Genomic DNA, 57,671 nt, shown 5'->3' with positions numbered 1-57,671 from the left:
AAATCGTCATAATCAATGCCAATCTTTTTTACCACATCCACAATGGGCTGTAATTCAACACTCTGAGCAATTTCGATATCTGTTTTCATTAAGGAACTCCTCTAATTTGATAAAACTATTATAACAAATATGATACAAAACTGCACATTTAAACTCCAATAGCAACATAATGTTCGGTAATTACTTTAAATATTTTTGCATGATACATCTTTTCTAGTAAAAAATAAGTTTGGCTAAATTGAGTATTAAGTTAATTTTATTTTACTAAATTCATTTTTTCTTGTAGAATAAGGCTATGAACATATTGATTACTTCTGGCGGAACTAGTGAAAAAATCGACCAAGTTCGCTCTATCACCAATCATTCGACAGGTCAACTTGGAAAAATGATAGCTGAGCATTGTTTGGCAAGTGGTGCCTATGTGACACTGCTAACCACGGCGAAAGCTGTTAAACCTGCACCGCATGACAACCTAACGATTAAGATGATCGAAGATACGGAGCAGCTCCTGATAGCTATGGAAGAGCTGGTACCAGCTCATGATGTGCTCATTCATTCAATGGCTGTTTCCGACTATAAACCAGTGTATATGGTAGGATTTGAGGAGGTTCTTGCCAGTTCAGATTTAACAGAATTTCTGGAAAAAAGTAATTCTGAAAGTAAAATTTCGTCTGCTGATGACTATCAGGTACTTTTCCTCAAGAAAAATCCTAAAATCATCGGCAAGGTCAAGGAATGGAATCCCAATATTCGATTGATTGGCTTTAAGCTCTTAGTTGGCGTTTCTAAAGAAGAGCTACTGGCTACTGCTAGAGCAAGCCTAACAAAAAATCAAGCAGAACTAATTGTAGCCAATGATTTAACGGAGATTTCAAGCGGACAACACCACGCCTACCTCCTTAGTGCAAATACTATCACTGAAGCTTTCTCAAAGGAAGAAATTGCTGAACAGTTGTTAAGGCATATCCAGAAAGGAGACCATTTATGACCCATATCACTCTTGCTGTCACAGGTAGTATTTCAGCCTATAAGGCAGCAGATATTACGAGTCAGCTGGGTAAGCTAGGCTATGGTGTATCTGTTCTCATGACGGAAGCTGCCAGTCACTTCATCACCCCGCTGACCCTACAGGTTCTATCAAAAAATCCTGTCGCCCTTGATCTTATGGACGAGCCGAGGCCAGACAAAGTCAATCATATTGAAATCGGCAAAGAAACGAATCTTTTTTTAGTCGCTCCTGCCACAGCCAATACTATCGCTAAACTGGCTAACGGTCTGGCAGACAATATGGTAACCGCTACAGCCCTTGCCCTTCCATCTCATGTCAAAAAAGTCATTGCGCCAGCCATGAATACCAAGATGTATGAAAATCCACTAACTCAGCACAATTTGGAAAGATTAAAAGAATTTGACTGGGAGATTATTGAACCACGTGAAGCCATTCTAGCTTGCGGAGACCATGGAGCTGGCGCTCTAGCTGATGTCAATATTATTATAGAAAAAGTAAAGGAAATTATAAATGAGAAAACAATCTAGTATCGCGCAAATTGCTATCTTTTTTGCTATTATGTTGGTGCTCCATCTGCTGAGCTCTGTTATTTTCAACCTACTACCGGTTCCGATTAAACCGACCATTATTCATATTCCAGTCATTATCGCTAGTATTATCTACGGACCGCGAATTGGAGCTGTTCTTGGAGCTCTGATGGGGGTAATCAGTGTGGTGACCAACACCGTTGTCCTACTGCCAACTAGCTACCTCTTCAGTCCTTTTGTAGAAAACGGTAGTATCAATTCATTGATGATCGCTATGGTTCCACGTATTCTAATCGGAATCACTCCGTATTTTGTCTACAAATGGATGAAAAACAAGCCAGGTTTAGTTTTAGCTGGTGCCGTGGGCTCAATGACTAACACCATCTTCGTTCTCGGAGGAATTTTCATTCTATTTTCATCTGTTTACAATGGAGATATCAAAGCCATGCTTGCATTGATTTTTTCAGCTAATGCAATCTCAGAAATGATTATTTCTGCTATCCTTACAGTTGCAATCGTTCCAGCACTTGAAAAACTTAAAAAATAATCACCTAGCGTGATTATTTTTTTGATCCAAGCATGTTCATTTTTTCAAAGTATTTCACTATTTTTTAGGTCGGTACTTTCAAAAAATATGAAAATATGTTACAATGAAAGCGATTGAACAAACAAGGAAATCTTGTGCCCTTTCTTAAAAACACACAGTGATTTTCTATCTTAAATATAAAGGAGACTCTACCTATGACCTATCAAGATAACTTCCAAAAATGGCTTGATTTTGCTGAACTTCCTGATTATCTTCGGAAAGATTTAGAAGGTATGGACGAAAAAACTAAGGAAGATGCCTTTTATACAAACCTTGAATTCGGTACTGCTGGTATGCGTGGTTTAATTGGCGCTGGTACCAACCGTATTAATATTTATGTTGTCCGTCAGGCAACGGAAGGTTTGGCTCGTTTGATTGAAGAAAAAGGTGATGAGTTCAAAAAACGCGGTGTTGCGATTGCTTACGACTCTCGTCATTTCTCACCAGAATTCGCTTTTGAATCTGCTGCTGTTTTAGCTAAGCACGGTATCAAGTCTTATGTCTTTGAAAGCCTGCGCCCAACTCCAGAACTTTCATTTGCAGTGCGCCATCTAGGAACTTTCGCTGGTATCATGATTACAGCCAGCCACAACCCTGCTCCATTTAACGGCTACAAGGTATATGGTGAAGACGGCGGACAAATGCCTCCGCATGATGCCGATGCATTGACAGACTACATCCGTGCGATTGAAAATCCTTTTGCTATCGAGGTTGCTGATGTGGAAGCTGAAAAAGCTTCTGGCTTGATTGAAGTGATTGGCGATGCTGTTGATGCTGAATACCTCAAGGAAGTTAAAGATGTCAATATCAACCAAAAATTAATTGATGAATACGGCAAGGACATGAAGATTGTCTATACTCCGTTGCACGGTACTGGTGAAATGCTGGCTCGTCGCGCTTTGGCACAAGCTGGATTTGACTCTGTGCAAGTCGTTGAAGCTCAGGCTGTAGCTGATCCAGACTTCTCTACTGTTAAGTCTCCAAACCCTGAAAGCCAAGCAGCCTTTGCCTTAGCTGAGGAATTGGGTCGCAAGGTTGGTGCAGATGTCTTGGTTGCAACTGACCCAGACGCTGACCGTGTTGGTGTGGAAGTTCTGCAAAAAGATGGTAGCTACCTCAACCTTTCAGGTAACCAAATCGGTGCTATCATGGCTAAATACATTTTGGAAGCTCATAAGAGTGCTGGAACTCTGCCAGCTAACGCAGCTCTCTGCAAGTCTATCGTTTCTACTGACCTAGTGACTAAGATTGCTGAAAGTTACGGCGCAACCATGTTCAATGTCTTGACTGGTTTCAAATTTATCGCTGAGAAGATCCAAGAATTCGAAGAAAAACACAACCACACCTACATGATGGGATTTGAAGAAAGTTTCGGTTACTTGATCAAACCATTCGTACGTGATAAAGACGCTATCCAAGCTGTTTTGGTCGTGGCTGAGCTTGCTGCCTACTACCGTTCACGTGGCTTAACTCTGGCTGATGGTATTGAAGAAATCTACAAAGAGTATGGTTACTTTGCTGAAAAGACGATCTCTGTCACTCTGTCTGGTGTTGATGGAGCCGAGCAAATCAAGGCTATCATGGCTAAATTCCGTGACAATGGTCCGAAAGAATGGAACCAAACAGCTATTACTGTCGTAGAAGACTTTAAGGCTCAAACTGCTACTGCTGCAGATGGTACTGTTACAAACTTGACAACTCCTCCAAGCGATGTGCTGAAATACACCTTGGCTGACGGTTCATGGATCGCTGTTCGTCCTTCTGGTACTGAACCAAAAATCAAGTTCTACATTGCTGTTGTCGGCGATAGCAATGAGGATTCTCAAGCAAAAATTGCTGCTATTGAAGCAGAAATTAACGCCTTTATCAAATAAAATAATCTTATTAACCAGAGAATAAAGTTCAGATCCTCTGGTTTCTCGTTTCCAAATCATGCATTTTTCTACTTTTTATGGCATACTAGTTTTATCAAAAGAAATGAGGATTATTTATGGAACAATTTGCTCAAAATATTAAATACCTAGAAGTCACAACTGTTGACCGAGCTCGTCAAGCGATTGCTGACAAAGAGACAGCAACTTTCTTCGTTGGTCGCAAAACTTGCCCTTACTGCCGTAAATTTGCTGGAACATTGGCTGGTGTTGTGGCTGAAACTAAAGCCCACATCTACTTCATTAACAGCGAAGAAGCCAGCGAATTAGAGAAACTGCAAGCCTTCCGCTCTGAATACAGCATTCCGACGGTTCCTAGTTTCGTTCATGTTCAAGACGGCCAAGTATCTGTTCGTTGTGATTCTTCTATGACTGCAGATGAAATTAAAGCTTTTGCTGGGATTTAAGTACAAGTCTCCATCTAAAGGGTAGTTTATTTGTCTCTCGCCTACAGAGTGAGAAGAACTATAAGTTATTTTAAAAACAAAAAAGACAAACTATATTGTTTGTCTTTTATTTTTCTTTCAAAGTATATATCGGAAAGCCGTGTTCTACTATTTTATCATCTAGTTTAAAATAATTTTTAAACCAATATTTATATTTTTTAAATAAAGCTTCAATAGAGATATACAGGATGATTATTAAAAAAATAAATAGAAAAGCGTGCCAATCTTGAAATTTCGATGAACTCTCAATGAACATAGCCCAGTATACACATGAGAAGAGCATAAGAACTCCTAAAATTAAATTCACATATAAGATATAGCTTACAAAGAAGAGAAATTGATGTTTCTTTGATCTTTTACTGTAATAGACTTTATAGTTTTCGGTATGTCTTTCGAAGACAGGCAAGTGAAAGGAATAACGTCCGCTCCCGAACTCAACTAACTCAGGTAAGGCATGATAGCCACACCAATGGAAGCATTTATAGATGAACTCGCGAGTCAAAAAATAGATATTTAATCCTATAAAAATTGGAATAATGACGAAGTCAGGTTTCACCGTTGGAGAAAATACCCACTGAAAATAAAGAAGGCAATGTAAGAAATTCAAAACGCCTAATATAAAATAAATGACACCAGCAAGTTTGCTACGACGTCCAATAAAAGTTTTATCTGGAGGACTAGAGGTAGGGGACATATTTTAGTGATTTCCTATTCTTCGTAATTTAATCGAGTACAACAGACTATTAACTTTTAGTTTCCATCTTTTACGTTCCTAAAAGCCTCCCACATCTTCTGCTGAGGTTTAGCAAAGGGGTACTTCTCAAATTCTTCTGGATCAAGCCACAAGACCTCTCCCTCAGCTTCGTGCTGGCTATCTTTGACTCGACCATAAACCAGCTGGATATGCCACTTGCGATGGCTGAAGACATGTTGCACCTTTGGAAAGGACTGCTGCTGCCAATTGACAATTAAATCATAATCCTGCTCAAAGCTTTCTTGAGGAGACAGATCCATACTGGGCTGATTTTCAGCCACCTCAAAGAGAGACATCTGATTATCTGATTGAAATTCCTCGACTTCAATCAAGGGAAAATGCCAAAAACCTGATAACAGGCCAGCAGCCTCATTCTTTTCAAGCAAGAATTGTCCCTGCTCATTTTCGATAATCAAGCCTTGAAGATAGACTGGAACTGGCTTCTTTTTAGGCGCTTTAATAGGATATTTATCCATAGTTCCATGTAAATAGGCTGCACTGAATTCCTTTACAGGACTGTCTTCTGGATGAGGATTAACAGGAGCTTCAATATCCGACCCCAGATCCATCAGCGCTTGATTAAAATCTCCAGGTCTATCTGGATCAATCAGAATCTCCATCATGGCCTGAAAGACCTTACGATTGCTGGGTTGGCCAATATCTAAATCAACTTCAAACAAGCGACTCAGCACCCGCATGACATTGCCATCCACCGCAGGCTCAGGAAGCCCAAAGGCAATACTAGCAATGGCACCTGCCGTATAAGGACCAATCCCTTTGAGGCTAGCAATTTCTTCATAGCTACCAGGAAATTTTCCAGCGAAATTTGCCATTATCTGCTGGGCTGCTTTTTGCATATTTCGCACCCGCGAATAATAGCCCAACCCTTCCCAAGCTTTGAGCAATCTCTCCTCTGGCGCTCGCGCTAAGTCGGCCACAGTTGGAAACCAGTCAAGAAAACGCTCATAGTAAGGAATTACCGTATCCACACGTGTTTGCTGCAACATAATCTCAGAAACCCAGATATGATAAGGATTATTGGACCTACGCCAAGGCAAATCACGTTTATGTTCATCATACCAAGTCAATAATTTCTTGCGAAAAGAGGCAATTTTCTCCTCTTCCCACATTTCAATTCCAAATTTTTTAAAATCTACCATTTCTCTCATACTTAAACAGACTAAAAAAGATGAATTACTCATCTTTTTTAGTTATTTTATTGGTCAACACTTTGTGCAGCTGTAATCAGTGTTAAGTTATAAACGTCATCTGAATTACATCCGCGTGAAAGGTCATTTACTGGCTTGTTCAAGCCTTGAAGAACTGGACCGACTGCTGAGAATCCACCTAAACGCTCTGCCATTTTATAACCGATATTTCCTGCTTCAATGCTTGGAAAGACAAAGACAGTCGCTTTACCTGCAACCTTGCTTCCTGGAGCTTTCAAGGCTGCTGTGCTTGGTACAAAGGCAGCGTCAAATTGCAATTCCCCGTCAACCTCTAGGTCTGGGCGCAAATCATGAACCAATTTAGTCGCATGAACCACTTTATCAACGCTTTCTCCGAAGCCAGAACCCTTAGTTGAATAGCTAAGCATAGCAATCTTAGGATCAATGCCAAACATTTTAGCTGTCACGGCTGAGTTAATCGCAATTTCTGCCAAGGCTTCTGAGTCAGGATTGATATTAATGGCACAGTCGCTGAAAAGATAACGTTCTGAACCACGCACCATGAGGAAGGCACCTGAAGTTCTTGTTACATTTGGACGTGTTTTAATGATTTGCAATGCTGGACGCACTGTAGCAGCTGTAGAGTGGATAGAGCCAGAAACCATACCATCTACGATACCGAGGTAGACCAGCATAACTCCAAAATAGTTAACGTCTGTTTTTAAAAGCTCAAGAGCTTCTTCTTCACTGACTTTGCCCTTACGACGCTCTACAAGAGCCGCCACCATCTCTTCCAATCTGTCATAATTTTTAGGATCTATGACTTCATAGCCTTCCGTAATATTTTCGATCTCCAAGTAAATACGGATTTTATCTGGATCTCCCAAAAGAACCGGTGTAACTTCTGATTCTTTGACTATGCGTTTAACTGCTTGAAGGATACGCGGTTCTTGCCCTTCCGGCAATACAATACGAACATTTTTACCAACAACTGAGTCTCTTAGACTTTCAAAAACTTCCATGAGTTTCTCCTTTAAAATTTTAAGTATTTTTTGTTAACGATGTAATGGTATTTTGGAAATCAATCGGCAACTGGGATTCCAATTGGAGCTGCTTTTCCAAAAATGGATTATAAAAAGATAAAGAGTGACAATGCAAGGCCTGACGTGTAATTCCCGCTTCCAAAGTCCCTCCATAGAGATCATCTCCAAGGAGAGGAAATCCAAGATGGGCGAAGTGCACACGAATCTGATGAGTCCTCCCCGTATGCAGACGAATGTCTACCAGATAAATATCGCCAAACTGCCCCACAACCTTGTAGCTGGTATGAGCATACTTGCCATCCTTTGTCACACATCTAGTAATAATGCTGTCAGGATCGCGCCCGATTGGCGCAATTATATCTCCTTCCAGTTTAAGCTCACCGCTCCCCTGAACAAGCGCGTAATAGCGCTTTTCAATCATTTTTTTCTGCAGTTGCTTATCCAGTCTTGCATGAGCATAGCCATGTTTTGCAAAGAGCATGAGTCCACTGGTATCGCGATCTAATCTCGTTACAATGTGAACCTGCTGATTTTCATAATCTTGCCGAATATAGTAAGCCTTGACAAAGTTCGCCATCGTATTAGAATGGTTGACACTAGGGATACTGGCCACCCCAGCAGGCTTATCTAAAACCAGAAAATGCTCATCTTCATATACGATTGACAAATCACGATCCACAGCTTCTAGACTTTCAAATCCCTTCTCAGAAGGGATATCTACTGTCACCTTATCTCCAATATCCAGCAAATAAATGGCATTTTGAGATTGGCCATTGACAAGAATATTTCCACCTGCAAACTTCACTTTGGCCAAAAGGGCTTTTGAAATTTCATGCTTTTTCAAAAATGTCTTGACTTTGACATGCTCATCAGCAATAAATTCAAATCTCATTCTTGGCACTCCTCGATAAAGGAGTCTCTCACGCGATTCCAAAAGCTGGTATGGCTAGGCGAAGCTACAAAGTTAATCTTATGATTATCGATTTGGTACTCAATACGGACAATATTTTTATAAGAAAACGTTTGATTATCGACCGCTATGGTATAGTAATCATTACGAGTCGGTAGGAGCTCAATTTTATCCTTTTTAGGAACGATAACTGAGGAACCCAAAGTACGATACACACGATTATTCAGACTAGCAATTTCTGTTACTTGCAAGGCTTCAATCGTTGGGTGTAGAACAGCTCCTCCCAATGATTTATTGTAGGCTGTGCTTCCAGTAGGCGTTGAGACAGAAATCCCGTCGCCTCTAAAACGCTCAAAATGAACATTATTGATGACCACATCAACAACCATGGTTCTGTCGGAGCGTTTAATCGTTGCTTCGTTGAGCGCGCGAATCGTCCGAGTTTCCCCATTTTCAAAGGTCAGCTTGACATTTAAAATCGGATAAGAGACCTTGGCACCTGTGTCTAATTTCAGATTTTCCACTAATTTATCAATTTCAAAGTCTCGGTAATCTGTATAAAAACCCAAATGTCCGGTATGGACACCGACAAAGCGCACCTTATCCAGCTGCTCTTCATACTTGTGAAAGGCTGATAGCAGCATCCCATCACCACCGACAGAAATCACGATATCTGGATTTTTGGGTGTCAGGATAAAGCCTGCTTTCCGCAATTTTTGCATCAGAGTTTGAAAAACTTCCTCACTCTGCCTTTTGCGATTGCGGATAATCGCTATTTTTTTACCTGTATTCTTCATCTGTATCGTCACTATTTCCAACACCGTCATTTAGCTTGCGGTGCAGAGGATCAAAGAGTGCTTGTGCTTCTTGGATGGCATCACGAATGGCTCCCATCTCTTCATCTAGCTGATAGGCGAGATTAGCTGTTGTCTCCAAGCGACGTTTGATTTCCTCTGGAAATTCTCCTTTATACTTGTAGTTTAAAGAGTGCTCAATCGTTGCCCAAAAGTTCATGGACAAGGTACGAATCTGAATTTCTGCCAAGATAACTTTATTTCCATTAATCGTATCTACTGGATATTCAACAATGGCATGGTAGCTACGGTAACCACTATCTTTTTTGTTTTTGATGTAATCACGCTCCTGAACGATACGCATATCTGTCCGATTTCGCAAAACTTCTAAAACTTCATCCACATCGTCTACAAATTGAACCATAACACGCAAACCAGCAATATCCTGCATCTCTTGGGCTAAGTTTTCCTCAGTTATCCCGCGAAGTTCCATTTTTTCCTTGATGCTTTCAATATGTTTTACGCGACCGGTTACAAACTCGATCGGTGAATGGCGTTGCTGTTTGCGATACTGTTTGCGAATGCCACGAAGCTTGATTTTCAACTCACCAACCGCCTGAATATATGGATCCAGAAAATCTTCCCAATCTATTGTCATATACATACCTTGTCATCTATTCGTTTTTTGTATAAAATAAACACAGTTGTTATTATAACATAAAATCGCTTTCAGATAAAGAAAAGGATTTAAAAATGAACCATTTAGAAATTGAATACAAAACAATGTTAACAGAAGACGAACATAAACGACTTCTGACCTTCTTTGATCATGTCAAGCCAATTTTCCAAGTCAACTATTATATTGATTCGGCTGACTTTGCTCTCCGTGAAGCTCGTATGGCTCTGCGAGTCCGAACCACTCCTGACGCTGCTGAGTTTACTCTAAAAATTCCTCAAAAACTTGGAAATTTCGAATACAACCAAGCCTTGTCCGAAGATGAATTTAAGGAAATTACAGAAAACTTGCAATTTCCTCAGGGAGAAATCCTAGATAAACTCCAAGAAAAAGGAATCCCAGTTGACAAACTAACAATACTCGGAACTCTTGAAAATATTCGATACGAAAAACAAGATGCACTCGGACTTTTTGCCTTGGACGAAAGTCGTTACTTTGGTAAAAAAGATTTCGAACTAGAATTAGAAATCAATGATATTGAAGAGGGGGAACAAAAGTTCAAAGACTTTTTAAACGAAAATCAAATCCAATACAAGCCTGATAAAAGTAAGATTGCCAGATTTGCCGAAAACTTGTAAAAATGCTGAAATAATCTCATTTTTTTGGTAGAATAATAATTATAAATCTAAAGAGACAAAAAGAGGATGGTCATTCTAATGTCAGACAAAAAAAATATGAAGCTTTTCTCCCTCAATTCCAATCACTCAATTGCTGAGAAGATTGCTGAAGCTGCTGGAGTACCTTTAGGCAAGCTTTCTTCCCGCCAATTTTCTGATGGCGAGATTCAGATTAACATTGAGGAGAGTGTTCGTGGCTATGATATCTATATCATCCAGTCTACCAGCTTCCCAGTCAATAATCACTTGATGGAGTTATTGATTATGGTTGATGCTTGTAAACGAGCAAGTGCCAATACCGTAACTGTGGTTATGCCCTATTTCGGTTATGCCCGCCAAGATCGGACGGCCGCTCCTCGCGAGCCAATCACTGCAAAACTCGTGGCCAACATGCTCGTTGGAGCTGGCGTAGACAGAGTCATCTCACTTGACCTTCACGCTGTCCAAGTACAAGGATTCTTTGATATTCCTGTCGACAATCTCTTCACTATTCCATTGTTTGCTGAGCATTATTGCAATATGGGATTAACTGGCGAGGATGTTGTCGTCGTTAGCCCGAAAAATTCTGGCGTGAAACGCGCTCGTAGCTTGGCAGAATATCTCGATGCTCCAATCGCCATCATCGACTACGGTGAAGACGAAGCAGGACGCTCTGAAGGCTATATCATCGGTGAAGTTGAAGGTAAAAGAGCTATTTTGATTGACGATATCTTGAATACCGGTCGTACCTTCTCAGAAGCTGCTAAAATCGTTGAACGTGAAGGAGCTGTCGAAATCTATGCTGTCTCAAGTCATGGTTTATTTGCAGATGAAGCTGCAGACTTACTAGACAGTGTTCCTATCCGAGAAATCTTGGTGACTGACTCTGTCGATACCAAAGAAAAGACTCCTAAGAATGTTCACTATATCACAGCCAGCGAGTTGATTGGTGATGCTATCGTGCGTATTCAAGAAAGAAAACCAGTCAGCCCACTTTTTGCTTTTCAAAAGAAATAAGGGATAAATTTGTGATTTATTTAGATAATGCTGCTACGACTGCCTTGTCACCTGCTGCAATTGAGTCTATGACTCAGGCAATGACAATCTTCGGCAATCCATCCAGTACCCACAGCCACGGTCGAGAAGCCAGTAAGCTGCTCAGACAAGCTCGCGAAGATATTGCTAAAGTTCTACACACACAGAGCAAAAATATCCTCTTTACATCAGGTGGTACTGAAAGTAATAACACTGCAATCAAGGGATATGCCCTACGCCATCAGAATCAAAGCAAGCATATTATCACTACAGCCATTGAACACCATGCTGTTTTAGAGCCTGTTGAATACTTAGTGGAGCATTTTGGCTTTGAAGCGACTATTATTCAGCCAGTAGATGGGCAAATCCGAACGGAAGATATCAAGAATGCTCTCAGATCAGATACTATCCTTGTCTCAGTCATGGCTGTCAACAATGAAACAGGCTATATTTTGCCGATTCAAGAAATTGGTGAATTACTAAAGGATCATCCTGCTGCCTTTCACGTTGATGCGGTCCAAGCCGTCGGCAAGCTCCCCATCTATCCTGAAGAATGGGGAATCAATTTCCTGAGTGCATCAGCTCATAAATTCCATGGTCCAAAAGGGGTGGGATTTCTCTACGCTGACCAGATGGATTTTGATAATTTCATGCATGGCGGCGATCAAGAAAACAAGCATCGAGCGGGTACAGAAAACCTCGTTTCCATTGTCGGAATGGCAACTGCCCTTTCTGAAAATGTTGCCCACTTAGAGGAAAATCTTGAGCATGCCCAGCAGTTAAAAGATACTTTACTGGACAACCTAGTGGATATAGACTACTACCTAAACGAAAGTCAACCTAGCCTGCCTTATGTTATCAATATCGGATTTCCAAACCAAAAGAATGATCTTATCTTGCTTCAAATGGATCTTAATGGCTTTTCAATCTCGACTGGCTCTGCTTGTACAGCTGGTGCTGTTCAGCCCAGCCATGTCCTTCAAGCCTTATATGGCCCTAACTCTGAGCGCCTAAAAGAATCCATTCGCATCAGTGTATCAGATCAAACTAGCATCCAAGAAATCAAACTATTCAGCCAAAAACTAAAAGAAATACTAGGAGGATAAGATGGCTTTTCAAACATCTGTTAGCTTAGCAAACTGCGACTTCACCTACTCACTCCATCCAAATGTTAAGAAATTTACCTTACGGGACAATACATTTGCTGAAACAAAAGTTGGTAATTACGAGCTTTCTCGTTTACTCGAAGCTGTTCCCAATAGTGGCGATGGATTCTTGCTTAAGATTATCGTCAATAAAGATCTAAGCGGAGTAAAAATCAATATTACGGACAAGTCTGGTTTAAGATTAGTTAATATCTTCAAATCAGAAAAACACCATATTATTCAGCAAAAATTCTATTTCTTGATGGATAGTTTAGTTGAAAGAGACATTTTTGAAAAAACACCCCAATAAGCGAAATTCTAAGAATTTTGCTTATTTCTATTATTTTATCTATCTTTATTAGTATAATAATATTTTGTTCATCAAATTAGTTGATTTTTTCACAAGCTTTCTATAGAATAGAAGATAGAAAGGTCGTGATTTTGTGAAAACTGAAAAAAGCAATTCTATTCCACGTGCTACTGCTAAACGGCTCTCCCTCTACTACCGGATTTTCAAGCGATTTAATGCAGAAAATATTGAAAAGGCCAATTCAAAACAGATCGCAGAGGCGATTGGAATCGACTCTGCGACTGTTCGGCGTGACTTTTCTTACTTCGGTGAGTTAGGTCGTAGAGGTTTTGGCTACGATGTCAAGAAACTAATGAATTTCTTTGCCAATCTTCTCAATGACAACTCGATTACAAATGTCATGATTGTTGGTGTCGGAAATATGGGCCGTGCTCTTTTACACTACCGCTTTCATGAACGGAATAAAATGAAGATTGTAATGGCCTTTGATACAGATGATTATTCTGACGTCGGGACCACCACAAATGATGGAATTCCTATTTATGGAATTTCTCAAATAAAAGAAAAGGTCCAAGAAGGAAACGTAAAGACTGCTATTCTGACAGTTCCGAGCGTTAAGGCACAAGAAGTCGCATCCGTCTTGGTTGATGCTGGTATCAAGGGAATTCTTTGCTTCTCCCCAGTGCACCTATCTGTCCCCAAAGATGTGGTTGTGCAATATGTGGACCTAACCAGCGAACTCCAAACCTTACTCTACTTTATGAGAAAAGATGATGAGTAAGGTAAGAAAGGAAACAGACACTTTATGAAAAAACCGATTATCGGTATAACAGGAAACCAAAGGGATATTCCTAACGATCAATTTATTCATATCAGTTATACTTCAACTGGCTTTATCGAGGGAGTCAATAAAGTTGGGGGAATCCCAATTATCTTACCAATTGGTGATGAAGCCTTAGCTCACACCTATATTACTATGATCGATAAACTGATCCTTACCGGTGGACAAAATGTCCATCCTCATTTCTACGGCGAGGAACAGACTATCGAAAGTGATGATTATCTGCTTCAAAGGGATCTATTTGAACTAGCTCTCATCCGAGAAGCACGGAATCAAAACAAGCCTATTTTTGGTGTCTGTCGCGGTACTCAGCTTTACAATGTTGCTATGGGTGGCACACTTCACCAAGACATCGAGAATCACTGGCAAGATAGCACTGCTCAATACACTACACAGACTATGGTCACTAAAAACGGCTCCATCCTCCATGAATTATACGGACCTACTTGCCAAATCAACTCATTCCATCATCAAAGTATCAAGGATCTAGCGAAAAATCTAGAAGTCATAGCCTACGATCCTCGGGATAAGGTCATTGAGGCTGTTACCTCAACTGATGGAAGTCCATTTCTTGGTGTGCAGTGGCATCCAGAATTTCTATTTCCCACAAGAACGGGGGATTTAGCCTTGTTTGATTATGTGGTTAACAAACTTTAGATCAAATCCGTTTTTTCACGATAGCTATAATAATTATTTTTTGAAACAATTAAATGATCTAAAAGAACCAACCCCATTAGTTCACAAGCTTCCTTCATGTGTTTGGTGACCTCGTCGTCATTCTTACTTGGTAAAGTCACTCCAGAAGGATGATTGTGTACAAGTATAATAGATGTCGCCAAGTGTTTGAGAGCATAATGCAAAATCTCGCGCGGTTCAGCAATACTTCTAGTTACCGTTCCTACAAAGATTGTCTGCTGATGGATAATCTGGTTCTGACTGTTGAGATAAATAGCGACTAAACATTCCTGCTTTTTATCTCCTAATTCTACCTGCATTTTGCGAGCCAGTTTTTGACTTCCAAAAATTTGCTCCCTCTCCAGCACTTCAGCCTTATTGATACGGCATCCGAGCTCAATAATGGCCTGCAACTCAACAGCCTTCACAGGGCCAATTCCTGAAATTGTCTGCAATTCTTGCAAAGTCAGATATTTTAAATCATTCAAACTAGAAATCGATGATAAAATCCTTTGAGAAACTTGAAAGACAGTTTCTTTTTTGCTGCCTGTTCGCAAAAATATAGATAGCAATTCCTGATTACTGAGTTTATCCGCTCCTTCTCTTATCAGCCGTTCACGCGGCATCATGCTTATATCATCCTGCAATGAAATACGATACATATCAACCTCCTTACCTATTAATTCGAGATTAAATAAAAAAGATTAAATTCTTATACAGCATTTCAAACATTAGATATCATAGGAGTCATTTACAAATTTCATCAATCAAAAAACGAAGTAACAAAAGTTACTTCGTTTTACAATATTTCTTATTATAGCTGCATTTGATTATAAGATCGACTGAAAGCATCTAAAATATCTTTTGGTGCCTTGTCATAGTCAATCGTACTTTCAAGCGTTCCTTTAACAATAGTTCGACTGGTTGCTGCCGCATCCTCACATGTGACTAAAGTGATTTCAGCAACACCCTCTGTGTCATTGATGACATCCACGCGCTCTGGTGCGACACTTTCTATACTAGAAATCGTATAGGTATAGATTTTTTCCTTATCCGTGATATAGATTTTCATCCCTATTTTGGCACGATCTAGCGGTGAAAAGAGCATGTCACTGGCTCCAGTAATTCCAAAGACGTGGTGACTGGCTAAGGCGTAATTCCCTTGTCCCATTTGTTGATCTTCTTTCATAGTTCCAGCACCATAGTAGAGGCCAACATTATCCAAACCTTTGAAAATTGGCAAATTCATCGAAACTTCAGGAATCGAAATACCACCGATAACTGGTAGTTTTTGAGCCTGCCACTGAGCATTAATCACCGCCTCTGTAGAAAGAGATTGGACATCGCTAAACTCGAAACTTGACTCGACTGCCTTATTTTGCTTGATTTCTTCCTTAGAGACCTTGCTAACCTGGTATTGATTTGTGTGCCAAACCATGATCATATTACGAATTGAGGAGTTAAAAATCAGAGCTAGAGCAACTAGAAATAAAAGGAAAACCGAACAGTTAATGATGAAATTTCTGAGCTTGAATTTCTTCTTAGATTTCTTCACATTCATCCTCCTCTTATTCTACTTCTTCCTCATCGTCTTTTTCATCAGGCGCAACCGTTGTAAAGGTGACAATCTGTGCATTTTGGTCCAGACGCATGACCTTAACTCCCATGGTCGAGCGGCCTGTCTGAGAAATATTGGCCACACTGGTCCGAATGATAACACCTGTATTGGTGATAATCATCAAATCTTCCTCGCCAGTAACGGTCATCAAACCTGCCAGAGGTCCGTTCTTATCAGTGATATTGGCTGTTTTAATCCCTTTACCACCACGGCCCTTGGTTGGATATTCACTGGCAAGAGTTCGCTTACCATAGCCTTTTTCAGTGATAACAAGCACTTCATCGCCCTCAGTAATCACACCTGCTCCAACGACCTGGTCACCATCTCTCAGATTAACACCACGAACACCAGTCGCTATACGGCTCATGCTTCGGACAGCTGTCTCATTGAAGCGGACAGAATAACCAAACTTAGTACCAATGATAACGTCTGCAGCACCGTCCGTCAGAAAGACATTGATAAGCTCGTCTTCATCTTTCAAATTCAGGGCCTTGAGACCGTTCTGACGGATATTAGCAAATTCTGTCACGCTGGTTCGTTTAACCACACCTAGACGGGTCGTAAAGAAGAGATAGGAATTATCGCTACTGTCTTGCTGGACATTAATAATGGTCTGAATGGTCTCTCCTTCATCCAGTTTCAAGAGATTGACCACTGGCAAGCCCTTAGCTGTACGGCCATACTCAGGGATTTCATATCCTTTGAGACGATAAACTCGGCCTTTGTTAGTAAAGAAGAGCAGTCTATCGTGGGTACTTGTTGAAACCAGCTCTTTGACGAAGTCATCATCTTTGACACCAGTTCCTTGAACACCGCGTCCACCACGTTTCTGAGCAGTGAATTCTGCCTGATTTAGACGTTTGATATAGCCTTTATTAGATAAGGTAATCAAAACATCCGCTTCCTCAATCAAATCTTCATCTTCAAGAGAAAGAACTTCTCCCACCATCAGCTCAGTTCGGCGGTCATCAGCAAATTTACGTTTGACCTCATCTAGCTCTTCCTTGATAATTGCGACAACTCGCTCTGGCTTGGCCAAGATATCAGCCAAGTCCGCAATCAAGGCAATCAGTTCGTCATACTCTGACTGAATCTTATCACGTTCCAAACCAGTCAGACGACGCAGACGCATATCAAGGATAGCCTGACTCTGGCGCTCAGACAGTTCAAACTTAGCCATCAATTCAGCTTGTGCTTCTGCGTCCGTCTCGCTATTACGGATAATGCGAATCACTTCATCGATGTGATCAAGAGCAATCAGCAAACCGGCCAAGATGTGAGCTCGCGCTTCCGCCTTTTCTTTATCGAAGGCAGTCCGTCGAGTCACCACTTCTTTTTGGTGTTCAATGTAGGCCAACAAAATCTCACGCAGAGACAGAATCTTCGGCACTCCATTTTGAATGGCCAGCATATTGAAGCTGAAATTGGTCTGCATCTGAGTCAACTTGAAAAGGTTATTTAGAATGACATGAGCAGAAGCATCACGACGAACCTCAATGACAAAACGAACTCCTTCACGGTTGGATTCGTCGCGAACAGCTGTGATACCGTCAATGCGTTTTTCCTGTACCAGACGGACAATATGCTCATGAACCTTAGTCTTATTCACCATGTAAGGAAACTCGGTTACGACAATTCGCTCACGGCCATTTTTCATCTCTTCGATTTCAGTGCGAGAACGAAGGACAATTGATCCTTTACCTGTTTCATAAGCCCGGTGAATCCCAGACTTACCCATAACCAGTGCACCTGTAGGAAAATCTGGACCAGGCAGGACTTCCATAATATCCCGAGTCGTTGCTTCCGGATTGTCCATGACCAGCTTAACCGCATCAATAGACTCACCGAGATTATGAGGTGGGATATTGGTCGCCATCCCAACCGCAATCCCTGTCGCTCCATTTACGAGTAAGTTAGGGAAGCGAGCAGGAAGAACCATCGGCTCTCTCTCGCTGGCATCATAGTTGTCAATATAGTCAACAGTGTTTTTATTAATATCACGAAGCATCTCCAGAGCAATCTTGCTCATACGTGCTTCTGTGTAACGCTGGGCTGCGGCCCCGTCTCCGTCCATCGAACCGAAGTTTCCATGGCCGTCTACCAGCATGTAGCGATAGCTCCACCATTGAGCCATCCGCACCATCGCTTCATAAATAGAGGAGTCACCATGCGGGTGATACTTACCCATGACATCCCCTGTGATACGAGCTGATTTCTTGTGAGGCTTATCAGGCGTAACGCCTAGCTCATTCATGCCATAAAGAATCCGGCGATGAACCGGCTTAAGACCATCGCGAACATCTGGAAGAGCCCGAGCCACGATAACACTCATTGCATAATCGATGAAACTGGTCTTCATTTCGCTGGTCAAATTGACATCTACTAAGTTTCTATCTTGCATTAAAAAATGCCTCATTTCAATATTAAATCACTATCTCATTATACCACATTTTAGCTATATTTTCAGTATTTAAAACCGAATATAAAAACGTTTACATAGCCTTTTGGGGGTCAAAATACCACGGTGAGCCGTGACAAACTGTATCAAAAGTGGTAGAATGTAATTGTATGGGGAAAACCCCAAAAATAATAAGGAGATGTTTAGAAATGACTGCTACTAAACAACATAAAAAAGTCATCCTTGTCGGTGACGGTGCCGTAGGTTCATCTTATGCTTTCGCGCTTGTTAACCAAGGAATTGCACAAGAGCTTGGAATTATTGAAATTCCACAATTACACGAAAAAGCTGTAGGTGATGCGCTTGACCTTAGCCACGCCCTTGCCTTCACTTCACCTAAAAAGATCTACGCAGCTCAATACTCTGACTGTGCAGACGCTGACCTTGTTGTTATCACTGCGGGTGCGCCTCAAAAACCAGGTGAAACTCGTCTTGACCTCGTTGGTAAAAACCTTGCCATCAACAAATCAATCGTAACACAAGTTGTTGAATCAGGTTTCGATGGTATCTTCCTTGTTGCTGCTAACCCAGTTGACGTTTTGACTTACTCAACTTGGAAATTCTCAGGTTTCCCTAAAGAACGCGTTATCGGTTCAGGTACTTCACTTGACTCAGCTCGTTTCCGTCAAGCACTTGCTGAAAAATTGGATGTTGATGCTCGTTCAGTCCACGCCTACATCATGGGTGAGCACGGTGATTCAGAATTCGCTGTTTGGTCACATGCAAACATCGCAGGTGTAAACCTTGAAGAATTCCTTAAAGATACTCAAAATGTTCAAGAGTCTGAATTGATCGAATTGTTCGAAGGCGTTCGTGATGCTGCTTACACAATCATCAACAAGAAAGGTGCTACATACTACGGTATTGCTGTAGCTCTTGCTCGCATCACAAAAGCTATCCTTGACGATGAAAATGCTGTACTTCCACTTTCAGTCTTCCAAGAAGGCCAATACGGTGTGAAAGATGTCTTCATTGGTCAACCAGCAGTTGTCGGTGCTCACGGTATCGTTCGTCCAGTAAATATCCCATTGAACGATGCAGAAACTCAAAAGATGCAAGCATCTGCTAAAGAATTGCAAGCAATTATTGATGAAGCATGGAAGAATCCAGAATTCCAAGAAGCATCTAAAAACTAATCAAAAAAACATCTCCTGATAAAAGGGGATGTTTTTTGTTTTATGTGGATCTGTCAGCAAAAATATCAAGCAAATAAGGAACAATCAGCTCTCCCTCTAAGTCCTCCAAAGAAGAAAGCCAAATAAAGTCTGTATGCTCTTCTGGATCCAATAGGATATCGCGCTGCTCTATAATCTTAGCCTCATAAACCAAGCGTGTAAAAACAGTATTTTTACTTGTGTCAAACTGACTATCTTCATGAATGATCTTATCAATTCGAATCTTTTGATTAACCTCTTCCATAGCCTCGCGTAGAGCTGCTTCTCTGGGGAGTTCGTTCTCTTCTACGCTTCCGCCAGGAATATCCCAATAAGATGGATAAACATTAGGAAGCCCACGCTTTATTTTTGAGCGTTTGATCAGCAAATACTTTCCGTCTTTCTCAATCAAGGTATGAGCGATTAACTTCACTGCCATAGCAGTCTCCTCTCTCTTAGACAACAAAAAAGGACTCTCACGAGTCCAAGCTTTAGTCATCCACCCTGAGAGAATCGAACTCCCATCTCAAGAACCGGAATCTTACGTGATATCCATTACACTAAGGGTGGTAACTTATTTATTATAACTAATTTTTCACAAAAAACAAGCCTAAATAGCTCCTTTTACGAAATTTCTAAACTGGATCAAATCAAAAAGATTAACTTTCAAAGAAAGTTAATCTTTTAATCTCTTATTTCTTTTCAATATGATCTGCTAGTTCTTCTTGGGCTTTTTTGTTAGATTCCAACGTTTTTTCTTGCCATTTCTTCTTAGCTTCTTCATATTCTTTGGTCGTTACAATTTCACTTCTGAGTTTTGTGTATTTAAAGTTGAAGCCAGATCCCTTGATTCCAACGAGTGAATAGGCACGACTGAAAGGTTTGGACTTACTTACAGAAGGACTACCACCTCCTGAAATGGTCGGCATGATAATTCCGCTGTCAAGCAACCAAGCTTGCGCATCCGCATATTTTTCATAGCGAACTTTCACATCTGTTGTTTCAGCATTTGCTTCTTCCAACATCTTAGTATAAGTGTCCAAGCCCAACTCTTTCATCTTGTCCATATCTTGGCCTGGCTCAAAACCAAAGTTTTGCAAGCTAGCGCCATTATTTACATTTAGAGTATCTAAGTAGGTAGATGGGTCTTGATAGTCAGCTGACCAGCCCCCTGTATAGAAGTCATAGTCCTTTTGAGCTGCAGTATTTGCAAAATAGGTGATGTTGTTCAAATCATCCACACTAATCTTCTGCAGGTCAATCACTACATTTTCTGCACCCAAGGTTGATTCGATAGATTGTTTCACTGAGCTTGCCCATTGGATGCCCACCTTGTCAGCTTGGTCCACAGGAAGGTCTAAATGGATTGGGAATTGAACTCCCTTAGACTCTAAAGCTTCCTTAGCCTTAGCAAATCTTGCCTTGGCTTTTTCTGGATTATAATAAGCATCTTGAGCATCTGTCAGGTCGATATTCGCCCATTCTGTACCATAATTCACTAATTTAGAAGCAACAACTTGGCCAAAAGTTTGATCGCCAATTTGAACAAATGTTGGAGGAACAAGCGTATTTCTCAACAGCTTAGTAGCTCCATCTTTACCATTACTTTGCGCACCATAAGAAGTCCGATCAAGGGAAAAATTGACGGCCTGACGGAAGTCCTTATTTAAAACAGCTTCTTTTGTTGCATTCTTTTGATCATCACTTGTTTTGGAAGTGTGATTGTATGATTGACGGTTGAAGTTGAAATTAAAGTAATATGAGGTCGCATCCTGTGGGCTATAAAGGATATTGTCCGCATATTTCTTCTTAACTGCCGCAAATCCTGAAGTATTCGGATAGAGACGGGCACCACTATAAGCACCATCACTGAAGTTGCGAATTAAAGATTCTTGGTCTGATCCATCATAGTAGGTTAATTTAACATGTTCTAGACTGACCTTGTCCTTATCGTAATAATTTGGATTCTTAACAAATTCCATAGACGATTTAGAAGTCAAAGATTTCAAAAGGAAAGGACCGTTGTAAAGAATACTTGATGGATCAACAGAACCAAAATCTTTTCCTTTAGACTTCAAAAATTCTTCATTGACAGGGAACAAGATATTATTCGTCGTTTTAGAGTTCCAATAAGGCTCTGGGCGTGTCAGCGTGTATTGAACCGTATAATCATCTACTGCCTTCACTCCGACTTTTGAAAAGTCTTTTTCATCACCTTTGACATAGGCATCTAAGCCACTAATCGAGTCCTGAATTAAGTAAAGGGCTTCAGACTTCTGGTCAGCCACATATTTAAGTCCAGTCACAAAGTCTTGAGCTTTCACACTTGCGACTTCTTCTCCATCAACATTGAACCACTTAGCATCCTTACGAAGCTTATATGTGTAAGTCAGGCCGTCTTGAGAAACTGTCCATGATTCTGCAAGAGAAGGAACTAGATTTCCATATTCATCATTTTCCAAAAGACCATCTACAAGGTTTGTAATAACGTCTGATGTAGTTGCACGGTTAGTGGTCAGGTAGTTCAAACTATCTGGATCGCTGGCATAAACATAAGAATATGTGGTTGTGCTGGATGAAGATTTGCCACAAGCTGACAAGAATACTCCTGCACTGAGTACCACCCCAGTAGCTAAAAGCATTTTTGATACTTTCATAAATACACCTCCAAAAATTGAGAGAAGTCTCAGAATAAGAGAATCTGTAATAAAGATAAGCCCTTATTTTATTTAGTATTCTCTTAGTTCAATTTCTATGTTATATTTTATAACATAAGCTATTATACCAGAATTTTGATAAAAAGTAAATAGAGGAATCAGAGAGTGATTATGGAAAATTTCTGAAAACTACCTCCAACCAATCCAATTGACAAATATACAGATTAAGCATATAATAAACTCAATGTAAACAAACGAGGAAATCACCGTGAATTCTAATTATATTACCCGCCTCAAGCGCTCTGAAGGTCAGTTAAGAGGCATTCAAAAAATGATTGAAGAGGACAGGGAATGTTCAGATATTCTCACACAGTTATTAGCCGTTCGCTCCAGTGTTGACCGTGTTATTGAGATGGTTATTACTGAGAATTTAACGGATTGCCTAGAAAATCCAGCTGATGATCCGAAAAAACAAAGGGAAAGAATAGAGAAAGCTATTCATTTTCTGGTAAATCGAAAATAAGAAGAACAGGAAAAAAGAGGCTGGGACAAAAGTCCTAGCCTCTAAATTGTCTTTGGATTGTCGAGCAAGACGCAGTGGTTGAGTGGGCTCTACTAGGCTGATTTCATCAGCTTTTACAGCCCTACTCAACTGTGCGGAGGTGGGACGACGAAATCGAATTCTAACGAATTACCGATTTTTGTCCCACTCTCTTTTATCTTTTATTCCGTCTCTCCAGACCAAGCGTTCATACCACCTGATACGTTGGTCACATCGAAGCCCTTCATGGCAAGAAATTCGCAAGCAGTTGCTGAGCGTGCTCCTCCTTGGCAAATGACATAGTATTTGTAGTCAGGATTCAGCTTTTTATAGCCAGTTTCCAACTCACTGAGTGGAAGATTTTCAGCATTTGGGATATGACCCGCTTGAAATTCATGTCTTTCGCGCACATCTACGATGGCCAATTTTTCAGATTGATACTGCTTTTCTAAGTCAGCTGCTGATATAGTTTTCATTTTTCTACTCCTTCTGGTTTTACCATTTTATACAAAGCATAAGCTCCGTCTAGATTTTTCACTGCAAATCCTGCTTGTTTTAAGATTCGCTCGGCAATATAGCTGCGCAGACCGCTGTGGCAGCTCACGATATATTCTTCTTCCTTATCCAGCTCAGCCAAGCGTTCTCTGAGTTCATTCAGAGGAATATGGACTGTCTTGTCCGCCTTTAGGCGTCCTTGCTTAAATTCATTGAGCGTCCGAACATCTAAAAAGACTTTCCCGCTTGCCAACTCGTCTTCCAGCTGGTGCCATTGGATATTTTCACTCAAGCCTTCCGCTAGATTCATAGCTGCATAGCCCAGCATATTGACTGGATCTTTTGCTGAGCCAAAAGGTGGTGCATAGGTGAACTCCAGCTCTGGCAAATCAAAAATCGTGAGATTGCCTTTGATAGCTGTCGCCAAAATATCAATCCGCTTATCAACGCCTTTTTTGCCCACACCTTGAGCACCATAGATTTTTCCAGTTTTTGGCTCAAAGAGCAATTTCAAGGTCAAGTCAGTCGCACCTGGATAGTAGCCTGCATGATCCTTACCACTGACATGAATCGCTTGATAAGGCAGCTGATTTTGCTGAAGGAAACGCTCGTTCAGGCCTGTGGAAGCGGCTGTCATATCAAAGATACGCACAATGGCCGTACCAATACTTCCCTTATTCTTCCGCTCCAAGCCAGCAATAACATCTGCTACCTGACGACCTTGTCGATTAGCAGGCGAAGCTAGGGCAATCAGGGCATCTTCACCAGTAATTTCCTGCTTGACAAGGATAGCATCGCCGACTGCAAAAATATCTTTCTGGCTCGTTTCATAATGCTCGTCGACCAAGATGCCCCCACGAAGACCTGTCTCAATGCCTGCTGCCTTAGCCAAGCTATTTTCAGGCTGGACTCCGACAGAGAGAATGGTCACATCTGAAGCCAATTTTTGACCATTTTCCAAGACAATCGCTTTACCATTTTCTTCGAAGCGAGTAGCTGACTGGGAAGTGATGACTTTCACTCCCTTATCAACTAATTCCGCTTGGACAAAAGCTGCCATTTCCTCATCAAGTGGTGGCAAGACATGCGGTGCCTTTTCTACGATTGTCACATTCAAGCCACGTTTGCGCAGATTTTCAGCCGTTTCCAGGCCGATAAATCCAGCACCGATGACCACAGCCTCTTGAGGCTCTTCATCCAAGGCTAACATGATCTGATCCAAGTCTGGGACATTGCGCAAAGTGAATACATTAGTTGCTTCTGAAAGTCCTTCAATCTCAGGAATAAAAGGCTTCGCTCCCGGTGAAAGAATCAGCTTGTCATACTGCTCTGTGAACTCTGAACCGTCATGAGCCACCGTTACTGTATGATCTTCAGGCGAAATCTTCACCACCTCATGAAAAGGTCGCACATCCAAGTTAAAGCGTGCCTTGAGACTTTCAGGCGTTTGAACCAAGAGAGCGTCTCGCTCAGCAATTTCACCAGAAACATGATACGGCAGGCCGCAGTTCGCAAAAGATACAAAAGGACCTTTTTCAAAAATTACAATTTCAGCATCTTCCATCAGCCGTCTTAAACGTGTTGCCGCAGACATACCTCCTGCAACTCCACCAATGATAATAATTTTCATTGTTTAACCCTTTCTACTTAAATGGTTTTCCCTGTCCAAGCGCTCATACCACCGCGGACATTGACAACATCATAGCCTTTTTTCTTCAGCTTTTTCGCTGCCATCTTACTCCTCATTCCTGAATGACAAATAACGTAAATCGTCTCCTTATTAGCTGGAGCAAACTGACCAATTTGGCTCAAAGGAACATTCTGCGCCTCTTTGATATGCCCTCTACGAAATTCGGATGGCGTCCGTACATCAATTAGTTGGATATTGGACTTCAATCGCTTCTCCAGCTCATCCGTTGAAATACTATCTATCTTTGTAAAAAAATCAAACATATTTTTTCTCCTTTATACCCCTATAGGGTATATTAAAACACTAAGAAGAGAAAATGTCAAGGAAACGATTTCAAAACTAAATAAATCAGCAGATATTGCCGATTTATTTTTTAGAATTCAAAATTGGGATTTTTCTTTTATCTGCTTCTTTTTCGGACTTCGTCTTGATTACCCAGTCTTCGATAGCCTTAATTTCAGCATAAGCACTACTATTTTTGAAGACTTCATACCATGCAGCGTCTTTACAAATCGTACTATAGTCAATAGAGAAAATAATCCAGTCTAGCTTATACTTTTCCATAAGTTCCATTGCTTCACTTGTTAGTTTTAGATTTTTAATTTTAAAGCGCAGTTGAAAATACTCTGAATCCGTTAAATTATCATGATATATGGGAAATGTAAAAATTGTCTCCATGTCTTTAATTTTGGGAAATTTTACAGGCAAAGGCAGATTTTTATCTTGATCTTCAAAATAATCTATTTCAGCAAAAAATTCCATTAAATAACATAAAAAATAAGAATCCAAATCATAGAAAATAATGTCTCCCTCACCTTTAGTAGATAAGCTCACTCTGTATAAAATCGTATCAAATTCAAAAAAATCTCTTCCTTTATTTCTACGTTTTAATTCTTCTAAAACAGGCAGAAAGATATTGTATTTTAACTTTTTCTTATTAAATTCTTTATCCAATTCAGTATAATATTCTATAGTAGTTTCAATCAAACGACGATTCATATCTTCAGCAAGAAAATTATCTTTAAAAAATTGTTCTTGAACTTCATTATCCAAATCATATAAATAGTTGGCAGCGTAAAATTCTTGGAAAATATTATGGACAAAATAGTAAGATCGTCCCTCTTTATGTATGATACATAAACGGGTTATCAAATCAGCAAGCAAATCTTCAGCTCTTGTTGAAGACGAATCTTCATGATTTAATACCCTATCTAGCAAAGAAAGAATTTCACTTTCTGTAAACTCTAATTTCTCTCCATTATTTTCAAAGTAAGTGAGAAAACAAAGATAAGAAATCACTCGCAACATAGTAGACTCAGATAAGTCGGTTTTAAATTGTCTTTTCATAGCAACTAATTTTGAATGATCATGTTCTTTATAGAGCAGTCGATAAGAATTTTTGATAAAAGTAGCTTTCTCAGTCGGAAAATTTGCATTTCTTTGAAACATTTGTAACATCAAGAAAAGCAATATAGGATTTTCTGCAAATGATTGATATTCATCATATAACTGATCTTCCAAACTCTTGATAAACCCTTCAAACACCTCTTCTCTTGGCTCTGATTCAGGCAATGTACTGATGCGCTTTATTAATGCTATTGCTTCGTATTTACTTAAGCCATTCGTTTGATAGGGATGAAATAAAGAGGCATTATTTATATGATTAAAAAGTAATTTCCGGCTAGTCACAAGGATTGGATTATTAGAATATTTAGTGGTTAATTCTTCTATCTCTGTCGCCGCTTGTTCCATATTGTTTGAAGCTATTTCATCAAAAGCATCCAAAAGAAAATAAAACGCCCTTTTTTTGCCATATATTCGAAATACTTAAACTCTAAATCAAACCCTAATACTTTAGCTTCTTCATATATAAAATTTAAAAATTCCCTTCTTTTCTTCGAATCAAAATTATATTTCCTCAATTCAATATAAATGGGAATTCTTTGATTATTATTACTCGTAGCTTTTTCAATCTCCTTAAGAAAAAAGTACTTCAGCATGGTTGATTTACCAATGCCACCATATCCATAAATCCAAGCATTATCCGATTCTTGTAAAATATTATCTAAATCAGCAGTATAACATCTCACATGACTTATTTCTGATTTTAAATAAGTGGGCTGGAAAATAGAAAGCAAATCGATATTATTTGTACCGCTTAACACAAACGGAATATTCTTCACTCTCTTAAATGAACCCTCAAAATAGGAAGTAAAACTTTTATTAAATCCAGTTTCAAATTTTTCCCAATTATCTACACCAAAGTCCACCAATTCATCTTTTAATTGAATCAACGTATTATTTAACAAAGCTGAAATAGCTAAACCCAGAAATCCCATATTGCCCTCCTTAGAATATCCTTATAACAACTCTATTATACAAAAAAAACATTGCATGTAGCAACAATTTCTTTTAAAATGATTTCACAAAAGGAAACGATTTCATTTTTTCCCAAAATAAAAATCCCAATCTTGAGACAGGGATTTTTATCAATAATGAATTATTTCGCAATTGGGTAAACTGATACTTGTTTCTTATCGCGACCTTTACGTTCAAAGCGTACTACGCCTTCAACTTTCGCGAACAATGTATCGTCTCCACCGCGGCCAACGTTAACACCTGGGTAGATGTGAGTACCGCGTTGACGGTAAAGGATTGATCCTCCAGTTACAGTTTGTCCGTCAGCTGCTTTAGCTCCAAGACGTTTTGCTTGTGAATCACGTCCGTTTGACGTTGAACCTCCACCTTTTTTGTGGGCGAAAAGTTGCAAGCTTGCAAGATTCATTTTTAACATAGTGTTTTTCCTCCGTGTTAGTTTTCTGTGATAACTCTGGTTTGGACGAACTCAGAAGAGTTCTCCGATAAGTTTGCCATTCCCAAGAAAAATGATTCAAAGAAAAGCTGAGTCATTTCTCTCTGATGCGGCGGAATATCCATAGGGATTTCTACTCGTAAATATCCGCCTTCTTCTTCGTTTAATTCTAGGATTGGTTCGTAGCCTGCAAATTTTTCAATTGAATTGATGAAATTTATGGCAAGCGTAGAAACCGATGCACACACGACATCAAAGCCGTATTCGCCACTTCCGGCGTGTCCAGTAATTTCCGCACTCCTCAGCTCGCCATCTTCGGCTTTCTCAAAGACTGCCTGTATCATGTGTTCTCCTGTAAATTAAGCGTTGATTGCGTTGATGACAACTTTAGTGTAAGGTTGACGGTGACCTTGTTTGCGGTGGCTACCTTTTTTAGGTTTGTACTTGAAAGTAACGACTTTCTTTTGTTTTCCTTGTTTTTCAACAGTTCCAACTACAGTAGCTCCAGAAACAAGTGGAGTTCCGACAACAGTTTTATCACCACCAACAAGAACAACTTCGTTAAAAGTCACTTCTTGACCAGCTTCAACATCCAATTTTTCCACGTAGATAGCTTGACCAACTTCAACTTTAACTTGTTTTCCGCCAGTTTTAATGATTGCGTATGTGCTCATTATGCACCTCCTATGATTTTTTGGGGTTTCCCCGTATTTTTGTGAAGACTCGCCTAGCATCGTGGGACGAACCACTTTATACTCACTATGTGAGCAACGATGTTCGAGCGGTTGCACAGGCCGTGCATAGTCAACATTCTTAGTATAGCACTTCTACTAACCTTTTGCAAGTAATTTCATTTAATGAAAACGGATTTTCCACTAAATATACTCATTCTGTACTTCCATTTATTTAAAATATACAATCTGCCCTTCTTGATTGACATACACCTCAATAGCTTTCGGAGGCTTCAAATGTTTTTTTGCTGATCTGGCAAGACTTTTATTACTATCTGAAACATTGACCTCTCGCTCTTTTCCATCAACGTTAATAGTAAAGGTAATACGAGAATAGGTAGACTTACTTCCTCCAGTCTCGGTATCAACACCAGTCACTAAAGCCGTTTTTAGCTCGGTTATCTGATTAGTAAAATAATGATAGCGCCAAATACCATTGGTCATTCGATAGCCTTCATAAGCAGGAAAGATAATAAATATAAGAAGAGCGGCAATTATTGTAACAAAGATAGCTCTGCCCTTACTTTTTTGACTTTGACGTATAGTATTCCATTTATTTCTCATGGCCTTCTTGACAGAGCCAGCTTCCTTAATATCTTTATGATATCCCCAAAATAAGAGAGCATACAAGCTTAGGAAAATATGGAAATGAACTAAGAGACCAATAAAATAAGTCCAACTGGGAATTCCAAACAGCAAAGCATTATCTTGTCCATCTTTCCAAGACAATGCTCGCATGAGCCCACTCAAGAAATAATCCCACTCGTTCATAAATATCCCCTTTTATCTTCAGCATCAATGGAAATAGCTTCCAGATTCTTTTAGCAAAAAGATACTCCGTAAACTCTTATAACAAGTCCTCAATCAGCTCGTCAACTTCATCAGTCTCTGCTTGTGGTCTGATTTCTGTAATCATGATGCCTGCAACAGCGCGTTCTACCAAGCCTTCAACATCTAGACGAGCTTCGTACTGCTCAGCATTCTTGATTTTTGGATTAGTTTTAGGCCGGTCAGGCGCAAAAATAGTACAGCAGTCTTCAAATGGCTGGATAGAGATTTGGAAAGTATCGATTTTTTCTGCAATCTCAATGATTTCCAGCTTGTCCATAGTCACGACAGGACGGATAACCGGTGTATTGGTCACGGCATTAATAGCCTGCATACTCTCGATAGTTTGACTGGCCACCTGACCTAGACTTTCTCCATTGATAATGACTTGACCGCCCCGCTCCTCCCGAATCCGGTCTGTAATGCGCATCATAAAGCGACGGGTCAGTGTCATCAGATATGCTTCTGGAGCCTTGGACTTGATTTCCTCCTGAATCTCTGTAAAAGGCACTTCGATGAACTGGATATTGCCGCCAAATTTAGTCAGTTTTCTTGTCAAATCTTGAGCTTTTTTCAACGCACCTGGGCTAGTATAAGGCGGACTAGCAAAGTGAACCGCCTCGATGTCTACACCACGCTTGAGAGCCAGATAACCAGCCACAGGTGAGTCAATCCCACCAGACAGCATGAGCATGCCCTTGCCTGAAGTTCCGACTGGCAGTCCCCCAGCACCACGAATCGTCTCATAAGAGATATAGGCCGCTTCTTCACGAATTTCGACCCGCAGCTCAATATCCGGCGCTTTCATTTTGACCTGAACATTTGGAATGGCCTTAAAAACAGCATCCCCAAGCGTCTGATTAATCTCGCGGCTATCCAGTTCAAAACTGTGGTCACTGCGCTTGCTGGTAATCTTAAAGGTCATGCCCTCTTGATAGACTTCCTTCATGATGTCTTGGACAGCTTCGATCAGGGCTGGCACAGATTTTTCAATTTTGTAAGACGGCGAGAAATTCTGAATCCCAAAAATCTGCTTGAGCGATTCAGCCACTGGCTGATAGTCTGTTCCATGCAGATAGACATGGGTTCGGTCACGGTCAGCCTTGACATGGACCTGCGGATAGACTGACAAAACAGCCTGAATATTACGTTTGAGTTTATTGATAAAGCGCATGCGGTTCTTGCCCTTGGTAGACAGCTCACCATAGCGCACCATAATTTCTGAATATTGCATTGTTTACCTTACTTTTCTGGTTTTTTCGTAAATAATTTTAAAAGTTGTCAAAAACTGCTCCATCTGGCTCATATCATTATCAAGATCCAAACTGATACGGACAGCCGTTTGAGCGAGAGACTTTTCGACTCCCATAGCGATTAGCGTTCCCGCTGGCTTACCGGCCTTGGAAGAGCAAGCGCTGGTCGTCGAGATGTAGATCTCGTAGTCTTCAAATGCGTGGACGACGACTTCACCCCGCACTCCCTTGATACCAAAGGTCAGGATATGGGGAGCAAAATCTTCCAAGCCTGAGAAGACCACCACATCTGGATACTTCCGCAGCTCTTCAAGGATAATCGCCTTCATCTTTGCTGTTCGTTTGGCAAATGCTTCTTGCTTTTCCATGGACAAACGCAGAGCCTTGGCTGTCGCTGCAATACCAGCTAAATTTTCTGTTGTGGAGCGCTTATCCGACTCCTGGCCGCCACCAGTCAAGAGGGGACTGATTTTCTTGCCAGACTTGATATAGACAAATCCTACGCCCCGAAGGCCGTGAAATTTATGACTGGAGAATGTTGCAAAATCCACGCGATCCGTCAGATAAGCAGCTGTCGGAATCTTCGTAACAGCCTGCACAGCGTCCACGTGAAAGGAAATAGTCGGCTTGTCTGCTAAAAGTTCTGATATTTTCTGGATAGGCTGAATGCTGCCGATTTCATTATTGACAGCCATGACCGAAACCAGAGTGGTGTCTGGTCGAATCAGCTCCGCTAGCTTGTCTACCTCAACAAAACCTGCCTTATCTACTGGCGCAAAATCCACTTCAAATCCTTGACTCTGAAGCCAGAGGGCTGATTCTTTAACCGCGGGATGCTCAATGTTGGAAACGATGATGTGTTTGCCAAAGGGAACTTTTTCAAAAGCAACTCCTTTAAGCACCCAGTTGTCCCCTTCTGTTCCTCCAGACGTAAAAAAAATCTCCGACGAAGACTTGCCTAAAAGCTCTGCTATTTGCCGACGAGAGGCCTCTAAGAGACGGGTCGCCTGACTGCCCAAACTATGCAGGCTAGAAGGATTACCCCAGATCTTAGAAGCCACTTCTGTATAGGTAACCAGCGCCTCTGGGTAAGGCTTGGTTGTCGCTGAATTATCTAAATAAATCATCTTTTTCCTCTGTATTTATCAGTAAAAATCAATACTCCTATTGTAACACGAAACGAGCCTAGGAACAAGAAAAGGGCGTAGCTCCTATCTGATAAATTTAGGAACCAGCCCTGAAGACGATTACTTCGCCTCGCCAATCATATCTAATTTTTTTAAATAATCTTCAATCAAGAAGGCTGTCTCTTCAATTGATTTATCCGTAATATTGATGACCTCCGTTTGATATTTTCTAAAGACTTCTTTGGAATAGTCTAATTCCTGATAAATCTTCTCCAAATCTGTGTAACTGGTCGAGTGGGACAGTCCCAGCGAATTGAGGCGGTTGCTACGAATTTTGACTAATTTTTCTGGCTCACAGACCAGACCGATGATCCTACGCTTGTCCACCTTGTCTAAAACTTGAGGAAGCGGAACTTCTGGAATCAAAGGTAAATTGGAAACTTTGTAGCCCTTATTGGCCAAAAAAATGCTGAGAGGAGTTTTTGAAGTCCGTGAAACTCCCAGTAGAACTAGATCCGACTCCAAAAATCCCTGCGGAGATTTTCCATCATCATTCTTTACTGCAAACTCAATCGCTGATATTTTATTAAAATATTCCGTATCCAAACGGTGCAAGGTTCCTGGTATCTCAATCGGGCTAATCCCAGTCTTTTCTCCTATGATTTCAAAGAAAGGGTGCATGAGATCAATATAGGCCAGCTTGTGGTTTTGGCTAAATTCTCTAGCTAGTCTAGCTAATTCTCCATTTACCAAGGTACTGATGACCAAGGCATCATCTTTTAAAGCATCTTGCAAAATTTCCAGCAATTCTTGCTCCTTGTCTATAAAAGGAAAACGGTAGCTATTATTAAATGTCAAATCTGGATACTGCGCACTTACAGCAGACAAGAGTCGCTGCGAGGTTCCTCCTAAAGAATCTGAAATGCTATATACAATAATTTCTTTCTTCATTGTCACTACTCCTGTCTCTTTACTTCCGCTTGGCGCGCTTCCTGAATGATATAGTCCAGCAGAGCTGTCTTAGTCACCGTCCCTAAAATCTTGCGCTCATTATCTTTCTCTACCACAGGCAGTGAATCAATGGCAAAATCCTGCAAAAGAGCGGCCACCTCTAGTATATTCATATCCTTATGGCAGGTTCTAAGATGAGGCATCCGCGTCATACAAACTGCAATAGGCGTTGTTCCGATACTACTGGATAAAGCCGCCCGTAGCAAATCCTTGCGCGAGACAATTCCTAAGAGTAGCTTCTTTTCATCAATGACATAAAGAACATCCGCGTCATACATAAAGAGCCTTATCACCGCATCCTGGATGAAAGTGTCTTGAGGCACCAAAACTGGAGAAACCATAATATCTTCCGCTTTCTTTCGAAAAGTGTCAAAGAAAAATAAGGTCTCTAAATCATTTCCTGAATAAGTATAGCCAACCTTTGGCGTCGCTTTTAAAATGCCAACCAGCGTCAAAAAGGACAGGTCTGAGCGTAAAGTTGCTCTAGAAATCTCCATCAATTCCGAAATCTTTTCCCCGCTGACGGGCTGCTCTTTCTTGACAATGTCAACAATCTGCTTTTGGCGTGCTGATAATTCCAATGCAATATGTCTCCTTTTTAGAGATAGAATACTCTATTTTTCATCTTTTTCTGTCATATTATATCATATTTTTATCTTATATCAATAAAATATAACTATTTTTTCCATTGACAAATATATATGATGTATATTAGAATGTAAACAAGGTATATATGGCACATTTTTGTTAATTTGGAGGTAAGATATGACGAAATGGATTTATTCCTTTGAGGAAGGACGAGCCGAGCAAAATGCTCTTTTGGGTGGCAAAGGTGCTAATTTAGCTGAAATGACCCATTTAGGATTGCCAGTTCCGCCGGGATTCACCATTACGACGGAAGCCTGCATTCAGTTTTTAAATAAGCCTTCCTTTTTTGAAGAACAATTAAGAGAGAATGTTTTGCAGGCTATTTCGGAACTGGAGCAAAAAACCAGCCAATACTTCTCAGGAAACGAAGAGGAGCAACTGCTAGTTTCTGTTCGCAGTGGTGCCAAGTTTTCTATGCCTGGCATGATGGATACGATTTTAAACTTAGGATTAAATGACCTGCGAACCCAAACCTTGGCTTCCAAAACCAATATGGCTTTTGCCTATAATTGCTATCGCAGGCTGCTCCAGATGTATGCAGATGTCGTTTTCCAAATTCCAAAAGAGGACTTCGATCACTTGCTATCCTATTTTGAGAAGAATGCTGGTAAGACTGCCAACAACTTTAGTTTGGAAGAGCACCAAGCTCTCATCGATCAGTACAAGCAGCTGTATCGCGAGCATTATCAGACTTTTCCTCAAAATCCTAAGGAACAACTCTTCGCTGCTATCAAAGCCGTTTTCCGCTCTTGGAATAACCCACGCGCCCAAGTCTATCGCAAGCTCAATCAGATTCCAGAAGATTTGGGAACCGCCGTTAATATTCAAGTCATGGTCTTTGGCAACTTTGATCAAGAAAGTGGAACTGGAGTCGTCTTCACTCGAAATCCAGCAACTGGTCAAAAAGGCCTCTTTGGCGAATTTCTTTTAAATGCCCAAGGAGAGGATGTCGTTGCTGGTATCCGCACGCCCGAGCCCATTCAACATCTGCAAGAAAAGATGCCAGAAGCCTATGCTGCTTTTCAAGAATATGCCCACACCCTTGAAGATCACTATAAAGATATGCAGGATATCGAATTTACAATCGAAAAGGGCAAGCTCTATATCCTGCAAACCCGTAATGGTAAGCGAACGGTCAAGGCTGCTTTGAAAATCGCTCTGCAATTAGTAGAAGAAGGCAAGATAGACAAGTGCGAGGCCATTCGCCGGATTAGCCCGGCTCATATCAATCAGCTGATTCACCCAGTTTTTGATGAAAATGAGCTCCAGCAAGCGACAATTTTAGCGCAGGGATTGCCAGCCAGTCCCGGTGCTGCAACAGGAAAAATTGTCTTTACTGCCAAGCGAGCCAAAGAACTACATGAAGCTGGCGAAAAAGTTGTGCTAGTCCGGCAAGAAACTTCTCCCGAAGACATAGAAGGAATGATTGTCAGCCAAGCAATCGTCACCAGCCAAGGTGGGATGACCTCACACGCAGCAGTTGTCGCCCGAGGGATGGGAACCTGCTGTGTCGCAGGATGTGGAGAGTTGCTGGTCCAAGAAGATAGTAAGACCATCCAGTGCGGAGATATCTTGCTCAATGAAGGAGATATTCTATCCGTAGATGGTCGGACTGGTTTTCTCTATCTGGGGCAAATCCCGACTGTCTCTGTAGAAAATGATCAGGATCTGCAGCTCTTGCTGACTTGGGCTGATGAAGTAGCTAAACTTACAGTCCGCGCCAATGCTGAAACTACTCAAGATTTGCAAACCGCTATTAGCTTCGGAGCGCAAGGCATTGGACTAGCAAGAACCGAGCATATGTTTTTCGGTGAGGAAAGAATCCTGCAAATGAGGAAATTAATTCTGGCCGAAAATGAAATAGAAAGACGGGAAGCACTTGCCCATCTCCTTGATTACCAAGCAGAAGACTTTTATCAGATGTTCCAGACAGTTAGCGAAAAGCCTATGATTGTCCGCCTACTGGATCCTCCAATGCATGAATTTCTCCCTAAAGACCAACTTGAAATTGCCCTGCTGGCTGAAAAACTCAATAAAAAAGCTAGTCAACTAGAAAGAAAAATCACGCAATTGCAAGAATCAAATCCTATGCTTGGCCATCGCGGCTGTCGCTTGGGAATCACCTTGCCAGATATCTATAAGATGCAAATAGAGGCTATCTTTAGCAGCGCCATTCGACTGCAGCAAGAAGGACATCCAGTCCGTCCTGAAATTATGATTCCGTTGATTGCTACAAAATCAGAGCTTGTCTATCTCAAAGAGCTGCTCATCAAGCATATCGAATGGATTTTCAAAAAGCATCAATGCTCTCCATTCCCATATGACATTGGTACCATGATCGAACTGCCGAGAGCCTGCTTCATTGCTGATCAGCTGGCTCAGGAAGCGGACTTCTTCAGCTTTGGAACCAATGACTTGACCCAGATGACTTTTGGCTTTTCAAGGGATGATATCGGAAAATTCTTCAATGATTATAAAGAGAAAAAGTTGCTAACGCAGGATCCCTTCCAAAGCCTTGATCAAGAAGGTGTCGGTCAATTGATGAAATTGGCGATTGAAAAAGCTCGCCAAGTAGATCCAAACCTGTCTATCGGAGTTTGTGGCGAAGTTGGCGGTGATCCGGCTTCCATTCCTTTCTTACAAGAAATCGGTGTCACTTATGTCTCCTGCTCCCCTTATCGAGTCCCAGCAGCTCGGCTAGCCGTGGCCCAAGCTGCCCTTGACTCTGAAAGTACAGCAAAATAGCTCTACCATTTTGATAAAACCAACAGCTCTAAGAGGCTTATCTCTCCGCCTTTTAGAGCTGTTGTTATTTATCTTTTGTGTACGTTTTCATTTAAAAATTTCAGATTTTTGGAAGACTTTTCTAAATAAAAGACGTATAATAAATTAAGAACGAAAAGGAGCGACTTTTACATGGAAAACTATTCCCGCAAAGAAAAAAATAACAGCAATTCTAATCGAAAACCAGCTAGTCAGCATATTAAAACTGGCTTTTCTGCCCTACAAAAGACTATTGCTACAATTGCCAGTCTTCTATCAATCGTCATTGCTTGCTTTACCATCATGAACCTTATGAACAACAATGACTCAAAATCAAAAACTGATACAGGCAACTCGACTACGACTACTACCATCATCAAAGAGGTAGAAAAAGAGTCTACATCTGTTAGCTCGACTCCAACAGAAACTTCTGCTGCTACTGAGACCGAAACATCCTCAAGCTCTTCAAGCGCAGAAACGAATACGAGCCATACAACTACTTCCACTGACAGCAGTTCGACAAGCCAAGACCAGCATACAACAACAGAGTCCAGCACTCAAGCATCCAACTAGGAACATTTGGAAGAGTGCCCCTTATCTAATCTGTCCAAGAAAGCCTGAATGTCACTCAGGCTTTTTTCTATTTCTCTTCTTCTCTTGCTCTTTGAGAAGAATGATAATTTTCCTAACGCTTTTGTGTCAAGAAAAATACTGCAAGGCAAGAAGCCCTACAGCATTTTTAAAAATTAAAGTTCCAAAATTTGATAATCATAGCCCAGATGAGTCAAGAACTTAAAAATATCTTGGGTTGCGACAAAAATCGTCTTTTCATTGGTATTGGGATGGAAAGTCATGATATCCTCTGATACAATGTCCTTATCAAAATAGACCTGAATGTCTCGCTCTGGATTATTCAGAAGCCCAAAAGGTGATACCGTTCCTGGTGGCAGCTGCATTTTTTCATAGAGAGAATCCGCTGAAGCCATGCGGATGCGGTTGGCTGAGACCAAATCTTTAAACAAGTCCATATCTAGACTCTTTTGGTCATCCATAATCAGCAGATAATATTGAGTTTTCTTTTTATTGGTCAAAAACATGGACTTAGTCCGAACTCCTTCCATGCCTTCAATATAGCGATCTGCCTGCTCTGTCGTAAATGCAGGTGGGTGCTCCACCACATCAAAGGTAATCCCCAACTCTTGCAACTTATTAGCCACTTGTTGATAAGCATCCATAGTTTTTCTCCTTTATTGATGAATAATCTTTTGTACCAACGCTTGCAATTCTGGCACTACTTCTGCCTCAAACCAAGGATTTTTCGCCATCCAGATTTGATTGCGGGGCGATGGGTGTACCAAGGGAAAAAAGTCTGGCAGGTAGTCTTGATAATGCTGAACCGTCTCGGTCAGTTTGACATTTCCTTTTTGATGCAGATAGTATTTCTGTGCATACTGACCAATCAAGATAGTCAACTCAATATCTGGTAGGAGCTCTAAAATCGGCTGATGCCATTTCTCAACAAAGCCCTTGCGAGGCGGTAAATCTCCAGACTTACCATGCCCGGGGAAATAAAAATCCATGGGCAGAACCGCAAAATATCCAGACTGATAGAAAGTTTCTTCATCAACACCCAACCATTCTCTCAAGCGGTCACCACTCTTGTCCTTCCAGTAAAGCCCCGCTTGCTGGGTTTTCAGACCCGGCGCTTGACCGACAATGTTAATCCGAGCATTCTTAGGCGCTGCAAAAAGTGGGGTAAGCCCCTGTTCCGTGAAAGCTTTATTCTGTGGGTCAGCTATAATGGACTTGGTAATATCTTCTATTGTCTGCATCATATTTCCTTCCTTGCAAAGAAACTCATCTGGCAGAGCCAAATGAGTTCTTATCTTATTTGATCAATTCGTAGATAGCTTCCGCATAAATGGCAGCCGCGCGGAATAGATCTTCAACATCGATAAATTCATTGGCTTGGTGCATAGTATCGATATAGTCTGGGAACATAGCGCCGTAAGCGACACCACGTTTCAAGAGGCGTCCAAAGGTACCACCACCGATAACTTGCTCATGACCTTTCAGCCCAGTTTGTTTTTCATAAACAGCCAGCAAGGTCTGCACCAACGGATCTTCCATCGGTACATAGTGAGGAGTATGTCCATGCTCAGACAAGGTCACTTTGGTCACTGGTAACTGCTCTAACACATTCTGAATGGCTTCTGGACTGGTTCCCTTAGGATAGCGAATATTGAGGGCAATTGTATTGTCAGCCTTGTTTTCGTCAAAACGGAAAACGCCAGCATTCATTGATAGAGCCCCCATCTTCTCATCCACATGAGCAATCTTCAAGTTCTTACCCTCATGGTCATTTAGGAGAATATTTCCAGCCACATCTAGGTAATCCTTAGCTGGGCCAGCAAAGTCAAACTGCGTTAGGAATTTGGCCAAATAGGTTGCACCATTGACACCAGACTGAGGAGAAGCACCGTGCGCAGACTTACCGATAATGGTCACAGCGATTTGGCCACCAGCTAGTTCTTCATAAGTAAAGTCTAGCCCATTTTCCTTAGCAAACTGCTCCAATTTATCAACTAGATTTGGCAAGTGACCTGACAAGACAGCTGTGCCAGATTCAGGCACCATGTTCTCCCGCAAGCCACCAGTAAAGCTATGCAGGCGTGCAGCGCCAGCATTTTCACCAGCAAAATGCAGGTACTCTGTAATATTTCCTTTTTCACCATTGATAATCGGAAATTCAGCGTCTGGTGAGAAGCCGAAATCAGGCTCAGGCAGGCCTACATGAGCAAAGTAATACTCCATGTCTTTCCAGCCAGACTCTTCATCTGTCCCGACCACAAAGCGCACGCGCTTAGATACAGGCAAGCCCAATTCTTTGATGATTTTCAAACCGTAGTAACATGCCATAGTTGGTCCCTTGTCATCACTAGAACCACGAGCATAGAGACGGCCATCCTTAATCGTCGGTGTATAAGGGTCTGTATCCCAACCACTTCCAGCAGGTACCACATCCATATGGGCAAAGATACCCAGTTCTTCTTCTCCTTGACCAAAAGTAAAGTGGCCAGCATAATTGTCCACATTTTGAGTCGGGTAACCATCACGTTCAGCAATTTCCAAGAACTTATGCAAGGCCTTTACAGGACCAGGTCCAAAAGGATGCTCCTTATCTGCCTTTGAATCATCCCGCTCTGAATTAATTTCTAAAAGGCTGAACAAGTCCGCCAACAGAGCTTCTCTACGTTTTTCAACTTCTGCTTTAAAATCAATTGTCATTTTCTCACCTCTATAAAACACTTCAATTTAAAGTATCCGAATTAAATCGCGATTTCTATTTTTTACTTTATTAACGCTTTTCGATAATCTCGTCAACTGGTAAACGATAGCTAGGCTCTAGCTTGTCATCTGTATAACCAACAGTAATCAAGAGTTCTGGACGGAAACGCTCATCAATCTCCAAAACTTCGTTAACTTTTGATTTATCAAATCCTAGGATGATATTTGAGCCAATACCTTGGTCAGTCAAGGCCAAAACAAGGTTCATAGCAACCAAACCCGCATTAAGGGCCAAGTAATCACTCTTTTGCTGATCATTATAGCGAGCAAACTCAGCTGGCAAATTTTGCATGTAAAATTGAAGCTGCTCATCAGAAAAATTTTTTACCCCAGCGACACGCGCGATCTTGCGTGCCCGCTTAGCCAAATCTGTATCTGTAAAGAGGGCAATTGTCACTGGAGCTTCCTTGATTTGATCTTGGTTAGAGCCAAAGGTAATACCCGCTAAAGCTTCATTTCGCTCACGCACTACTACAAACTTCCACGGCTGACTATTATGAGCACTTGGTGCCAAGGTCGCAATCTCAATAGCTGTACGGACATCCTTAGGATCTATCGGTTTGTCATTGAAATGCTTAGTCGCATGACGCTTTTTGTTTAATTCAAGAAATTTCATAATTGATTTCCTTTTCTAATTTCTGTTACTCTTATTTTACCACAAATTGAAAGAGCTTGCAGAGGTTTTTCATGAAGTTGTGCATCCTTATTTTCTATTCCAATGCTAATGAAATCATACTAGCCTGAACATCCATAAATTTATCTTCAAATTGTGTCATCATTACATTCTTATTTGTAAAATCTTTACGCAGGAAAGCAAATTTTTTCAACTTCAGACTGATTTGACTTTTCTATAGAAATCATAATTGACTCTCCATTTTGGTTCACTTCTTTCCAATTATGCCACAAAAGACCGTTTACACGGTCTTGCTTTATATATTAACTATCCAACCCTACCAAAGGCTCCGCCACTTCTAACAAAGGTCGGGATGGCTCTGTTTGATTGAGTTTTGCCTGCACAGCTTCTGCCACCGCTCGCGGTACGCCCACTTCGACGATTTCATCGACACTGGCTTCTTTAATCTTGGTCAGAGATTTGAAATGCTTCATGAGATTTTGCTTGCGTTTTGGCCCCAAGCCTTCGATGCCATCGAGTTGCGATGAGAAGGAATTCTTAGATCGAAGCTGGCGGTGGAAGGTAATGGCAAAGCGGTGAACCTCATCTTGGATGCGCTGGAGGAGGAAAAATTCCTGAGAATTACGGGATAGTTCCACGACTTGAAGAGGATCTCCAAAGAGCAATTCATGGGTCTGGTGCTTGTCATTTTTTTGAAGTCCAGCGATAGGAATATCAAGCCCCAACTGGCTCTGGATAACTTCTTTAGCAATATTGACCTGACCCTGTCCACCGTCAATAACAATCAGATCTGGTGGCGTCAGCCCGTCACGAATCACCCTGCTATAGCGGCGCTTGATAACTTCTCGCATACTGGCGTAGTCGTCCGGCCCTACCACAGTCTTAATCTTATATTTGCGGTAATCCTTCTTGCTAGGCTTACCATTGACAAAGACCACCATAGCCGATACGGGACTAGTTCCCATGATATTGGAATTGTCGAAAGACTCAATCCGAACGGGTGTCGGAATATTGAGGAGCTTCCCTAGATTTTCTATAGCTCCCTGCGTTTTCTCAACGGATTTCTCCAAAAGGTCAAATTTCTGCTGGAGACTGACCCGAGCATTCTTAATAGCCAGATTGACCAACTGTTTCTTCTCGCCTCGCTGAGGCTTGACTACTTTAGTATCCACAACGGCCCGGACAGCTTCTTCATCAATGTCTGCTGGAATCAAGATTTCATTGGGCTTGAGATGAGATTTTTCTTGGTAAAACTGGCCAATATAGGTCAGGAAATCTTCGTCCGGATCATTGTAATAGGGAAAAAGATTGACATCACGTTCAATCAGCTTACCTTGGCGGACAAAGAAGACCTGGACGCACATCCAGCCCTTGTCCACATAATAGCCAAAAACATCACGATTCTGCAAATCCTTGGCCATAACCCGCTGCTTGGTACGCAAGGTTCCAATAGCCTGAATCAGGTCACGGTATTCAGCCGCTCGCTCAAACTCCATAGCTGCAGCCGTTTTATTCATCTTATCACGCAGCTCATCGATAATCTTGTTGTCCTGACCTTTTAGAAAATCTGACACTTCCTGAGCCATATTCTTGAAATACTGGCTATCCCGCTTGCAAATCGTATGGGCTTCACATTGCCCTAAGTGATAATAAAAACAGACTTTCGCAGGTGGATTGGTACATTTTTTGAATGTAAAAATGCGATCGAGCAGGCGCTTGATTTCATTGGCTGCACCGACATCTGGATAAGGCCCAAAATAAAGACCGCCATCCTTTTTGACTTGGCGCGTGATAATTAGACGCGGATAAATCTCGTTGGTAATCTTAATAAAAGGATAGGACTTATCGTCCTTGAGCATGATATTGTACTTGGGTTTATTTTCCTTGATTAGATTAATTTCAAGTAGGAGAGCCTCAATGTTGGACTCGGTGACAATAAACTCAAAATCCTCGATCTCGGAAACCAGAGCCTCCGTCTTGGTATCGTGGCTGCCACGAAAATAAGAGCGAACACGATTGCGAAGATTCTTGGCTTTGCCGACATAGATAATAGTACCGTTTTTGTCCTTGTGAATGTAACAGCCGGGACTGGTCGGCAACAGTTCCAGCTTGGATTGAATTAGCTTGTTTGTAGACATATTTTCCCAAAACCCTATCTTTTCAATAGAAATTTTTCATTTCCTAGAACATGCACTGTTACAAATGTTCATTTCTAGGTTGGTAAATCTTAGACTTACTTTGATTCTTTCGCTCTTTTTTCTAACATTTTCTTTATGAAATAAGGCATTTTGACATTTTCTCTGCCCTTTTTCTCTATTAACTTTTTGACAAATTCAGGCATTTGAAGTTCTTCCGTTTCGCTTAAAATTTGATTACTTTCTTCTGAAGGGGCCAATTCGTCAAAGGTTGTTTCTTCTGGATGCATGTATCGAAGCTCTTCTGTTTCATGCTGACGAATAGTCGCTAATAATGCAGCAATCAAACGGAAGTCTGTGTTCGGCATTGGTGGACGATGATAAGTCACACCGAGTTCTTGGCACAATTCCTGACACTCCACATCATTATCAAACAGTACCTCGATATGTTCGCTGATGAAACTAATTGGGACAAAGATATAATGTTGCGGGTGGTTCGTTTGATCTCGGAGATATTCTAAGACATCTGGCTTGATCCACGGCAAGCCAATATCGCTTTCGCTCTGCCAGGTATTGGTATACTCAGATGGAGCAAGGCCTAGTCGATGTGCAATCAACTGTGAATTTTCAATAATCTGATCAATATATGGATCTTCAAAATCAAGTGCTAAAACTGGCACACTGTGAGCTGAGAAAATGACCTTAAAACTTTCATCTTTGACTTGCGTCTGCAAGATTTTCCTGATTTCTTCCTCCCAAAAGCCAAGCAAATCATCAGCTTGATACCATTCTTTGATAATATGGAATTTAATTGTCTGGCTCGTAATAAATTTTTCATACCCCATGACAGAGTAAAAAGAATAATGCGGTTCTAAAATCAAGCAAATACATTCCTCAATCCCGTCATCCTCCATCTGCTTAATAACATCTGGAATAAAAGGGCGAGAAAATTTATTAGCAAAATAGACAGCATACTCTCCCACTAAAGCTTCTTTCACCAGCTCAACTTCTGCCCGCGTGATGCGTTGCAGGGGACTGCCACCAATACGCTGATAATTATCATGAAGGTGCTGAATCTCCTGATCAGTAGGCCGCACACCACGACGGATATTCGTGAAAAATTCTGCAATATCCTCAAAAGTATAGCCCTCTGGCGATCCAAAGGTCATCATTAGAATAGCTTTTTTAGTCATAAGTTCCTCTTTTTGTATAAAATCCTCTGCTATTATAACATGATATCCCTTGAAAAGCAGATAAAAGGAATGTTTTCTAGCCAAATTTAAGAATTATTTGAATCTCAAAAAATTTTCTTCTTAAATTTGTTTCAATCAAACTAATTAGCCAATAAAAAATGAAGTGAGATGTAACACTCACTTCACTGTTATCTGCTATAAAGTTTTTCTACGGCGATGTTTCACTGCACCTGCGAGAAGAGCTGCACCGAGAGTCATTCCAAGGAAAGCTAATTGCTCCGCTTCCGTTCCTGTATTAGGAAGGGCAACTGACTGGCTAGGCGAAGCTTTAGGAGTCGCTGGAGTTGATGTAGCATTAGTATTATTATCACTCTTTGGCTGAGCCTGAGCAGCTACATTAGCTGTCGGTTCAACCTGCGCAGTCTTCTCATCTTGAGAAGCTGAATTTGCATTCGAAGTCAGAAGCGTTTGACTTCCTGCACCTGCTGCAGCAAAATTAAGTCCACCATTTGCCTGATAAGTAGTTGTAGTAGCCGATGCTAGGGCTTGGCGCACTTCTTTTGGAAGAAGGTCTAGCAAATAATTGTAATTTGCTAGCAACTCGTTGTAGACTGTTTGCAAATCAATTAATTTTGCATTCTCAGTCTCAGCAACAACTTGTTTAGCCTTCAGGTCAGCCTCTGCTGTAACCAAGTCTTGCTTAGCTTTTTCCAATTGTTGTGGAGCTGTTTTGAGATCTGCAACTTTCTTCTGAGCTGCAGCTACACGATTTTGAGCAGCTACCAATTCAGCTTTGGCCGCTTCTAGTGCCTTATTCTTGTTTTCCTCAGCCGTCTTCAAAGCTGCGAGCTGATTCTTAGCCTCTACTAAGGTTGCCTGAGCTTTTTGCAATTTAGACTGATATGGAGAAAGGGCAGACGCGATTCTTGCTGTTGCTGACTTCAAAGCAGCCTTTTTATCTGACAAGTTTTGTTGAGTCAGAGCTAAGGCTTTCTCAGCAGCTTCAAGATTCTGTTTAGCTTTTACAACAGCAGCCGCACGATCTTTCTGTGCCTTGTATGAATCTGTCAACTGATTATTTAAAAGATTCAGGCTAGACTCTTGGCTAACTTTCTGCGCTTGCAACTCTGCCAAACGATTCTTCAAGGCTGTCACATTGGCACTTGAGGCAGCTCCACGACTGCCACCGCTGCGGAGAAGTTTCTCCATCGCCTCAACGGTTAGCAATGTGCCATTATTAACTCTTTGATTGAAATTCCGAACATTATGGAATCCAACTTCTGAAGTTCCGTATGGAGTTCCAAACTGATTTGGATGAGTGTCATAGGCAGCAGAGATTGCATTGGCCTTGTTATCCATCATTTGGACATAGTGACCAATTTGCGCAAAGACGTTAGGCCCCACCTTCATATAAATGTCATTAGCATCTAGTTGTCTTTCATCAGTTGGCAAGCCGTATTGAGCAGCAATCTTCTGATACAAGGCTTTTTCACTATGCCAGAAATTAACCGCACCTTGAGGATTGAAGCTGATGGCTACGTTTTCATTGCCAATCAGCTTACCCATATGCCAGTTAGCCTTTTCAAAGTACAAGGTCTGAATTTGGCTGGCAACATTGGCATATGGATCCACCAAAAGTTCTGGGAGTCCTGCATTACGACGGTAGGCATTGATGGCCTTAACCAATTCCAAGGCCTGCAAGTTATTTTCCAAGCTAGCTGGGCTAGATGGATTTGAACTAACCGTGATCTTGAATTCATTCTGACCACGTTTGTAAAGGGCTAAAGCATCAGCTGCAGCATTTCTTACAGCTTCGTTGTTCGAATTATCTCGAAGATTCTCTAAGAATTGCGAATAGGTCGTATTCCGTAAATCAACCGGTGCTGTACTTGCATTTTTCTGTTCATGCACCAACTCTGTATTTGTTGCAGCAATCAATTGCTTGGTCTGCTCTAAGTTAGCCTGTGTTTGATTGATTTTGTTTTGGATTTCTGCCTGATTTTGTGGCGCAGCATTTGCTTCTTGTTCTGCTTTTGCTAGTTCATTTTTAGCATGCTCCACAGCTGTTTGAGCTTGATTTTCCTGATTTTTAGCAGTTTCCACAGCTGCAGTTTCAGCATGAACTGGTTCTTTGGCTTTGTTTAGCTCAGATTCTGCCACATCCACCAATGATTGCTGGCCAGCAATTGTATTTTCTTGGTCTTTAACTGCCTGACTTGCTTCTTGTACAGCAGTTTCTGCTTCTTTGACAGTTTCTGATTTTGCTGTTACTTCTTCTTCAGCTTTTTTAACACTGGTCTCTGCTTGAGAAATGTTTTCTTCAGTTGCTGCTTTTTCATTCTCAGTAGCAGTAGCCACTTTCTCTTGAGCCTCTGAAACTGCAGCTTTAGCTCCTTCAAGGTCTGCTTCAGCTTTCTTAGTTTGCTCTTGTTGCTGATTTACATTTTTCTTGGCAGCATCTGCTTTTTCCTTCGCTTCTGCTACATCCGCTGTCGTAATTGGTTTCTCGGTAACTGCTGTTGCCTTTGGTTTCGTAGCCGTTGACTCAACGAGTTCATCCGCTTTTACCTGATGGCTGAGCGCACCAGAAATAATCGTTGTCGCTGCAATGCCAGTTGCTACAACGGATTTACCAATTTTCTTGTCCATAGACATCTCCTTCTAATAGCACATGTATCATTTTACAATCAGTCCTATGCTATAATACTAACATAAAATGACTGGTTAAACCAGTCAAAACCATATCATTTAAATAGAAATTCTATTACAATTTTATGACAAAAATCGAACGCTCCATCCTAAGAATATAGAAATAGAGCGGATTTAAAGCATTTTTCGCCTCTTCCGCTCCTCATTTCCATTTATTTAGAAAAAATTTCTTTACTGCTTATTGGCTTCTGATGTCACTTGACTTTCGGCCTCTTTTTCTGAAGGAGCTGCTGAATTTGATTTTTCTACTTCAGGAGTAGCTGGTGAGCTTGACTCTTCCACAGTCTCTTTAGGAGCCTCGCTAGGTTTTTCTTCTTTATTTTCCTCAGTCGGACTAGCCTCCGTCTCAGTTTTAGTTTCAGTCGGAGCCGGCTTGTTGGCTTGAAGTTGATTAAAGAGCGCTTCTGCTTCGGCTAGCAGGGCTGCTTTGTCCTCATTCGGATCGGATAATTTATCCAATAGACCATCTACCTTGGCAAATTGCTCATCTGTCCCCTGTTGTTCCTCAAGCATCTTGTGGGCGGACATCAGCAAATTGTAAATTTTAAGATAAGTCTCTTTATCCTTGAGCGCTGCAGATGCTTGCTGTTCTTTTAAGGTTTCAACGATTTGAGCCAAGAACGTTTTCGTTTCTGCTAAGATGGTTTCTTTATCTTTGCGAGATTCTTGCAAATCAGTTCGAAGTGCTGCGAGTTGCTTTTGATAATTTTCTTGCACAGTCGAATCCGTTACTTTTTCCAAAAGTTCTTGACCTTTTTGGAAGAGAGCTTGGAGAGTTTCTTCTGAGATTTCCTCTGTAGGCTGCGGTGCAAATTCTCCATACAATTCTTTCAAGAAATCATAGATAGCCGTCTTATAACTGTGGTCGTCCACCTTTTCGGTATCCAGAACCGTTTTATCCTTGGCCGAAGCTGCCTCGCCACTTGCCAGAGCCTTATCAACTTCGAGCTTGGTTTGATAGAGTTCCAAGAAAAGAGCTTTCAGGTCTACCGCTTCAATAAAGGCCTGAGATTTATAAAGCTTGAGCGTCAAATCAGCAACTTTCTTACGAAGTTCTGGCTGCAAACGAGCATCATCAACCGCAAGATAGAAAGCTTTGAGATACTCGACGGAGGTCACTCCTGTCCGATCTTGATAATCTTGCAGACTTGCCAATAGCTGCTCAATCTCAGCTATCTTAGCTTCATTTTTTTCTACCTTAGCTGTCTGCAATTCAGCGAGTAAGCTAGTTTTATTCACATTGTAGCTGTCCGTTTCCAAACGTTTGATCTTGTCAACCAATTCTTGATATTTTTTATCAACTTCGGTCAGCTCTTCCGTTTTCGCTTTTTCATCAACATGAATGTAGTGCTTATCAAATTGATCTAGGCTGGCCAAATATCCCTCTGTTGAATTGCTTGGCAATTGCTTCATGGTTTCTACAAAATTACCGAGAGCTAGCTCGATTCGACGTTGCATAAGCAGGTCTTTAGCATAAATGGTTCGGCTAGCTGCCAAGAGGGCATCCACCTTTTCTAGAACAGCCTTTTCATTATAGCCTCCTGCTTGATAAGCTGATTGCAAGGCTGGGATTTTATTCTTCAAGCCTAGATTCAATCCTTTGGATTGGACACGAATGTAGTGGTTGTGATCTCCATGAGGAATGACAAATTGACCATTTTCAACCTGAATACTGTATGGAGACAGACCTGAACGCAGGGCTGTTGTATAAAGCTCGTTTAGGAAGTCCAGCTCTGGATTTCCAGTTTCTAAAGGAATCCGAACATGCTCTTTTCGAACAGCATAGGGGTGGATATGGGTCGGATCGTAGTCTTGATCCGGATTATTAAAGACAAAGAAGCCTTTTGAAATCTTAATTGCTTCACGCGGTACGCCATAAGTCTTGGAAATATACGCGATTTTCTCTTCGTCACTTGCGTCACGAGAAAAACGGTCATATTCTGTGCTGACTTGACTGGATTGGCTTGAATCTTTGAGCTTAGCCAGGTTCGCTTCTGCTGCTGCAATCTGATCTTTGGTCAAATCTTTTTTGAAGAAATAATGTGCATGTCCGCCATGTTGGACAACGTATCCTTCCTCATCTTTTGAAATGACATGTTCAGCATGGAAACCATGATCGTGCTCATCTTTATCAGCTGGTTTGGCTGGCTGACTTGGATTTGCTGGTTGACTAGGCTGGCTTGGTGTACTTGCAGTAGCCTTAGGATAAGTCTTCTGGCCAGCAACAGGAATGTTCCGAGCTATTTCTTCTTCTAGGGCAGACAGTTTGCTGTAAGGGATAAAGTGGTAGTGATTTCCATGCGGAATGGCTACTCCTTCTGCGGTCCGTCTAACGATTTTGCTTGGATCAAAGACAAGACCATCTTTTTCAACATAGCGTTTTTCCTTTGGTGTATGGTAAAGTTTCTCAAGTAAGGTTTGGTAACTTGATGGTGCATCTTCTGCTTTTTCAGCTGGTTTAACTCCGTACCCAGCATCTGATTGGACAGGTTTGGACGGTTGAGCTGGTTTAGCAGTCTGTCCCTTGTCAGCTTGATGCGCTGGCTTAGTCGCAGTTCCTGCATGTTGATTTTCCGATGCTTTAGCTGTAGGAGCAGAAGCTTCTCCTCCTGTATTAGGATTTTCAGCTGGACTAGCTACTTGCTTGCCTCGCTGCAAGGAATCCCAGTAGGCTTGGGCAGCCGCTAATTCACCTGGCGACAGATCACTTTTAGGAATATAGTGCATATGACCGCCATGTGGCACAAGGAAGCCATCTCCTGTATCCGAAATCACATCAGATGGACTGAAAACATAGCCGTCATCTGTTGTATAGGCGCCATTGCTCCGACTCGATGCAGTGCCTTCTGCTTGATAGGTTCTCTTTCCTGCAGCATAAGCGGCACTTGGACGACTGAAGTCTTGTGTTTTTCTGCTAACAGTTTGACCCGATTTAGCTTCAGAACTGCCTTCGACTTCTTCCTTGCTAGGATGAATCTGTCTTTGCCGTGCGATTTCATCAACTGAACGAACATTGCTGGTTTCTTTGGCATTTGTCAGATATAGGTAATATTTGCCTGCAACCTTGATAATATAGCCATCTTTTACTTGGCTGACAATATCTGACTCCTGCAATTGATAATTTGGATCCCGCATAATCAACTCTTCACTCAGAATTGCATCAAAGGGGACCTTGCCATTATAGTAATGATAGTGATCGCCATGTGAAGTCACATAGCCTTGGTCCGTAATCTTGACAACGATCTGCTCAGCAGTAATGCCTTCTTTGGCCTGAATCTGCTCAGGTGTCAATTTCTCGGCTTTTTGAGATTTATTGTCCTGCTTATTTGTAGATTTCTTTTCTACATAGGCCACTCGATTTCTTGCTTGTTCTTGTGGCTTATCTGCTTGATACTGCATGATCGCATAACCGCACACACCAAGTGTAGCTAGTGCCGCAACTGAACTAATAATATATTTCTTTTTCATACATCACCTCAATGTTTTAATTCTTTGGCTAAAATTTCTAAATTATCTTCTAAATTTTCAAGATAGGTCTTGTCATTTTCAGGATCTGCTTCCAGAGGATTCAGCACCTTTAGGTTGACTCCTGTCGCCTTCTTCAAGGTTTCAGCCAACTTAGAAGAAGCATTGCTCTCGACAAAAATCGTCTTGACTTTATAGGTCTTGATAAAATCTTGTATCTCCGTCAACTGCCTTGGACTAGGCTCTTGATCTGGCGAAATGCCTGAAATCCCTAATTGCTTGAGACCGAAACGCTTGGCTAGATAAGAAAAGGCCGTATGCTGGGTCACAAAAGTTTTTTCATCTAGCTCGCTAAAGACTCCTTGGTATTTTTGGCTCAGGGCTTTTGCCTTCTCTGCAAATTTTTGAGCATTTTTCTGATAGGTATCCGCATTTTTACTATCTAGCTTAGACAATTGTTGAGCGATGAGCTGCGCTTCTTCTGCCACTTTTTCAGGATCTAGCCAAGTATGTGGATCATAGAGGGTCTTTTCATCAATCCCTTCCTCAGCAGACACTTCTTCTAAGCCGGCCACCTTGTCCAACTGCATCCCGTTGCTGGCTTCTACGACCGCTACTTTGGACTTTTGTAAGCTAGGATCCAGACTACCAGCCCAAGACTCCAAAGTCCGCGAATGATACACAAAGACATCTGCTTCATAAATAGCCGCTACATCGCTGGCTGATGGCTCAAATTCATGAATCCCTGCACCCGACTGAATCATCCGTACATCATTCAAATCTCCTGAGACTTCTTTGACCATCGAATAAATCGGGTAAAAACTCGTGACAATATTGAGCCCGCGTTTGCTACCAGCACCGCTTGCTTCCTTTTCACTACAAGCGGCAAGTCCAAGTCCCAGCAAGGCTAGACTTAAAGCTATCAAAACTTTTTTGATTTTCATTTCAACTCCTTAACCAGTTTAGCAATCATTCAAAGAAATAACTATTTTCAAAACATTCTTTCACAAGAATTGCTTTCAAAAATAGCTTCTTTTGTTAACCGGTTTATTAACTAGTTAAGATAATACTCCTTTTTATTTTTTCTGTCAAGAAGGAAGTTTGAATTTTTTCAAAAATTTTCCATCCCTTCATCTAATTAAAAAAGCCACAAACGTGGCTTTGAGAAATCGATATCTAAATTTTGCTCCTTTATAGAAAGGACTAGTGTTCACTATCCCTACTATTGGCTCGAATTTCTTCCAACATTTTTGCTTCTTCGGCTGTACATTCATAGTTTTCCAGCAAGTCCGGACGACGCTCATAGGTTTTTTTCAGACTTTCATAGAGACGCCACTTGCGGATATTTTCATGATGGCCGCTCATAAGGACTTCAGGAACAACCATGCCCCGATAGTCGTAGGGACGAGTGTACTGAGGATACTCCAAGAGCCCAGACGAAAAGCTATCATCTGTATGACTGACTTCCTTGCCAATAACCTCTGGAATCAGGCGAACTGTCGCATCAATCATGGTCATAGCCGCCAATTCTCCTCCGGTCAGCACATAGTCACCCAGCGAAATTTCATCCGTCACCAAGGTCTTGATCCGCTCATCATAGCCTTCGTAATGGCCACATATGAAGATGAGTTCCTCTTCCTTAGCCAGCTCCTCAGCATAGGCTTGATCAAAAGTCCGGCCAGCAGGATCCAGCAAAATCACGCGCGGCTGCTTCTTTTCAATAGCATCATAGGCATCAAAAATAGGCTGAGCCCGTAGCAGCATGCCTTGGCCGCCACCATAAGGCTCGTCATCCACATGCCGGGATTTTTCCGCATTTTCTCGGAAATTGTGATAATTGATTTCCAAGAGGCCTTTTTCTCGCGCCTTACCCACGATCGAGTGCTCCAAGGGCGCAAACATCTCCGGAAAGAGGGTCAAAATATCAATCTTCATCGTCCAGTCCTTCCGGTATCTCTACATCAACCCGACCTTGCTCGATGTCAATGCTTAGCACTACTGGCGGAATGTACGGCAACAGCAAATCACGCTTACCTTTACGTTTGACCACCCAAACATCATTGGCGCCTGGCTGGAGAATTTCCTTAATCGTACCTAGCAGAACATCATTTTCATAGACTTCAAGGCCGATGATTTCATGGTAGTAAAACTCCCCATCTTCCAAATCAGCCAAGTCTTCTTCGGCTACTTTCAGACTAAAGTCACGAAATTTCTCGATGTCATTGATATGATACATCCCCTTAAGCTTGATAATATCAAAGTTCTTGGCTTTGCGGTGGCTGGCAATCTCCACATCCATGACAAACTGGTCTTTCTTATCGAAAAGGGCCAGTTTATTGCCTTTTTTAAAACGCTCCTCTGCAAAATCTGTCACTGATAAAACCCGCATCTCGCCTTGCAAACCTTGGGTATTGACGATTTTCCCAACATTAAAATAATTCATTTTTACTCCAGTTAATCTTTTTACTATTCGTTTTATTGTATCATTTTGCTGGCTTTTTCTCAAGGCAGGCAGCTGGCTCAGACAGCGGAAAAGCTTATAAGTCAATGCCTTTTTCTTTGAGATTTTGCAGGCATTCCTCATAGTAAGCCGCATCATGCTCGGGGTAAATAGGGCTCGCCACAGCCACTTTTTCCAGATGCACATAAGCTGGACAAGTCTTACCACGATAGTCCCGCTCCAGCCACTCTGGGGACACACGATAACCTCGCTTGCTCATCTCTTCCATAATCAGCTCATGGTAGCGATAAAGCAAGTAAGGAGAGTGCGCAAAAACATAGTCAACGGTCGCATGTTTCTTGCCCCAGCCATTGCCACGAAGGGCGCAGCATTCCCGATGCTGGCCAAGTAGTTGCGGACGGGGAAGCTTGGGAATCAGTGCTTGATGCCAGAGTCTCATTCTAACCTCCATTTAGTAAAAACAAAGCAATCTTTTATTGCTCCAAATCGCCATTGAGCTCCAGAGAACATCCTTTTAATAATCGCTGAAACGTCTATGTTTGATTTCAAAGTCGAAATAATTCTCCTCTTGAAGTCGGTGGAAAATGTCTCGGTAGGCTTCTTCGTCAAAAGAATCCCCTCGATACAGAATTTCAAAGCTAAGATCCTCATATTCCAGAAAGGCATTGGCTGAACGGAAGCCCTTGCTGTGATAAAAATCCCAGCGAGCTTGACGCTGTTCAAGATTGTCACAGGGCTCATCTAGACGCTCGATTTCTAAAATCATGGTTCGCTGATAGAAATTGACCAGCTTTTCAATGATTTCACCGCCATAGCCATGGCTGCGCAGGTGAGGCATAATCGCAAAGAAACTAACATAAAAGGCTTGCGCGTTGGAGATAGCAAAGGCAAAACCAACAAATTCCTTTTCATGATAAAAGGCGAAAAAATTAGCATCTTCCTGTTCCTCATATCGTAAAAATTCACTGAGCGGTATCCTTTCCTCTTCTGGGAAAGCTTCATTATTCAAGGCTTCTACCTTATCCAAATCTGGAAAATCTGCTGTAATGATCTGGCTGGTTAAGCTCATAAAATCACTCCTTTTCTAGTGATAGTATAACAAATTTTACAACTGGTTTCAAAAAAGAGCCCTGAAAGAGCTCCTATGTATCGATTTTTTCTTCATATAATAGAAAGGTGCCGAGTTCCTAAGAACTACCGATAGTTGGTCCCGATTGTATTCCCAGCTACTACTTCACTATTTCACGTAATTTATCCAAATGCTGATTATCTGTCACAGCCATAATGCTGACTCCTGCTGGCCAGACAAAGTCTGGAGTAAATTGACTTTCCAAAGGCTGATTTTTTGTCAGACGATAGCCGATGATATTGAGATGATACAGCCTACGAGCGTCTACATCACGGACTGTTTTCCCGACCCAGCTAGTAGGCAGCTCAAACTCAGCCACGACTACATCGTCATCCAGCTGAAAAACCTCAATCGAATGGTTAAAGAGAATGGTCTTAGCCAATGAAATGCCAGCCTCCACTTCAGGCAGGATAACCAAATCAGCTCCCACCTTTTCCAACACCTGCTGGGTTACTTCATCCTTGACCTTGGCAATGACATTTTTAACACCCAAGGCCTTACAGTGCATGACCGCTAGGACGCTGGATTCCAAACTTTCTCCAGTCGCCACGACGACCGTATCACAGGAACCAACGTCTGCCGCCTCCAAAAGCTCCATATCAGTAATGTCCCCGATTACACCGACGGCAATCATGTCTTCATACTGATTGATTGTCTCTTCGTGATTATCAATCGCAATGATTTCTACATCTTGAGAAATCAAGGCCTCAATGATACTCTGTCCAAAAATCCCCAAGCCAAGGATTCCAACTGTTTGATTTGCCATTTCTTTTCTCCTATCCAATCATAATGTCCGCCTTGCTGTAATGCAAGGTAGTCGCCTTCTTTGGTTGATAATGGCTCAGACTGACCATAAGAGTCAGCGGCCCCACTCGTCCAATAAACATCAGCAGCATAATCACAATCATACCAGCTGTATTGAGGCTAGTAGTGATATTGGCCGTCACACCAACTGTAGCCAGTGCCGACACAGTCTCAAATATCAGGTAAATAAAACGATGACTGCTATCGGTCACTAGCCCAAGAGCCAAAAGACCAAGCAGAAATGTTAGCTGAAAAATCACTGTAACACCAAAAGCCTTCTGCACTAGCTGAGGAGCCAGCGTTCGCCGCCCCATATTAGTATGAGGCAAGCCCAGAATTTCTTTACGGGCGAACAGCAAAAGAACTAAGAAGGTCGTGATTTTCAAACCACCCGCTGTACCACCCGGAGCTCCTCCTAGAAACATCTGGAGCAGATAGATAAACAGGGTTACTGGACGAGCAGCCGTATAATCTATGGAAGCAAAGCCAGCTGTCCTCATGCTGACTGTCTGGAAAAAGCTGACCAGTAGCTTATCGCCAAAGGAAAGATTACCAATCGTTCCAGGATTATTATACTCCGTCCAGAGACTCGTGACTGTCCCAAAAACGAGGAGACCAGCAGTCAGCAGCAAGACTACCTTAGTATGAAAGTGCAGCCCCTTCTGTTTTCCTCCCAATTTAGTCGCCAAGTCAAACCAGACCATAAAGCCAAGTCCCCCGGTGATGATGAGGAGAGCTAAGGTGATATTGACCAAAACATCTGTCTGCAAGCCTAGTAGGCTATCATTGCCAAAATTATCAAATCCTGCATTACAAAATGCAGAAACAGCTAAAAAGATAGAATTAAAAATCCCTTTTCCCAAGCCAAACTTAGGAATGAAGCGAATCATAAGAAGGAGAGCGCCCAGTCCTTCAATAGTAAAAGTCGTGATAAAAATCGAACGGACAAATTGACCCAAGGTACGATTGTGCCCATAACTAAAACTATCCCGCAGAATGCGGCGATCCTTGAGGCTGAGCTTCTTCCGACTTTCCATGGTGAAAAATCCGATAAAGGTCAGGATTCCCAAGCCACCAATCTGAATCAGCAGCATACAAAGGAGTTGCCCCCAGACATTGTATGTATCTACAACCGATCGAGTAAAAAGTCCTGTCACACAGACCATGGAGACCGCTGTAAAAAGATGATCCAGATAGCCCGCTTGGGAACTTGCCGTCTGCACCCAAGACAGACTGAGTAGCAAGGAACCACAGAATATCACCAGAAGAAAAGACAAGATAATCTTTTGCGCTGGCGACAAGCGTGAAAATAAATGCTTCATAAAGTTTCCTTTCCTGATCTAATAAAAGCAGAGGCTAGCTCTATCTGCCCTTCTCTTTCCTTGACAGCCAGCTGTAAATCATCTGGACTCTGCAAGTTTCTGACTTTGATGGCATAATCCGCTGCGACAATAGCATGTCCCCGCATGTGGCCTGTTGCGACTGCTTGGGCAAAGACACGCGCAGCATATTTACCGATTTGTGATTGAGCTTGCTGAGACAGTTTGTTAGCCAAGAAACCAGCCTTCCTTAGTTCATAGGTAGACGCCCTCCCATCAAGTCGAGCCTGAAAAACCTCTCTTACCTGAATCAAAATCTTCTGCTTTTCAATCTCATCCTCCGTATCTATCAGAGCTATAAAGCTTGACGCCATTTTCATAGCCCATCGAGCCAGTTGCCCCTGAGGAAGCTGCTCCAAAACAAGCTCCAATTCTAATCTCTTCTCACCATCATCCAGAATTTTCAACTTGCAAGGGCTCGGTAAAATCACTAGATCATTCTCATAACACTTGCGCTCATGGGCGTTCCAAGCATACTCTTCTGGCTTCATATGTCCTCCGATTTCGGATTTCTCTAAACTCGCCCCTGCATTTCATTCTTCTCTTAAATGAAGTGTCAAGTTCTCGCGGAGCTCAAGCTACATCAATGGCCCTAAATTCCACTACGTCTAACGGCTTGTTTCATTAAGGATAATAAGGAATGTAGTTCTCGCGAAGCTCGAACTGCATCAATTTCTCTAACCTCACTTACGTGCTACGCACTCAGTTCGCTAAGAGAAATAGAAAAAACGGGACACATAGCCCCGCTGCTTCTTATTTCTCATCAATGACGATGCGAACTTTTTTGTACTCGGTTGGGACAGAGTAAACAATCGTCCTTATAGCAGAGATAGTACGACCTTTACGACCGATCACACGTCCAACATCGCTTGGATCAAGATCAAGATGATACTCTAAAAACTCAGGCGTATCTTCAATCTTGATAGTTAAGGCATCTGGCTGTGAAATCAAAGGTTTCACTATCGCAATAATGAGATTTTCAATCGTGTCCATATATCAACCTGCACTTCTATTATTTAGAGTATTTTGAATCGTGGAATTTCTTCAAAACACCTGCTTTTGAAAGGATGTTGCGAACTGTATCTGAAGGTTGAGCTCCATCAGCCAACCATGCAAGAACGCGATCTTCTTTCAAAGTCACTTGATTTTCTTCAACAAGTGGGTTGTAAGTTCCAACTGTTTCGATGAAACGTCCATCACGAGGTGAACGTGAGTCTGCAACGTTGATACGGTAGAAAGGTTTTTTCTTAGAACCCATACGAGTCAAACGGATTTTTACTGCCATTTTTAAAATGTCTCTCTTTTCTTATTTTTTATTTCGGTGAAATAGCTGAGCTATTTAGCACATGTTCTATTATAGCAGATTAAATACAGCTGTCAAGTTTTTTTCTTGACAGGCTCAAGAATTTTTTTCAAAGCAGTAATTTTTTAATTTCTTCATAGGAAGATACCGTATAAGTCGGCCGCGCACTACTATTGTTAATCAGCTTTTTGGGATTGTACCAGATAGAGTCCAATCCAGCATTATTAGCGCCAGCAATATCAGCTGTCAAGGAGTCTCCAATCATCAATGTCTGAGACAGGTCAAAATCTGGTATCTGCTCTGCTATTTTTTCATAAAATAAAGCTTCAGGCTTCTGAGTCCCCATCTTTTCCGAGATAAAAATATGATTAAAATAAGGAGAAATGTCGGAATTGGCCATGCGGCCAGTCTGAATAGCCGTGATGCCATTGGTCGCTCCGTAAATCTCATAATCAGCTTCTGTCAGACTGTCCAAAAGCTCGCTTGCACCAGCGTAAGTTTGTCCTTGCTGAGCAATATGCTGCTGATAGAGAAGGGCTAACTCGGCGCCATCCTTCTCAATGCCAAAATGGGCAAAAAGACGAGAAAAGCGAGTGTTGACAAGCTCCGGCTTGGTAATTTTACCCTGCTCCAGATCCCGCCAAAGCCCCTTGTTCATGGGAATATAATAATCTTTGTAAGTCTGAATCTCAGTCACGCCCTGTTCCTTCAAAAACTGAGTCAGCGCAATATCTTCTGCCGTATCAAAATCCAGCAGCGTATGATCAAGGTCGAAAAGTAGAAATTTGTATGACAAGGTAGAAGTCCTTTCTATAACT

58 protein-coding genes, 1 tRNA gene and 1 other annotated feature (1 of these 60 running past the window's edge) are annotated in these 57,671 nt (G+C 41.5%); of the genes, 15 read left to right on the top strand and 44 right to left on the bottom strand.

Annotated features, from left to right (window positions below; genetic code table 11):
• Positions 1-89: the beginning of a formate--tetrahydrofolate ligase gene (locus tag HMPREF9960_RS00300; RefSeq protein WP_005590365.1), read on the bottom strand. 1,582 nt of this gene lie to the left of the window's left edge; only the first 89 of its 1,671 coding nucleotides appear in the window; it begins with the start codon at positions 87-89; its stop codon lies off the left edge, out of view.
• A 206-nt stretch (positions 90-295) separates the two neighbouring features.
• Between HMPREF9960_RS00300 and HMPREF9960_RS00295 the strand changes: the two genes are divergently transcribed.
• The 5 genes from HMPREF9960_RS00295 to HMPREF9960_RS00275 all read left to right on the top strand — a co-directional run bounded on the left by HMPREF9960_RS00295 (position 296) and on the right by HMPREF9960_RS00275 (position 4,460).
• Complete coding sequence (locus HMPREF9960_RS00295; protein ID WP_005590367.1) at positions 296-988, top strand: phosphopantothenate--cysteine ligase; 693 nt, start codon at positions 296-298, stop codon at positions 986-988.
• Positions 985-1,536: a phosphopantothenoylcysteine decarboxylase gene (gene coaC, locus HMPREF9960_RS00290; protein ID WP_005590369.1), complete on the top strand. Its 552-nt coding sequence runs from the start codon at positions 985-987 to the stop codon at positions 1,534-1,536. Before HMPREF9960_RS00295 ends, coaC begins: the two co-directional genes overlap by 4 nt.
• Positions 1,520-2,083, top strand: a complete 564-nt coding sequence (locus HMPREF9960_RS00285; protein ID WP_005590371.1) for an ECF transporter S component — start codon at positions 1,520-1,522, stop codon at positions 2,081-2,083. Before coaC ends, HMPREF9960_RS00285 begins: the two co-directional genes overlap by 17 nt.
• A 194-nt stretch (positions 2,084-2,277) precedes the next feature.
• A complete protein-coding gene (locus HMPREF9960_RS00280) occupies positions 2,278-3,996 on the top strand; it encodes a phospho-sugar mutase (protein WP_005590373.1) in 1,719 nt (572 codons plus the stop codon).
• A gap of 116 nt (positions 3,997-4,112) precedes the next feature.
• The gene (locus tag HMPREF9960_RS00275) at positions 4,113-4,460 is read left to right on the top strand and encodes a DUF6568 family protein (RefSeq protein WP_005590374.1); all 348 of its coding nucleotides are present in this window, start codon (positions 4,113-4,115) and stop codon (positions 4,458-4,460) included.
• A 789-nt stretch (positions 4,461-5,249) separates the two neighbouring features.
• Here HMPREF9960_RS00275 and mutY read toward each other — a convergent pair.
• The 5 genes from mutY to yjbM are packed head-to-tail and all read right to left on the bottom strand — an operon-like array spanning position 5,250 to position 9,827.
• Entirely contained in the window at positions 5,250-6,413 is a 1,164-nt protein-coding gene (gene mutY, locus HMPREF9960_RS00265; RefSeq protein ID WP_005591941.1) for an A/G-specific adenine glycosylase, read from the bottom strand.
• A 56-nt stretch (positions 6,414-6,469) separates the two neighbouring features.
• The gene (gene pta, locus HMPREF9960_RS00260; RefSeq protein WP_005590377.1) at positions 6,470-7,444 is read right to left on the bottom strand and encodes a phosphate acetyltransferase; all 975 of its coding nucleotides are present in this window, start codon (positions 7,442-7,444) and stop codon (positions 6,470-6,472) included.
• A gap of 19 nt (positions 7,445-7,463) precedes the next feature.
• Positions 7,464-8,357, bottom strand: a complete 894-nt coding sequence (locus HMPREF9960_RS00255) for an RluA family pseudouridine synthase (RefSeq protein ID WP_005590378.1) — start codon at positions 8,355-8,357, stop codon at positions 7,464-7,466.
• Positions 8,354-9,172 carry an NAD kinase gene (locus HMPREF9960_RS00250; RefSeq protein WP_005590379.1) on the bottom strand — a complete coding sequence of 273 codons (819 nt, stop codon included), beginning with the start codon at positions 9,170-9,172 and terminating at the stop codon, positions 8,354-8,356. Before HMPREF9960_RS00250 ends, HMPREF9960_RS00255 begins: the two co-directional genes overlap by 4 nt.
• Positions 9,156-9,827, bottom strand: coding sequence for a GTP diphosphokinase (yjbM, locus tag HMPREF9960_RS00245; protein ID WP_037585978.1), 672 nt, complete (start codon positions 9,825-9,827; stop codon positions 9,156-9,158). Before yjbM ends, HMPREF9960_RS00250 begins: the two co-directional genes overlap by 17 nt.
• 95 nt (positions 9,828-9,922) lie before the next feature.
• Here yjbM and HMPREF9960_RS00240 point away from each other — a divergent pair, with 95 nt between their 5' ends.
• From HMPREF9960_RS00240 to HMPREF9960_RS00215, 6 genes are all read left to right on the top strand, one after another.
• Entirely contained in the window at positions 9,923-10,483 is a 561-nt protein-coding gene (locus HMPREF9960_RS00240; RefSeq protein WP_005590382.1) for a CYTH domain-containing protein, read from the top strand.
• Positions 10,484-10,561: 78 nt separating this feature from the next.
• A complete protein-coding gene (locus tag HMPREF9960_RS00235; RefSeq protein WP_005591918.1) occupies positions 10,562-11,518 on the top strand; it encodes a ribose-phosphate diphosphokinase in 957 nt (318 codons plus the stop codon).
• Positions 11,519-11,529: 11 nt separating this feature from the next.
• Positions 11,530-12,642, top strand: a complete 1,113-nt coding sequence (locus tag HMPREF9960_RS00230) for a cysteine desulfurase family protein (protein WP_005590385.1) — start codon at positions 11,530-11,532, stop codon at positions 12,640-12,642.
• Between the two features lies 1 nt (position 12,643).
• Positions 12,644-12,991, top strand: coding sequence for a DUF1831 domain-containing protein (locus HMPREF9960_RS00225; RefSeq protein ID WP_005590386.1), 348 nt, complete (start codon positions 12,644-12,646; stop codon positions 12,989-12,991).
• Between the two features lie 133 nt (positions 12,992-13,124).
• Entirely contained in the window at positions 13,125-13,772 is a 648-nt protein-coding gene (locus HMPREF9960_RS00220; RefSeq protein ID WP_005590387.1) for a redox-sensing transcriptional repressor Rex, read from the top strand.
• Positions 13,773-13,796: 24 nt separating this feature from the next.
• On the top strand, positions 13,797-14,489 hold the full coding sequence (locus tag HMPREF9960_RS00215; RefSeq protein WP_005590388.1) for a gamma-glutamyl-gamma-aminobutyrate hydrolase family protein: 693 nt from the start codon (positions 13,797-13,799) through the stop codon (positions 14,487-14,489).
• Here HMPREF9960_RS00215 and radC read toward each other — a convergent pair.
• The 3 genes from radC to gyrA form a co-directional block, all read right to left on the bottom strand.
• Positions 14,486-15,169, bottom strand: coding sequence for a RadC family protein (gene radC / locus HMPREF9960_RS00210; RefSeq protein ID WP_005590389.1), 684 nt, complete (start codon positions 15,167-15,169; stop codon positions 14,486-14,488). The genes HMPREF9960_RS00215 and radC overlap by 4 nt on opposite strands.
• Positions 15,170-15,321: 152 nt before the next feature.
• The gene (locus HMPREF9960_RS00205) at positions 15,322-16,068 is read right to left on the bottom strand and encodes a class A sortase (RefSeq protein WP_005590390.1); all 747 of its coding nucleotides are present in this window, start codon (positions 16,066-16,068) and stop codon (positions 15,322-15,324) included.
• Between the two features lie 7 nt (positions 16,069-16,075).
• A complete protein-coding gene (gene gyrA, locus HMPREF9960_RS00200; RefSeq protein WP_005590391.1) occupies positions 16,076-18,526 on the bottom strand; it encodes a DNA gyrase subunit A in 2,451 nt (816 codons plus the stop codon).
• A 206-nt stretch (positions 18,527-18,732) separates the two neighbouring features.
• Here gyrA and HMPREF9960_RS00195 point away from each other — a divergent pair, with 206 nt between their 5' ends.
• Positions 18,733-19,719, top strand: a complete 987-nt coding sequence (locus tag HMPREF9960_RS00195) for an L-lactate dehydrogenase (RefSeq protein WP_005591942.1) — start codon at positions 18,733-18,735, stop codon at positions 19,717-19,719.
• 40 nt (positions 19,720-19,759) lie between these two features.
• On the opposite strand, the gene HMPREF9960_RS00190 is transcribed toward HMPREF9960_RS00195, so the two are convergent.
• The 3 genes from HMPREF9960_RS00190 to HMPREF9960_RS00180 form a co-directional block, all read right to left on the bottom strand.
• Positions 19,760-20,176 carry an NUDIX hydrolase gene (locus tag HMPREF9960_RS00190; protein ID WP_005590394.1) on the bottom strand — a complete coding sequence of 139 codons (417 nt, stop codon included), beginning with the start codon at positions 20,174-20,176 and terminating at the stop codon, positions 19,760-19,762.
• A 59-nt stretch (positions 20,177-20,235) separates the two neighbouring features.
• Positions 20,236-20,307, bottom strand: a tRNA-Arg gene (locus HMPREF9960_RS00185).
• Positions 20,308-20,429: 122 nt separating this feature from the next.
• Positions 20,430-22,394 (bottom strand): peptide ABC transporter substrate-binding protein, encoded by a 1,965-nt coding sequence (locus tag HMPREF9960_RS00180; protein WP_005590395.1) that lies wholly within the window; start codon positions 22,392-22,394, stop codon positions 20,430-20,432.
• Positions 22,395-22,662: 268 nt separating this feature from the next.
• On the opposite strand from HMPREF9960_RS00180, the gene HMPREF9960_RS00175 reads away from it, so the two are divergent.
• Complete coding sequence (locus HMPREF9960_RS00175; RefSeq protein ID WP_005590397.1) at positions 22,663-22,917, top strand: metal-sensitive transcriptional regulator; 255 nt, start codon at positions 22,663-22,665, stop codon at positions 22,915-22,917.
• A gap of 200 nt (positions 22,918-23,117) precedes the next feature.
• Here HMPREF9960_RS00175 and HMPREF9960_RS00170 read toward each other — a convergent pair whose 3' ends face one another.
• The 13 genes from HMPREF9960_RS00170 to HMPREF9960_RS00110 form a co-directional block, all read right to left on the bottom strand.
• Positions 23,118-23,411, bottom strand: a complete 294-nt coding sequence (locus tag HMPREF9960_RS00170) for a rhodanese-like domain-containing protein (RefSeq protein WP_005590398.1) — start codon at positions 23,409-23,411, stop codon at positions 23,118-23,120.
• Positions 23,408-25,060: an FAD-dependent oxidoreductase gene (locus tag HMPREF9960_RS00165; RefSeq protein ID WP_005590400.1), complete on the bottom strand. Its 1,653-nt coding sequence runs from the start codon at positions 25,058-25,060 to the stop codon at positions 23,408-23,410. Before HMPREF9960_RS00165 ends, HMPREF9960_RS00170 begins: the two co-directional genes overlap by 4 nt.
• Positions 25,061-25,077: 17 nt before the next feature.
• Complete coding sequence (locus tag HMPREF9960_RS00160; RefSeq protein WP_005590402.1) at positions 25,078-25,383, bottom strand: rhodanese-like domain-containing protein; 306 nt, start codon at positions 25,381-25,383, stop codon at positions 25,078-25,080.
• Positions 25,384-25,486: 103 nt separating this feature from the next.
• Positions 25,487-26,905, bottom strand: a complete 1,419-nt coding sequence (locus HMPREF9960_RS00155) for an NACHT domain-containing protein (RefSeq protein WP_141561238.1) — start codon at positions 26,903-26,905, stop codon at positions 25,487-25,489.
• Complete coding sequence (locus tag HMPREF9960_RS00150) at positions 26,884-27,459, bottom strand: hypothetical protein (RefSeq protein WP_005591956.1); 576 nt, start codon at positions 27,457-27,459, stop codon at positions 26,884-26,886. Before HMPREF9960_RS00150 ends, HMPREF9960_RS00155 begins: the two co-directional genes overlap by 22 nt.
• A gap of 161 nt (positions 27,460-27,620) precedes the next feature.
• On the bottom strand, positions 27,621-27,914 hold the full coding sequence (gene rpmA / locus HMPREF9960_RS00145) for a 50S ribosomal protein L27 (protein WP_005590406.1): 294 nt from the start codon (positions 27,912-27,914) through the stop codon (positions 27,621-27,623).
• 17 nt (positions 27,915-27,931) lie between these two features.
• The gene (locus tag HMPREF9960_RS00140; RefSeq protein ID WP_005590407.1) at positions 27,932-28,276 is read right to left on the bottom strand and encodes a ribosomal-processing cysteine protease Prp; all 345 of its coding nucleotides are present in this window, start codon (positions 28,274-28,276) and stop codon (positions 27,932-27,934) included.
• 15 nt (positions 28,277-28,291) lie between these two features.
• A complete protein-coding gene (rplU, locus tag HMPREF9960_RS00135; protein ID WP_005591928.1) occupies positions 28,292-28,606 on the bottom strand; it encodes a 50S ribosomal protein L21 in 315 nt (104 codons plus the stop codon).
• 35 nt (positions 28,607-28,641) lie between these two features.
• Positions 28,642-28,729, bottom strand: a sequence feature (ribosomal protein L21 leader region).
• Between the two features lie 105 nt (positions 28,730-28,834).
• Complete coding sequence (locus HMPREF9960_RS00130; RefSeq protein WP_005590410.1) at positions 28,835-29,434, bottom strand: hypothetical protein; 600 nt, start codon at positions 29,432-29,434, stop codon at positions 28,835-28,837.
• 76 nt (positions 29,435-29,510) lie between these two features.
• On the bottom strand, positions 29,511-30,725 hold the full coding sequence (gene thiI, locus HMPREF9960_RS00125; RefSeq protein ID WP_005590412.1) for a tRNA uracil 4-sulfurtransferase ThiI: 1,215 nt from the start codon (positions 30,723-30,725) through the stop codon (positions 29,511-29,513).
• A gap of 3 nt (positions 30,726-30,728) precedes the next feature.
• Positions 30,729-31,871 (bottom strand): cysteine desulfurase family protein, encoded by a 1,143-nt coding sequence (locus tag HMPREF9960_RS00120; protein ID WP_005590413.1) that lies wholly within the window; start codon positions 31,869-31,871, stop codon positions 30,729-30,731.
• A 120-nt stretch (positions 31,872-31,991) separates the two neighbouring features.
• Positions 31,992-32,822 carry a pyruvate, water dikinase regulatory protein gene (locus HMPREF9960_RS00115; protein ID WP_005590414.1) on the bottom strand — a complete coding sequence of 277 codons (831 nt, stop codon included), beginning with the start codon at positions 32,820-32,822 and terminating at the stop codon, positions 31,992-31,994.
• Positions 32,823-32,827: 5 nt separating this feature from the next.
• Entirely contained in the window at positions 32,828-33,463 is a 636-nt protein-coding gene (locus HMPREF9960_RS00110) for a CBS domain-containing protein (protein WP_005590415.1), read from the bottom strand.
• 184 nt (positions 33,464-33,647) lie between these two features.
• Between HMPREF9960_RS00110 and ppdK the strand changes: the two genes are divergently transcribed.
• A complete protein-coding gene (ppdK, locus tag HMPREF9960_RS00105) occupies positions 33,648-36,275 on the top strand; it encodes a pyruvate, phosphate dikinase (RefSeq protein ID WP_005590417.1) in 2,628 nt (875 codons plus the stop codon).
• Between the two features lie 171 nt (positions 36,276-36,446).
• Entirely contained in the window at positions 36,447-36,866 is a 420-nt protein-coding gene (locus tag HMPREF9960_RS00100) for a DUF6556 family protein (RefSeq protein WP_005590419.1), read from the top strand.
• A 173-nt stretch (positions 36,867-37,039) separates the two neighbouring features.
• On the opposite strand, the gene HMPREF9960_RS00095 is transcribed toward HMPREF9960_RS00100, so the two are convergent.
• The 19 genes from HMPREF9960_RS00095 to pynA form a co-directional block, all read right to left on the bottom strand.
• Positions 37,040-37,528 (bottom strand): prolyl-tRNA synthetase associated domain-containing protein, encoded by a 489-nt coding sequence (locus tag HMPREF9960_RS00095; protein ID WP_005590423.1) that lies wholly within the window; start codon positions 37,526-37,528, stop codon positions 37,040-37,042.
• A gap of 12 nt (positions 37,529-37,540) precedes the next feature.
• Positions 37,541-38,125: a uracil-DNA glycosylase family protein gene (locus HMPREF9960_RS00090; RefSeq protein ID WP_037585975.1), complete on the bottom strand. Its 585-nt coding sequence runs from the start codon at positions 38,123-38,125 to the stop codon at positions 37,541-37,543.
• Positions 38,126-38,180: 55 nt separating this feature from the next.
• A complete protein-coding gene (gene pepV / locus HMPREF9960_RS00085; RefSeq protein WP_005590428.1) occupies positions 38,181-39,581 on the bottom strand; it encodes a dipeptidase PepV in 1,401 nt (466 codons plus the stop codon).
• Positions 39,582-39,651: 70 nt separating this feature from the next.
• Positions 39,652-40,257 carry a nitroreductase family protein gene (locus HMPREF9960_RS00080; RefSeq protein ID WP_005590430.1) on the bottom strand — a complete coding sequence of 202 codons (606 nt, stop codon included), beginning with the start codon at positions 40,255-40,257 and terminating at the stop codon, positions 39,652-39,654.
• Positions 40,258-40,577: 320 nt separating this feature from the next.
• Positions 40,578-42,413, bottom strand: a complete 1,836-nt coding sequence (uvrC, locus tag HMPREF9960_RS00075; protein WP_005590431.1) for an excinuclease ABC subunit UvrC — start codon at positions 42,411-42,413, stop codon at positions 40,578-40,580.
• A gap of 95 nt (positions 42,414-42,508) precedes the next feature.
• Entirely contained in the window at positions 42,509-43,603 is a 1,095-nt protein-coding gene (hemH, locus tag HMPREF9960_RS00070) for a ferrochelatase (protein ID WP_005591923.1), read from the bottom strand.
• Positions 43,604-43,798: 195 nt separating this feature from the next.
• Positions 43,799-46,252, bottom strand: a complete 2,454-nt coding sequence (locus HMPREF9960_RS00065) for a CAP domain-containing protein (RefSeq protein WP_005590434.1) — start codon at positions 46,250-46,252, stop codon at positions 43,799-43,801.
• Positions 46,253-46,483: 231 nt separating this feature from the next.
• Positions 46,484-49,780, bottom strand: a complete 3,297-nt coding sequence (locus HMPREF9960_RS00060; RefSeq protein WP_005590435.1) for a pneumococcal-type histidine triad protein — start codon at positions 49,778-49,780, stop codon at positions 46,484-46,486.
• Positions 49,781-49,788: 8 nt separating this feature from the next.
• Entirely contained in the window at positions 49,789-50,721 is a 933-nt protein-coding gene (locus tag HMPREF9960_RS00055) for a metal ABC transporter solute-binding protein, Zn/Mn family (protein WP_005590436.1), read from the bottom strand.
• A 259-nt stretch (positions 50,722-50,980) separates the two neighbouring features.
• Complete coding sequence (gene trmD, locus HMPREF9960_RS00050) at positions 50,981-51,712, bottom strand: tRNA (guanosine(37)-N1)-methyltransferase TrmD (protein WP_005590438.1); 732 nt, start codon at positions 51,710-51,712, stop codon at positions 50,981-50,983.
• The gene (rimM, locus tag HMPREF9960_RS00045) at positions 51,702-52,220 is read right to left on the bottom strand and encodes a ribosome maturation factor RimM (protein WP_037585955.1); all 519 of its coding nucleotides are present in this window, start codon (positions 52,218-52,220) and stop codon (positions 51,702-51,704) included. Before rimM ends, trmD begins: the two co-directional genes overlap by 11 nt.
• A gap of 94 nt (positions 52,221-52,314) precedes the next feature.
• The gene (locus HMPREF9960_RS00040; protein ID WP_005590440.1) at positions 52,315-52,677 is read right to left on the bottom strand and encodes a TIGR02328 family protein; all 363 of its coding nucleotides are present in this window, start codon (positions 52,675-52,677) and stop codon (positions 52,315-52,317) included.
• Between the two features lie 75 nt (positions 52,678-52,752).
• Positions 52,753-53,307 (bottom strand): GNAT family N-acetyltransferase, encoded by a 555-nt coding sequence (locus HMPREF9960_RS00035; protein ID WP_005590441.1) that lies wholly within the window; start codon positions 53,305-53,307, stop codon positions 52,753-52,755.
• 160 nt (positions 53,308-53,467) lie between these two features.
• Entirely contained in the window at positions 53,468-54,133 is a 666-nt protein-coding gene (locus HMPREF9960_RS00030; protein WP_005591948.1) for a potassium channel family protein, read from the bottom strand.
• A 10-nt stretch (positions 54,134-54,143) separates the two neighbouring features.
• Positions 54,144-55,493 carry a TrkH family potassium uptake protein gene (locus HMPREF9960_RS00025; RefSeq protein WP_005590443.1) on the bottom strand — a complete coding sequence of 450 codons (1,350 nt, stop codon included), beginning with the start codon at positions 55,491-55,493 and terminating at the stop codon, positions 54,144-54,146.
• Positions 55,490-56,041 carry a putative immunity protein gene (locus HMPREF9960_RS00020; protein ID WP_005590444.1) on the bottom strand — a complete coding sequence of 184 codons (552 nt, stop codon included), beginning with the start codon at positions 56,039-56,041 and terminating at the stop codon, positions 55,490-55,492. The genes HMPREF9960_RS00025 and HMPREF9960_RS00020 overlap by 4 nt, the downstream gene beginning before the upstream one ends.
• 262 nt (positions 56,042-56,303) lie before the next feature.
• Positions 56,304-56,543, bottom strand: a complete 240-nt coding sequence (kphA, locus tag HMPREF9960_RS00015) for an RNA-binding protein KphA (RefSeq protein WP_005590445.1) — start codon at positions 56,541-56,543, stop codon at positions 56,304-56,306.
• A gap of 19 nt (positions 56,544-56,562) precedes the next feature.
• Entirely contained in the window at positions 56,563-56,835 is a 273-nt protein-coding gene (gene rpsP / locus HMPREF9960_RS00010; protein WP_005590447.1) for a 30S ribosomal protein S16, read from the bottom strand.
• Between the two features lie 127 nt (positions 56,836-56,962).
• The gene (pynA, locus tag HMPREF9960_RS00005) at positions 56,963-57,649 is read right to left on the bottom strand and encodes a pyrimidine 5'-nucleotidase PynA (protein WP_005591936.1); all 687 of its coding nucleotides are present in this window, start codon (positions 57,647-57,649) and stop codon (positions 56,963-56,965) included.
• Positions 57,650-57,671 lie beyond the last annotated feature (22 nt).

Source organism: Streptococcus cristatus ATCC 51100, assembly GCF_000222765.1.
In the GTDB taxonomy this organism is placed as follows: domain Bacteria; phylum Bacillota; class Bacilli; order Lactobacillales; family Streptococcaceae; genus Streptococcus; species Streptococcus cristatus.
Note: the sequence above shows the minus strand (reverse complement) of the source record. Positions and strands in the feature narration are given on the sequence as shown.

What these genes read in the sequence shown, in the direction of transcription:
- HMPREF9960_RS00295 (WP_005590367.1), top strand. Translation starts at nt 296, where the DNA reads ATGAACATATTGATTACTTCTGGCGGAACTAGTGAAAAAATCGACCAA.
- coaC (WP_005590369.1), top strand. Translation starts at nt 985, where the DNA reads ATGACCCATATCACTCTTGCTGTCACAGGTAGTATTTCAGCCTATAAG.
- HMPREF9960_RS00285 (WP_005590371.1), top strand. Translation starts at nt 1,520, where the DNA reads ATGAGAAAACAATCTAGTATCGCGCAAATTGCTATCTTTTTTGCTATT.
- HMPREF9960_RS00280 (WP_005590373.1), top strand. Translation starts at nt 2,278, where the DNA reads ATGACCTATCAAGATAACTTCCAAAAATGGCTTGATTTTGCTGAACTT.
- HMPREF9960_RS00275 (WP_005590374.1), top strand. Translation starts at nt 4,113, where the DNA reads ATGGAACAATTTGCTCAAAATATTAAATACCTAGAAGTCACAACTGTT.
- mutY (WP_005591941.1), bottom strand. Translation starts at nt 6,413, where the DNA reads ATGGTAGATTTTAAAAAATTTGGAATTGAAATGTGGGAAGAGGAGAAA.
- pta (WP_005590377.1), bottom strand. Translation starts at nt 7,444, where the DNA reads ATGGAAGTTTTTGAAAGTCTAAGAGACTCAGTTGTTGGTAAAAATGTT.
- HMPREF9960_RS00255 (WP_005590378.1), bottom strand. Translation starts at nt 8,357, where the DNA reads ATGAGATTTGAATTTATTGCTGATGAGCATGTCAAAGTCAAGACATTT.
- HMPREF9960_RS00250 (WP_005590379.1), bottom strand. Translation starts at nt 9,172, where the DNA reads ATGAAGAATACAGGTAAAAAAATAGCGATTATCCGCAATCGCAAAAGG.
- yjbM (WP_037585978.1), bottom strand. Translation starts at nt 9,827, where the DNA reads ATGACAATAGATTGGGAAGATTTTCTGGATCCATATATTCAGGCGGTT.
- HMPREF9960_RS00240 (WP_005590382.1), top strand. Translation starts at nt 9,923, where the DNA reads ATGAACCATTTAGAAATTGAATACAAAACAATGTTAACAGAAGACGAA.
- HMPREF9960_RS00235 (WP_005591918.1), top strand. Translation starts at nt 10,562, where the DNA reads ATGTCAGACAAAAAAAATATGAAGCTTTTCTCCCTCAATTCCAATCAC.
- HMPREF9960_RS00225 (WP_005590386.1), top strand. Translation starts at nt 12,644, where the DNA reads ATGGCTTTTCAAACATCTGTTAGCTTAGCAAACTGCGACTTCACCTAC.
- HMPREF9960_RS00215 (WP_005590388.1), top strand. Translation starts at nt 13,797, where the DNA reads ATGAAAAAACCGATTATCGGTATAACAGGAAACCAAAGGGATATTCCT.
- radC (WP_005590389.1), bottom strand. Translation starts at nt 15,169, where the DNA reads ATGTATCGTATTTCATTGCAGGATGATATAAGCATGATGCCGCGTGAA.
- HMPREF9960_RS00205 (WP_005590390.1), bottom strand. Translation starts at nt 16,068, where the DNA reads ATGAATGTGAAGAAATCTAAGAAGAAATTCAAGCTCAGAAATTTCATC.
- gyrA (WP_005590391.1), bottom strand. Translation starts at nt 18,526, where the DNA reads ATGCAAGATAGAAACTTAGTAGATGTCAATTTGACCAGCGAAATGAAG.
- HMPREF9960_RS00195 (WP_005591942.1), top strand. Translation starts at nt 18,733, where the DNA reads ATGACTGCTACTAAACAACATAAAAAAGTCATCCTTGTCGGTGACGGT.
- HMPREF9960_RS00190 (WP_005590394.1), bottom strand. Translation starts at nt 20,176, where the DNA reads ATGGCAGTGAAGTTAATCGCTCATACCTTGATTGAGAAAGACGGAAAG.
- HMPREF9960_RS00180 (WP_005590395.1), bottom strand. Translation starts at nt 22,394, where the DNA reads ATGAAAGTATCAAAAATGCTTTTAGCTACTGGGGTGGTACTCAGTGCA.
- HMPREF9960_RS00170 (WP_005590398.1), bottom strand. Translation starts at nt 23,411, where the DNA reads ATGAAAACTATATCAGCAGCTGACTTAGAAAAGCAGTATCAATCTGAA.
- HMPREF9960_RS00165 (WP_005590400.1), bottom strand. Translation starts at nt 25,060, where the DNA reads ATGAAAATTATTATCATTGGTGGAGTTGCAGGAGGTATGTCTGCGGCA.
- HMPREF9960_RS00160 (WP_005590402.1), bottom strand. Translation starts at nt 25,383, where the DNA reads ATGTTTGATTTTTTTACAAAGATAGATAGTATTTCAACGGATGAGCTG.
- HMPREF9960_RS00150 (WP_005591956.1), bottom strand. Translation starts at nt 27,459, where the DNA reads ATGGGATTTCTGGGTTTAGCTATTTCAGCTTTGTTAAATAATACGTTG.
- rpmA (WP_005590406.1), bottom strand. Translation starts at nt 27,914, where the DNA reads ATGTTAAAAATGAATCTTGCAAGCTTGCAACTTTTCGCCCACAAAAAA.
- HMPREF9960_RS00140 (WP_005590407.1), bottom strand. Translation starts at nt 28,276, where the DNA reads ATGATACAGGCAGTCTTTGAGAAAGCCGAAGATGGCGAGCTGAGGAGT.
- rplU (WP_005591928.1), bottom strand. Translation starts at nt 28,606, where the DNA reads ATGAGCACATACGCAATCATTAAAACTGGCGGAAAACAAGTTAAAGTT.
- HMPREF9960_RS00130 (WP_005590410.1), bottom strand. Translation starts at nt 29,434, where the DNA reads ATGAACGAGTGGGATTATTTCTTGAGTGGGCTCATGCGAGCATTGTCT.
- thiI (WP_005590412.1), bottom strand. Translation starts at nt 30,725, where the DNA reads ATGCAATATTCAGAAATTATGGTGCGCTATGGTGAGCTGTCTACCAAG.
- HMPREF9960_RS00120 (WP_005590413.1), bottom strand. Translation starts at nt 31,871, where the DNA reads ATGATTTATTTAGATAATTCAGCGACAACCAAGCCTTACCCAGAGGCG.
- HMPREF9960_RS00115 (WP_005590414.1), bottom strand. Translation starts at nt 32,822, where the DNA reads ATGAAGAAAGAAATTATTGTATATAGCATTTCAGATTCTTTAGGAGGA.
- ppdK (WP_005590417.1), top strand. Translation starts at nt 33,648, where the DNA reads ATGACGAAATGGATTTATTCCTTTGAGGAAGGACGAGCCGAGCAAAAT.
- HMPREF9960_RS00100 (WP_005590419.1), top strand. Translation starts at nt 36,447, where the DNA reads ATGGAAAACTATTCCCGCAAAGAAAAAAATAACAGCAATTCTAATCGA.
- HMPREF9960_RS00095 (WP_005590423.1), bottom strand. Translation starts at nt 37,528, where the DNA reads ATGGATGCTTATCAACAAGTGGCTAATAAGTTGCAAGAGTTGGGGATT.
- HMPREF9960_RS00090 (WP_037585975.1), bottom strand. Translation starts at nt 38,125, where the DNA reads ATGCAGACAATAGAAGATATTACCAAGTCCATTATAGCTGACCCACAG.
- pepV (WP_005590428.1), bottom strand. Translation starts at nt 39,581, where the DNA reads ATGACAATTGATTTTAAAGCAGAAGTTGAAAAACGTAGAGAAGCTCTG.
- HMPREF9960_RS00080 (WP_005590430.1), bottom strand. Translation starts at nt 40,257, where the DNA reads ATGAAATTTCTTGAATTAAACAAAAAGCGTCATGCGACTAAGCATTTC.
- uvrC (WP_005590431.1), bottom strand. Translation starts at nt 42,413, where the DNA reads ATGTCTACAAACAAGCTAATTCAATCCAAGCTGGAACTGTTGCCGACC.
- hemH (WP_005591923.1), bottom strand. Translation starts at nt 43,603, where the DNA reads ATGACTAAAAAAGCTATTCTAATGATGACCTTTGGATCGCCAGAGGGC.
- HMPREF9960_RS00065 (WP_005590434.1), bottom strand. Translation starts at nt 46,252, where the DNA reads ATGGACAAGAAAATTGGTAAATCCGTTGTAGCAACTGGCATTGCAGCG.
- HMPREF9960_RS00060 (WP_005590435.1), bottom strand. Translation starts at nt 49,780, where the DNA reads ATGAAAAAGAAATATATTATTAGTTCAGTTGCGGCACTAGCTACACTT.
- HMPREF9960_RS00055 (WP_005590436.1), bottom strand. Translation starts at nt 50,721, where the DNA reads ATGAAAATCAAAAAAGTTTTGATAGCTTTAAGTCTAGCCTTGCTGGGA.
- trmD (WP_005590438.1), bottom strand. Translation starts at nt 51,712, where the DNA reads ATGAAGATTGATATTTTGACCCTCTTTCCGGAGATGTTTGCGCCCTTG.
- rimM (WP_037585955.1), bottom strand. Translation starts at nt 52,220, where the DNA reads ATGAATTATTTTAATGTTGGGAAAATCGTCAATACCCAAGGTTTGCAA.
- HMPREF9960_RS00040 (WP_005590440.1), bottom strand. Translation starts at nt 52,677, where the DNA reads ATGAGACTCTGGCATCAAGCACTGATTCCCAAGCTTCCCCGTCCGCAA.
- HMPREF9960_RS00035 (WP_005590441.1), bottom strand. Translation starts at nt 53,307, where the DNA reads ATGAGCTTAACCAGCCAGATCATTACAGCAGATTTTCCAGATTTGGAT.
- HMPREF9960_RS00030 (WP_005591948.1), bottom strand. Translation starts at nt 54,133, where the DNA reads ATGGCAAATCAAACAGTTGGAATCCTTGGCTTGGGGATTTTTGGACAG.
- HMPREF9960_RS00025 (WP_005590443.1), bottom strand. Translation starts at nt 55,493, where the DNA reads ATGAAGCATTTATTTTCACGCTTGTCGCCAGCGCAAAAGATTATCTTG.
- HMPREF9960_RS00020 (WP_005590444.1), bottom strand. Translation starts at nt 56,041, where the DNA reads ATGAAGCCAGAAGAGTATGCTTGGAACGCCCATGAGCGCAAGTGTTAT.
- kphA (WP_005590445.1), bottom strand. Translation starts at nt 56,543, where the DNA reads ATGGACACGATTGAAAATCTCATTATTGCGATAGTGAAACCTTTGATT.
- rpsP (WP_005590447.1), bottom strand. Translation starts at nt 56,835, where the DNA reads ATGGCAGTAAAAATCCGTTTGACTCGTATGGGTTCTAAGAAAAAACCT.